Annotated in this window: 43 protein-coding genes and 1 tRNA gene (1 of these 44 running past the window's edge); 22 read left to right on the top strand and 22 right to left on the bottom strand. The window is 44.7% G+C overall.

The window, feature by feature from the left end:
* The 7 genes from R7O13_RS15135 to purF all read left to right on the top strand — a co-directional run.
* Positions 1-1215: FimV/HubP family polar landmark protein (locus R7O13_RS15135; protein WP_318304171.1), on the top strand; the 1215-nt coding region annotated here is incomplete at its 5' end.
* A gap of 142 nt (positions 1216-1357) precedes the next feature.
* Positions 1358-2152, top strand: a complete 795-nt coding sequence (gene truA, locus R7O13_RS15130; RefSeq protein ID WP_033907367.1) for a tRNA pseudouridine(38-40) synthase TruA — start codon at positions 1358-1360, stop codon at positions 2150-2152.
* 197 nt (positions 2153-2349) lie between these two features.
* Complete coding sequence (gene accD, locus R7O13_RS15125) at positions 2350-3276, top strand: acetyl-CoA carboxylase, carboxyltransferase subunit beta (protein ID WP_005380583.1); 927 nt, start codon at positions 2350-2352, stop codon at positions 3274-3276.
* A gap of 46 nt (positions 3277-3322) precedes the next feature.
* Positions 3323-4585: a bifunctional tetrahydrofolate synthase/dihydrofolate synthase gene (gene folC / locus R7O13_RS15120; RefSeq protein WP_054576268.1), complete on the top strand. Its 1263-nt coding sequence runs from the start codon at positions 3323-3325 to the stop codon at positions 4583-4585.
* 14 nt (positions 4586-4599) lie between these two features.
* A complete protein-coding gene (locus R7O13_RS15115; protein ID WP_054576267.1) occupies positions 4600-5193 on the top strand; it encodes an SPOR domain-containing protein in 594 nt (197 codons plus the stop codon).
* A gap of 61 nt (positions 5194-5254) precedes the next feature.
* Positions 5255-5746: a CvpA family protein gene (locus R7O13_RS15110; protein ID WP_005380590.1), complete on the top strand. Its 492-nt coding sequence runs from the start codon at positions 5255-5257 to the stop codon at positions 5744-5746.
* Between the two features lie 36 nt (positions 5747-5782).
* On the top strand, positions 5783-7297 hold the full coding sequence (gene purF / locus R7O13_RS15105; RefSeq protein ID WP_005380592.1) for an amidophosphoribosyltransferase: 1515 nt from the start codon (positions 5783-5785) through the stop codon (positions 7295-7297).
* A gap of 66 nt (positions 7298-7363) precedes the next feature.
* Here the strand turns inward: purF and R7O13_RS15100 are convergent, their stop codons facing one another.
* Positions 7364-8239, bottom strand: coding sequence for a LysR family transcriptional regulator (locus R7O13_RS15100; protein WP_005384959.1), 876 nt, complete (start codon positions 8237-8239; stop codon positions 7364-7366).
* Positions 8240-8528: 289 nt separating this feature from the next.
* Between R7O13_RS15100 and R7O13_RS15095 the strand changes: the two genes are divergently transcribed.
* From R7O13_RS15095 to recR, 7 genes are all read left to right on the top strand, one after another.
* A complete protein-coding gene (locus R7O13_RS15095; RefSeq protein WP_005380606.1) occupies positions 8529-9635 on the top strand; it encodes a response regulator in 1107 nt (368 codons plus the stop codon).
* Between the two features lie 223 nt (positions 9636-9858).
* The gene (locus R7O13_RS15090; RefSeq protein WP_005380608.1) at positions 9859-9990 is read left to right on the top strand and encodes a hypothetical protein; all 132 of its coding nucleotides are present in this window, start codon (positions 9859-9861) and stop codon (positions 9988-9990) included.
* A gap of 33 nt (positions 9991-10023) precedes the next feature.
* Positions 10024-10410, top strand: coding sequence for a YbaN family protein (locus R7O13_RS15085; protein ID WP_373920817.1), 387 nt, complete (start codon positions 10024-10026; stop codon positions 10408-10410).
* A gap of 162 nt (positions 10411-10572) precedes the next feature.
* Positions 10573-11118 carry an adenine phosphoribosyltransferase gene (gene apt / locus R7O13_RS15080; RefSeq protein ID WP_005380615.1) on the top strand — a complete coding sequence of 182 codons (546 nt, stop codon included), beginning with the start codon at positions 10573-10575 and terminating at the stop codon, positions 11116-11118.
* An 8-nt stretch (positions 11119-11126) separates the two neighbouring features.
* Positions 11127-13232 carry a DNA polymerase III subunit gamma/tau gene (gene dnaX / locus R7O13_RS15075; protein ID WP_318304170.1) on the top strand — a complete coding sequence of 702 codons (2106 nt, stop codon included), beginning with the start codon at positions 11127-11129 and terminating at the stop codon, positions 13230-13232.
* 82 nt (positions 13233-13314) lie between these two features.
* A complete protein-coding gene (locus R7O13_RS15070; protein ID WP_005380618.1) occupies positions 13315-13644 on the top strand; it encodes a YbaB/EbfC family nucleoid-associated protein in 330 nt (109 codons plus the stop codon).
* Between the two features lie 30 nt (positions 13645-13674).
* A complete protein-coding gene (gene recR / locus R7O13_RS15065; protein ID WP_005380619.1) occupies positions 13675-14274 on the top strand; it encodes a recombination mediator RecR in 600 nt (199 codons plus the stop codon).
* A 51-nt stretch (positions 14275-14325) separates the two neighbouring features.
* On the opposite strand, the gene aqpZ is transcribed toward recR, so the two are convergent.
* The 3 genes from aqpZ to R7O13_RS15050 all read right to left on the bottom strand — a co-directional run bounded on the left by aqpZ (position 14326) and on the right by R7O13_RS15050 (position 15889).
* Positions 14326-15024 carry an aquaporin Z gene (gene aqpZ / locus R7O13_RS15060; protein WP_005384951.1) on the bottom strand — a complete coding sequence of 233 codons (699 nt, stop codon included), beginning with the start codon at positions 15022-15024 and terminating at the stop codon, positions 14326-14328.
* 229 nt (positions 15025-15253) lie between these two features.
* Positions 15254-15502 carry a YkgJ family cysteine cluster protein gene (locus R7O13_RS15055; RefSeq protein WP_065767476.1) on the bottom strand — a complete coding sequence of 83 codons (249 nt, stop codon included), beginning with the start codon at positions 15500-15502 and terminating at the stop codon, positions 15254-15256.
* A 138-nt stretch (positions 15503-15640) separates the two neighbouring features.
* Positions 15641-15889, bottom strand: a complete 249-nt coding sequence (locus R7O13_RS15050) for a GlsB/YeaQ/YmgE family stress response membrane protein (RefSeq protein WP_005380625.1) — start codon at positions 15887-15889, stop codon at positions 15641-15643.
* Between the two features lie 188 nt (positions 15890-16077).
* Here R7O13_RS15050 and R7O13_RS15045 point away from each other — a divergent pair, with 188 nt between their 5' ends.
* Both R7O13_RS15045 and R7O13_RS15040 read left to right on the top strand, forming a co-directional pair.
* The gene (locus R7O13_RS15045; protein WP_005384948.1) at positions 16078-16518 is read left to right on the top strand and encodes a YcgN family cysteine cluster protein; all 441 of its coding nucleotides are present in this window, start codon (positions 16078-16080) and stop codon (positions 16516-16518) included.
* Positions 16519-16709: 191 nt separating this feature from the next.
* Positions 16710-18389, top strand: a complete 1680-nt coding sequence (locus R7O13_RS15040; RefSeq protein WP_005380681.1) for a mechanosensitive ion channel family protein — start codon at positions 16710-16712, stop codon at positions 18387-18389.
* A gap of 69 nt (positions 18390-18458) precedes the next feature.
* Here R7O13_RS15040 and R7O13_RS15035 read toward each other — a convergent pair whose 3' ends face one another.
* The 10 genes from R7O13_RS15035 to gap form a co-directional block, all read right to left on the bottom strand.
* Positions 18459-18743, bottom strand: coding sequence for a putative quinol monooxygenase (locus R7O13_RS15035; RefSeq protein WP_318304167.1), 285 nt, complete (start codon positions 18741-18743; stop codon positions 18459-18461).
* A 17-nt stretch (positions 18744-18760) separates the two neighbouring features.
* On the bottom strand, positions 18761-19156 hold the full coding sequence (locus R7O13_RS15030) for a VOC family protein (RefSeq protein ID WP_318304166.1): 396 nt from the start codon (positions 19154-19156) through the stop codon (positions 18761-18763).
* 140 nt (positions 19157-19296) lie between these two features.
* Positions 19297-19596 carry a ribbon-helix-helix domain-containing protein gene (locus R7O13_RS15025; protein WP_005384938.1) on the bottom strand — a complete coding sequence of 100 codons (300 nt, stop codon included), beginning with the start codon at positions 19594-19596 and terminating at the stop codon, positions 19297-19299.
* A 136-nt stretch (positions 19597-19732) separates the two neighbouring features.
* The gene (locus R7O13_RS15020; RefSeq protein WP_258494092.1) at positions 19733-21310 is read right to left on the bottom strand and encodes an alkaline phosphatase; all 1578 of its coding nucleotides are present in this window, start codon (positions 21308-21310) and stop codon (positions 19733-19735) included.
* Positions 21311-21708: 398 nt separating this feature from the next.
* Positions 21709-22068: a hypothetical protein gene (locus tag R7O13_RS15015; protein ID WP_318304165.1), complete on the bottom strand. Its 360-nt coding sequence runs from the start codon at positions 22066-22068 to the stop codon at positions 21709-21711.
* A gap of 251 nt (positions 22069-22319) precedes the next feature.
* Entirely contained in the window at positions 22320-23267 is a 948-nt protein-coding gene (locus R7O13_RS15010) for a ChaN family lipoprotein (protein ID WP_318304163.1), read from the bottom strand.
* A gap of 97 nt (positions 23268-23364) precedes the next feature.
* On the bottom strand, positions 23365-24192 hold the full coding sequence (gene rlmA / locus R7O13_RS15005; protein ID WP_062730495.1) for a 23S rRNA (guanine(745)-N(1))-methyltransferase: 828 nt from the start codon (positions 24190-24192) through the stop codon (positions 23365-23367).
* Between the two features lie 96 nt (positions 24193-24288).
* On the bottom strand, positions 24289-26325 hold the full coding sequence (locus R7O13_RS15000; protein ID WP_086046942.1) for a methyl-accepting chemotaxis protein: 2037 nt from the start codon (positions 26323-26325) through the stop codon (positions 24289-24291).
* 198 nt (positions 26326-26523) lie between these two features.
* Entirely contained in the window at positions 26524-27408 is an 885-nt protein-coding gene (locus tag R7O13_RS14995; RefSeq protein WP_017820788.1) for a D-hexose-6-phosphate mutarotase, read from the bottom strand.
* Positions 27409-27564: 156 nt separating this feature from the next.
* On the bottom strand, positions 27565-28560 hold the full coding sequence (gene gap, locus R7O13_RS14990) for a type I glyceraldehyde-3-phosphate dehydrogenase (protein WP_005380697.1): 996 nt from the start codon (positions 28558-28560) through the stop codon (positions 27565-27567).
* Positions 28561-28897: 337 nt separating this feature from the next.
* Here gap and msrB point away from each other — a divergent pair, with 337 nt between their 5' ends.
* Positions 28898-29305 carry a peptide-methionine (R)-S-oxide reductase MsrB gene (gene msrB, locus R7O13_RS14985; RefSeq protein ID WP_005380698.1) on the top strand — a complete coding sequence of 136 codons (408 nt, stop codon included), beginning with the start codon at positions 28898-28900 and terminating at the stop codon, positions 29303-29305.
* 117 nt (positions 29306-29422) lie between these two features.
* Here the strand turns inward: msrB and R7O13_RS14980 are convergent, their stop codons facing one another.
* Positions 29423-30244 (bottom strand): DUF2989 domain-containing protein, encoded by an 822-nt coding sequence (locus tag R7O13_RS14980; RefSeq protein WP_053306675.1) that lies wholly within the window; start codon positions 30242-30244, stop codon positions 29423-29425.
* Between the two features lie 101 nt (positions 30245-30345).
* Here R7O13_RS14980 and R7O13_RS14975 point away from each other — a divergent pair, with 101 nt between their 5' ends.
* Entirely contained in the window at positions 30346-30630 is a 285-nt protein-coding gene (locus R7O13_RS14975) for a YeaC family protein (RefSeq protein ID WP_005380700.1), read from the top strand.
* A 95-nt stretch (positions 30631-30725) separates the two neighbouring features.
* Here the strand turns inward: R7O13_RS14975 and ansA are convergent, their stop codons facing one another.
* Together ansA and sppA are read right to left on the bottom strand one after the other, a co-directional pair.
* Positions 30726-31739 carry an asparaginase gene (gene ansA / locus R7O13_RS14970; RefSeq protein WP_017635822.1) on the bottom strand — a complete coding sequence of 338 codons (1014 nt, stop codon included), beginning with the start codon at positions 31737-31739 and terminating at the stop codon, positions 30726-30728.
* Positions 31740-31903: 164 nt separating this feature from the next.
* Positions 31904-33754, bottom strand: a complete 1851-nt coding sequence (gene sppA / locus R7O13_RS14965) for a signal peptide peptidase SppA (protein ID WP_005380705.1) — start codon at positions 33752-33754, stop codon at positions 31904-31906.
* A 224-nt stretch (positions 33755-33978) separates the two neighbouring features.
* Between sppA and R7O13_RS14960 the strand changes: the two genes are divergently transcribed.
* Positions 33979-35991: an NADPH-dependent 2,4-dienoyl-CoA reductase gene (locus R7O13_RS14960; RefSeq protein WP_005380708.1), complete on the top strand. Its 2013-nt coding sequence runs from the start codon at positions 33979-33981 to the stop codon at positions 35989-35991.
* A 59-nt stretch (positions 35992-36050) separates the two neighbouring features.
* Here R7O13_RS14960 and R7O13_RS14955 read toward each other — a convergent pair whose 3' ends face one another.
* Positions 36051-37367, bottom strand: a complete 1317-nt coding sequence (locus R7O13_RS14955) for an MFS transporter (protein WP_005380709.1) — start codon at positions 37365-37367, stop codon at positions 36051-36053.
* A 173-nt stretch (positions 37368-37540) separates the two neighbouring features.
* On the opposite strand from R7O13_RS14955, the gene R7O13_RS14950 reads away from it, so the two are divergent.
* Both R7O13_RS14950 and R7O13_RS14945 read left to right on the top strand, forming a co-directional pair.
* Positions 37541-38089 carry an NAD(P)H nitroreductase gene (locus R7O13_RS14950; protein WP_005380711.1) on the top strand — a complete coding sequence of 183 codons (549 nt, stop codon included), beginning with the start codon at positions 37541-37543 and terminating at the stop codon, positions 38087-38089.
* 103 nt (positions 38090-38192) lie between these two features.
* A complete protein-coding gene (locus tag R7O13_RS14945; RefSeq protein ID WP_017821143.1) occupies positions 38193-40160 on the top strand; it encodes a DNA topoisomerase III in 1968 nt (655 codons plus the stop codon).
* Between the two features lie 44 nt (positions 40161-40204).
* On the opposite strand, the gene R7O13_RS14940 is transcribed toward R7O13_RS14945, so the two are convergent.
* Entirely contained in the window at positions 40205-40411 is a 207-nt protein-coding gene (locus R7O13_RS14940) for a hypothetical protein (RefSeq protein ID WP_005380717.1), read from the bottom strand.
* 183 nt (positions 40412-40594) lie between these two features.
* On the bottom strand, positions 40595-41284 hold the full coding sequence (locus tag R7O13_RS14935; RefSeq protein ID WP_318304160.1) for an SDR family oxidoreductase: 690 nt from the start codon (positions 41282-41284) through the stop codon (positions 40595-40597).
* A gap of 271 nt (positions 41285-41555) precedes the next feature.
* On the opposite strand from R7O13_RS14935, the gene R7O13_RS14930 reads away from it, so the two are divergent.
* Entirely contained in the window at positions 41556-42479 is a 924-nt protein-coding gene (locus R7O13_RS14930; RefSeq protein WP_053304185.1) for a histone deacetylase, read from the top strand.
* Between the two features lie 194 nt (positions 42480-42673).
* Here the strand turns inward: R7O13_RS14930 and R7O13_RS14925 are convergent.
* Positions 42674-42764, bottom strand: a tRNA-Ser gene (locus tag R7O13_RS14925).
* A gap of 154 nt (positions 42765-42918) precedes the next feature.
* Positions 42919-43625, bottom strand: partial view of a DUF3413 domain-containing protein gene (locus tag R7O13_RS14920; RefSeq protein ID WP_005380721.1) — the end only. Its footprint extends 1102 nt past the window's final position; 707 of the gene's 1809 nt are visible here — the last part of the coding sequence; its start codon lies off the right edge, out of view; the stop codon is at positions 42919-42921.

Genomic DNA, 43625 nt, shown 5'->3' with positions numbered 1-43625 from the left:
TTTAGTGAAGACGACGCATTGGCGTCTATGGCTGGCGAACCTGCGTTAGAAACGTCCGAGTCCGTTGAGCCAGAACAAGTTGAAGCCGACTTGTCAGCTGAGTCCGAAGAAGAGTTCAATTTTGACGAGCTGGATCTTCCTGAGTTTAGTGAAGACGACGCATTGGCGTCTATGGCTGGCGAACCTGCGTTAGAAACGTCCGAGTCCGTTGAGCCAGAACAGGTTGAAGCCGACTTGCCAGCTGAGTCCGAAGAAGAGTTCAATTTTGATGAGCTCGGTTTGCCAGAGTTCAGCGAAGAAGATGCCTTGGCGTCGATGGAAGAAGAGCCAGAATTACCGAGCTCTGAGACTGCAGATATAGAACCAATCTCCGGTGAGGATGAAGAGTTAAGTTTTGACGACCAAGATCTTCCAGAGTTCAATGAGGAAGATGTTCTCGCGTCAATGAACGAGGGTGCGCCAGAGAGCCCTAAGGTTGAAGCAGAGACATCGAGACCAGCTATTCAAGCCGATAACGATCATGATGCTTTGTTTGAAGTATTTGCGCAGCAAAACGGCTTTGATACTGACCCAAAAGTGCAGCCAACAGCGACAGAGGGTGAGCCGCTCAGTAATTTGGATGATGAATCATCAATGGCTAACCTTCTTGCGGAAGACGCAAACTCAGAAGTATTTGAAGGTAAACTAGACAGTGACACCATCGCAAGTGCAGGTATGGATTTTGAAACCATGCTTGATGTTGGAGATGATTGGGATGGCTTTAAACCCGCTGCTGATAACGTAAGTTCTACTGAAGAAGTGCCTGAGGACCAGCGTGATGTTTGGAATTCGAGTGATGCACTAAGTCAGCCAGAGATCGCGCAAGAAAACTGGGCAGAGCAAAGCGACTTGGATGACTTCGACCCGAAGAAAAATCAATTTATGACGATTGATGAATTGATGGCTCAGGTCGACAGAGAAGGTGGTGAGTTCGAAGAAGAAGACCTTAAGCTCGATGTCGGATTGAACGAGTTTCCAGATGTTATCGGTGAGATCGGCGATATTGACGTAGATAGCAATGCTGAAGCGGCTGGGAAACTGGATTTGGCTAAAATCTATCTCGAGATGAACGATTCTCAAGGGGCGATTAAACTACTAGAAGAGGCGATTGTTTACGGTGAGGATGATATTCGCCGCGAAGCAAAAAGCCTGATTGACGCCATTAATGGCCGATAAACCGAAACAAAAGGGTAGCGTTTGCTACCCTTTTTGTGTCCCGTTAGTATGATGCTACCTTTATGTCACCCTTGGTGAAACTGGCAACTTGAGGTGACTTGAGTATATACTTCCCGCCCCATTTTAGAGTTCGAAGGTTAAGATGAGAATCGCATTAGGTATCGAGTACAACGGTACAAACTACTTTGGTTGGCAGCGCCAAAGAGAAGTGAAAAGTGTCCAAGAAGAGCTAGAGAAAGCATTGTCCGTCGTCGCTAATCACCCAGTTGAAGTTCAGTGCGCTGGTCGGACAGACGCAGGCGTGCATGGCACGGGACAAGTTGTGCACTTTGATACCAACGTTACTCGAAAAATGGTAGCTTGGACCATGGGCGCAAACGCGAACATGCCGAGCGATATAGCGGTTCGTTGGGCTCAAGAAGTTTCAGATGATTTCCATGCAAGATTCTCAGCGACAGCGCGCCGTTATCGTTACATTATTTTCAATCATGCTTTACGTCCAGGCATCTTAAACTCGGGGGTTAGTCACTATCATGGTGAGCTCGACGAGAAAAAAATGCATGAAGCAGGGCAGTTCCTACTCGGCGAAAATGATTTTACGTCGTTTCGCGCGGCGCATTGTCAGTCTCGCAGTCCATTTCGAAACTTGATGCATCTGAACGTTACGCGCCATGGAAACTATGTGGTTATTGATATTAAAGCCAATGCGTTCGTGCATCATATGGTTCGTAATATCACGGGTAGCTTGATAAAAGTTGGACGTGGCGAAGAGAGTCCAGAATGGATCAAGTGGTTATTAGACGCCAAAGATCGCAAACTAGCGGGTGCGACAGCGAAAGCGGAAGGTCTGTACCTGGTAGATGTAGACTACCCAGAAGAGTTTGGGTTACCTGAAGTGCCGATCGGTCCACTGTTTTTACCAGATAATTTGAACTAATTTTACAAACTTATTTCAAAATATCGGTAGTGTTTACATTGAATGTGAACGGAAAACATACGCTATTTACGATATCAAAAATAGGTACAACCAGTTTTTTATCTACAGTAGCTGCAAGATATGGTTTAATCCGTCGGTATTATGTCGAATTTATATCTTTCGCAATGAAGCGGAAGAGTTGAGAGAAAAGGTCTTCCATGAGTTGGCTTGAAAAGATTTTAGAGAAAAGCAATCTAGTAAGTTCACGCAAAGCTTCTATCCCAGAAGGTGTGTGGACTAAATGTACCTCTTGTGAACAGGTTTTATACCATGCAGAGCTAGAGCGTAACTTAGAAGTTTGTCCAAAGTGTAACCATCACATGCGTATGAAAGCGCGTCGTCGTTTGGAAACATTTTTAGATGAAGGTAATCGAGTTGAATTAGGTTCTGAACTTGAGCCACAGGATAAACTGAAATTTAAAGATTCTAAGCGATACAAAGAGCGTATCTCTGCTGCACAAAAAAACAGCGGTGAGAAAGATGCGCTAGTTGTGATGCAGGGTGAATTGCTTGGTCTGCCGCTTGTGGCGTGTGCGTTTGAATTCTCCTTCATGGGTGGTTCAATGGGTTCAGTCGTTGGTGCTCGCTTTGTGAAAGCAGTGGATGCAGCCATTGAAAATAACTGTGCGCTTGTTTGTTTCTCAGCAAGTGGTGGTGCTCGTATGCAAGAGGCTTTAATGTCTCTTATGCAAATGGCAAAAACCAGTGCTGCGCTTGAGCGTTTATCAGAAAAAGGTCTGCCGTTTATTTCTGTTCTAACTGACCCTACAATGGGTGGTGTATCAGCAAGTTTGGCTATGTTGGGTGATATCAACATCGGTGAACCTAAGGCCCTCATTGGCTTTGCTGGTCGTCGTGTAATCGAGCAAACTGTACGTGAAGATCTTCCTGAAGGTTTCCAGCGTAGTGAGTTCCTACTTGATCACGGTGCTATTGATATGATCGTTGACCGTCGTGAAATGCGTCAGCGTGTGGGTGGTCTTATCGCTAAGATGACTAACCACAAGTCTCCTTTGGTGGTTTCGGTTAACGAATCTCCAAATGAAGAGCCATATTCTGTACCAGAAGCGGACGAAAAAGGGTAAAGTATCAACTAACATAAAAACCAAAGAATTTAATGGTTAAAGTTAGATGACCCAAAACCCAACTCCTCAAGCCACATCTTCATTAGAGATGTGGCTTGATTATTTAGCAAATATTCATTCCTCAGCAATTGATCTAGGCTTAGACCGTGTCCAAGCGGTAGCAAACAAAGCCAATCTTACCAAACCAGCTCCAACCGTAATCACCGTTGCCGGAACCAATGGCAAAGGCTCAACGTGTGCGTTAATGGAAGCCATTTTACTTGATGCTGGCTATTCAGTCGGTGTTTACAGTTCTCCGCACCTGATTCGTTACAACGAGCGTGTACGCATTAATGGCGTTGACGTTGTAGATGCAAAGCACTGTGAAGCATTCGATTATGTAGAAAAGCAGCGTGGTGATGTTAGCCTTAGCCTCTTTGAATTCGGTACGCTTGCTGCGCTACGTATTTTCCAAGTAGAGAAAGTTGACGTTGTCTTACTTGAAGTAGGACTTGGCGGCCGTCTAGACGCCACTAACGTTGTTGACCATGATGTTTCTGTTATTACGAGCTTAGCGATCGATCATGTGGATTGGCTTGGTGATGACATCAATGTTATTGGTTTTGAAAAAGCGGGCATTTACCGTTCAGGGAAGCCAGCAATTTGTGGTCAACCAACGCCACCAGCGACCGTGGCGGCTCATGCTGACGATATTGGTTCTGAGTTCTTCCAAGTAGGTATTCAGTACGATTACCAACTAACTGATAATGGTTGGAAATGGAGCAGTGGGGCATTTGAGTTAGAGGATTTACCAATCCCATCGCTACCATTACAAAATGCAGCCACTGCACTGATGGCACTAGGGGCTTCGGAATTGCAAATCACTGACATAAATATTGTCAATGGCTTGAATAATGCTCGTTTGGCGGGGCGTATGCAAGTACTGCATCACGAACCTGAAATAGTCCTTGATGTCGCTCATAACCCGCACTCTGCTGAGTATTTGGTAGAAAGAGTGAAGCAACAATATCTGGGTAAGAATATCCATATTGTGGTTGCAATGCTGCATGACAAGGACATTAAAGCAACCATTGAAGCGCTAACTCCAGTTGCAACACAATGGTATCCAGCGTCGCTTACTGGACCGAGAGCGGCGACCGCTGATGAATTGTGCCAATACTTACCTGATGGGCAAGTTCATTTTGAAAACCCTGTTGACGCCTTCGAGAGTGCGAGAAGCCACGCAAAGGCAGGAGACGTTATTCTGGTGGTTGGCTCATTCCATACCGTCGGAGAGGTATTGGAACATTGGCAATCAAATAATAAATAAGTAAAGGTATTTTGATGGCAAGTAAATTCCAAAGTCGTTTAGTCGGCACCATCATTCTAGTCGCAGTCGGAGTCATTGTTCTTCCCGATGTGCTAGATGGTAAGAAACTGCACTACAAAGAAGAATTTGCCAGTATTCCTATCAAACCAGAACTTGATAGTGATGTGGAAAACTTCGAAATATTAGAGCCAGTGGAAGACGACATTACGTTACCGGATTCTCCGGTTGAAGCTGTAGTGCAAGAACGTGAGGATGCTCAAGTAGCCGTTTCTGAGCCCGAGCCAGTGCCAACATCTAAATTTGAGGTCATCAAACAACCAGAGCAAGTTGAGGTCGTCACTCGTCCGGTTCAAGAGAAAAATCAATATGAAGATTCAGCTTGGATCATTCAGTTGATGGCACTTAAGAATCACGAAAATGCTGTCGCGCTTGTCGCGGATTTGCAAAAGCGTGGTTATCAAGCTCACACAAAGAAAGAAAACGAGTTTACGAGAGTGATTGTTGGCCCTGATGTGTCAAAAAGTAAACTTGAACGACAAGTTCAAGAATTACAAAAAATTACAGGTTCAAAAGGTCAATTGCTTAAATTTAAGCCATTAAATCCATAAGAAAACGTTTGCGTCAGCATTTTTTCTGTTAAAATGCGCGCCAACTTAAGATGAAGAAAAGATGAATTGGATAGATTTTATCATTTTAGGTGTGATCGGATTTTCAGCTCTGATCAGTTTAGTTCGCGGTTTTGCTAAAGAAGCTTTGTCTTTGGTGATTTGGTTCGGAGCGTTTTTTATCTCCAGTAATTACTATGCCAAATTGGCGGTGTACTTCACCAACATCGAAGATGATATGTTTCGTAACGGAGCGGCGATTGCGGCGTTATTTGTCGCAACCTTGGTAGTTGGTGCAGTGGTGAATTACGTCATTGGTCAACTGGTACAAAAAACAGGGCTATCAGGTACGGACCGAATTCTCGGGATTGTATTTGGTGGTCTACGCGGAGTCTTAATTGTTTCTGCGGTGCTGTTTTTTATGGATGCGTTTACTGCATTCCCAAGCTCGGATTGGTGGAAAGATTCACAGTTGATCCCTGAGTTCAGCCGTATCATCGCCCCATTCTTCGAGCATTTACAAGCAACATCAAGTTTTCTGTCTGGCACTATCTAGTAGTGCCAGCTACTGTCGCAAATCGAGGATTAGGACATGTGTGGTATTGTTGGAATCGTGGGCACAACGCCTGTAAACCAGTCTATTTATGACGCGTTAACGGTGTTACAGCATCGTGGCCAAGATGCCGCTGGTATTTGTACCATAGAAAGCAATCGTTTTCGTCTGCGTAAGGCGAACGGTTTAGTCAAGGATGTATTTGAAGCAAGACACATGCAGCGCCTGCAAGGCGAGGTCGGAATTGGTCATGTTCGTTACCCTACAGCAGGCAGTTCAAGTGCTTCAGAAGCTCAACCTTTCTACGTAAACTCTCCTTTCGGTATTACACTTGCCCACAACGGTAACTTGACTAACGCTAACGAAGTTCGTCAGAAGCTGTTTGAAAAAGATCGCCGTCATATCAATACCACTTCAGACTCTGAAGTATTACTAAATGTACTGGCGCACGAAATTGACTCAGTAAAAGGAAATGTCACGACCGAAGACGTATTCCGCGCAGTCACCAATGTTCATCGCACAATTCGCGGTGCTTATGCTGTGACAGCTATGATCATTGGTCATGGTATGATTGCATTTCGTGACCCACACGGTATTCGCCCGCTGTGTTTAGGTAAGCGTGAAGTTAACGGCAGAGCAGAGTACATGGTTGCGTCTGAATCGGTGGCATTGGATGCGGTCGGTTTTGATTTCGTCCGTGATGTTGCACCTGGTGAAGCGATTTACGCAACGTTTGACGGTGAGCTTTACACGAAGCAGTGTGCAGACAATCCTAAGCTGAACCCTTGTATTTTCGAGTTCGTGTACTTTGCTCGTCCAGATTCGTTCATCGATAAAATTTCGGTATACAGCGCTCGCGTTGAAATGGGTAAAAAGCTGGGCGAACGTATTCGTGAAGATTACGCAAACCTTGATATCGATGTTGTCATTCCTATCCCTGAAACGTCTTGCGACATTGCACTGCAAATCGCTCAAGCGATCGATATCCCTTATCGCCAGGGTTTCGTGAAAAACCGTTATGTTGGACGTACGTTTATCATGCCTGGCCAGCAACAACGTAAGAAATCAGTACGTCGCAAGTTGAATGCTATTCGTTCGGAATTCAAAGGTAAGAATGTGTTGCTGGTGGATGACTCTATTGTTCGAGGTACAACGTCAGAGCAGATTATTGAGATGGCTCGTGATTCTGGTGCCAAGAAAGTGTACATGGTCTCAGCGGCTCCTGAAGTTCGTTTCCCGAACGTATACGGCATTGATATGCCAAGTGCTACAGAGCTTATTGCCCATGGCCGTGACAACGATACAATTTGTAAGCAGATTGGTGCCGATGCGCTTATTTATCAACGTCTAGAAGATTTGGTAGAGGCTGTAGGTCTTGGAAACCAAGACATTACTCAGTTCGATACTTCCGTGTTTAACGGCGAATACGTAACGGGTGATATCGACCAACAATACCTAGATTTCTTAGATGGTCTTCGTAATGATGATGCGAAAACACAACTTGAAATCCAACAGGATTTAGCAAACCTAGAGCTTCATAACGAAGGCGCATAGGATGCGCTTTCTTAAGTCGTAAAAAAACCAGAGCTTCGGCTCTGGTTTTTTGTTTTCGCTATCTAGTTAGTGAATGTTATAAGCGATCACAAAGTCAATAAAGAGGCGAACTTTCTCTGGCAGGTGGTCTTTGTGGTTGTAAAGCATATAAATGTCGCGCGGGTTTGCACTCCAATCTGGCAGTACGCGTACCAAATCGCCGCTCTCGATGTACTCTTTGATCATTACATCTGGCATTAGTGTGATGCCTAAACCTTCGGAACAAGCGCTGCGCACCACATTGAGCGCGTTTGCTTGAAAACGACCACGATCAACATTCACCACAGACTCGCCTTTGCTATTAATCAAGGTCCACTTAATAAGTGGGTACCCTTTTAGCAATGAATGGTTAGAGAGCTCTTCTGCATGGTGTGGCGCAGGATTCGAGGTTAGATAGTCAGGGCTTGCAACGAGAATATCCTTCACTTCGCCAATCTTACGCGCGATGAGGCTAGAGTCGCGTTGCGGTCCCACTCGAAAAATTACATCCCATTCAGTAGGGTCAAGCTTGTCCGCATTATTCTCTGTCGTTAGCTCAATGTTGATGTCCGGGTACTGCTTCATAAAGCTGTTGAACATCGGCATCATCATTCGTTTAGTTAAGTTGTAAGGCGCGGATATCTTAATCTTGCCGGATGCTCCTCGGCAGTCGTCAGTGATTTCCTCTGCTGCGGTTGTTAGCCTTTGTAGTAAAGGAGAGCACTCATGGTAAAAACGTTCCCCTGCTTCAGTGAGCGAGAGTTTGCGAGCATGACGGTTCAATAGTCGAAGATTGACAGAGTCTTCTAGCGCTTGAATGCGTCGGGTGATGGTCGCAACCGGGATCATGGTTTTTCGCGAAGTTGCGGTGTAGCTCCCATTTTCGACAACCAGTCGAAACAGGTTTAAGTCATCTAATTTCATATTTCCAGACACATTAAATTACCGATTACGGTTAATTTATAATTAACTTTGTGATCAAAGCTTGCTTTAAGTCAACATGTTGCATCATTTGAACACAGCAACCCTGTTTGAGTAAATACTGTTATACGCCGTAATATTTGTATTAATGCAGTTTCCGAGCTAAGTTTTATAACAAGGCAAAGCGGCCTCAGGTCTTGCTGTGACACGTTTTGCTGGAAGTAAACACAACAAAAATAATGACTTAATAATAAATCTGTTTTTTTGACTGAGCTTTGTGAGGGATAAAGGTATGTTTAAGACTCACAGTCAAACGGCAATGGTCTCGGCACAGGAAGTGATTAATCAAAAACTAATAATGTTGGTGGACGATGATCCAATATTTCGTAAAGTAACCAATGCCTATTTAGAAAGTCAGGGTTTTAAAGTAGTAGAAGCAGAAAACGGCCTAGAAGCGCTTCAACAACTCAGGGAATGCCAACCCGATCTTATCTTATGTGATTTATCGATGCCGGTCTTAGATGGTATCGAGTTCGTCGAAGAAGTTAGTCTCGAATACCCATATATGCCGCTTATCGTGGTATCAGGCACGGATGAAATGTCCGATGTCGCGAAAGCGTTGCGATTTGGTATTAAAGATTTTCTTCCTAAACCGATAGGTAATTATGAGCACCTATCTCAGGCGATAGAGAATACGCTAGAAGATACCGATAGCCACTTCTCAGAACAACGTGACTTTTCAAGTCAGTGGTTCAGGGTTGATGATGGTGGTGAAATCCCAGATGAACAAGAGCTGTATTGGCATCTGGAATATTTACAACAGAATCCGAGTGCGGCAAGAGATTTACTGCAAGCGCTATTGCCAGAGAAGGATGCTGCTCAGGGAGATTGGCGCTGCTCGTACCGTTTATTGCAATCGACGGATGTGATGCCCTTGGTTTTCGATTATCGTTGGTTAATGAATGGTCAATTTGCGTTTTATCTCGTTGATTCTGCTTCCCAAGCTAATGATGGAGTTGCGACGACATTGCTCGTTAGGGCATTGTTTGACGATTATCTCCGTAACTTGAAAAGTTTCAGTGCTGATCTCAAGGACATGGTAGGGATCATTGAAAAAGGAATTGAGTGTTCGGAGTGTGCGGGTGCAGTCAATGCTGTGTTTGGTGTCGCCGACCTCGCTTCATCCTCGGTCTCTATATTGCCTGCGGGTTTAGATAGCCATTGGTCTGACGGAAATACGAATCAACACATCGCAGCAGGTAACCGTTTAGGGGGAGGAAGTATGAAAAACTTCATCACCCGCGATTTACCGCTTAGTGTTGCAGGACAGTTGTCTATCGGGTGTTTAGGTTCTTCAAGTTTTAGTTTAAGTATTACCCGTAAATCCCGACTAGTATAATTATGACTTGCAAACCAATAAGCAGCGTCCTTACGCTGCTTATTATCTTTTTAGAACCACCAAAACAACATACGTTTAGTTTAATAACCTTACTTTTTACTGGTGTTTAGATTTGGCTGTTTAATGTATAGTCAGCGCTTAAAACAATAATGACCCATTTGTGCAACGATAATTTAACGCTGTGCCTTGGGAGAAGCAAAGTCAACTAGTGAGAAGACACATCATGGCAGACAAAGATTTTAAAGAGCCTTATAATATTTTTTACTTTTTAGGTTTTATTGCAGTTCTTTTGATCCCAACACTTCCTGCAACGCTAACCTGGCTTCGTGTAATGAATGGTTACGCAGGCTTTTAATCTAGCTATTTTGTACCGGAGTTCACCATTCGTATTAAGCGTTACTTTTTCAATACTGTTGGTGGACTCTGTATTGTGCTCGGCATAGCCGGCATAGCCCTTCCACTTTTACCCACCACACCTTTTATTTTGCTTGCTAGCGCATGTTTTATGCGTGGTAGCCCCGCATTTCATCAATGGTTACATAACCACAAAACGTTTGGACCCATTCTCGGCAATTGGCATAAGCATCGGGCTGTTACTTCAAAAGTAAAAAAGCGTGGTGCGATTTTTATTGCGCTTAGTTTCATGGTTTCAATCGTTGTTGTCCCCCTCGTTTGGGTAAAAATTGGTCTTTTAGTGATGCTAATCGTTTTACTCAGCTGGTTTATGCGTCTGCCTGTGATTGAGTTGGTTGCTGACCGAGAAGAAAATCACTAAGATTGTAGAGAATAGTGTGCCCGCTCTTCGAGTGGGCGTTTGTATTTTCAGCGCCTGTGACTTTTACGAAAATAAGCACATAGTGGTGAAAACCTATTGTTCGTTGCCCTCGTGATACTGCGATTAGAGAGGGCGATGAGCCAATCTAAGTAAATCGGTATTATGACTACAGAAACAATTTCACTGATCAAATCTAGCATCAAAAGCATCCAAGACTACCCAAAGCCAGGCATTCTATTTCGTGATGTGACGAGCCTTCTTGAAGACGCGAAAGCATACCAAGCAACGATCAACTTACTTGTTGAACGTTACAAAGATATGGGCTTTACCAAGGTTGTGGGTACGGAAGCTCGTGGCTTTCTATTTGGCGCGCCTTTAGCGCTTGAGCTAGGTGTTGGTTTTGTACCAGTGCGTAAACCAGGCAAGCTACCACGCCCTACTGTTGCTCAATCTTATGAGCTTGAATACGGCGTTGATACACTAGAAATCCATACAGATGCCATCGTTGAAGGCGACAAAGTACTGGTTGTCGACGATTTATTGGCAACGGGCGGTACTATTGAAGCGACGACTAAGCTGATTCGCCAACTGGGTGGTGAAGTTGAGCACGCTGCGTTCGTTATCAACCTACCAGAAATCGGTGGCGATAAACGTTTAGAAGCACTAGGTCTAAACGTGTACAGCATCTGCGATTTTGAAGGACATTAATACATTCAATGAGTTATTTAGCTTTAGCGCGAAAATGGCGTCCTAATCAGTTTGACCAAGTTGTCGGACAAAAACATGTCCTGACGGCGTTGGAAAACGCACTGGCGCAAAACCGTTTACACCATGCTTATCTGTTCAGCGGGACTCGTGGTGTGGGTAAAACGAGTATCGGTAGGCTGTTTGCCAAAGGCTTGAACTGCGAAACCGGCATTACCGCGACACCTTGTGGTAAGTGTGATACTTGTCGTGAAATTGATGAAGGTCGCTTTGTCGATCTTCTTGAAATCGACGCAGCATCACGTACTAAAGTTGAAGACACTCGTGAACTGTTAGACAACGTTCAATACAAACCTGCTCGTGGACGTTTTAAAGTGTACCTCATCGATGAGGTGCACATGCTATCGCGTCACTCTTTCAATGCGTTGTTGAAAACCCTGGAAGAGCCGCCAGAGTATGTGAAGTTCTTACTCGCAACAACTGATCCACAAAAGCTGCCTGTCACTATATTGTCGCGTTGTCTTCAGTTTCATCTGAAACCAATCAGCGTTGATGATATTCACCAGCAACTTGATTACATCCTAGGTCAAGAGCAAGTTTCAGCAGAGCCAAAAGCGTTGGGTATGATCTCACATGCTGCAGATGGCAGTATGCGTGATGCTCTCAGCTTGACTGATCAAGCAATTGCATTAGGTAACGGTGCGGTGCAAGCCGATATTGTCAGCCACATGTTGGGGACGATTGATACCGACCAAGCGATTCACTTACTAGAGTCAATCAGCAGCAAGAAACCTCAACAAGCTATGGATAAAATCCAACAATTAGCGGCAAATGGTGTTGAGTGGGATGGTTTGTTGCAGCAAGTCGCAACACAGTTACACCGAATTGCGATGTATCAAGCGTTGCCCGCGTCGTTAGACCGAGCACAACCAGATGCAGAGAAAATTGAGCTGTTGAGTAAAGCTCTAAGCCCGCAAGACGTTCAGCTTTACTATCAAATTGCATTGAAAGGTCGTGAAGATTTGACCCTCTCGCCAAATGGGCGAGTCGGTTTGGAAATGATTGTGCTGCGTATGATGGCGTTCCGCCCATCAAATAACAGTGGGGCAAATGTTGTTTCTAGTAACTGCGAGCTAGCGTCATCTCCGGCTCAAAGTACCAGTCAACCAAAGGCTGCGCCAGCTCAGACAGCCGCTGCTCCTCGAGCTCAGCAGCCGAGTCCAGCACAAAGCACACCACAAGTGGCGCCTCAACCTTCATCCAGTTCGCAACCTGAGTATCAAGCGAGTGGATATGAGACGGTTCCACCACAGTATGATATGGCGCCGCCGATGAGTGAAAACCCAGCGCCGCAGCATGAAACGCCACCTCAACAAATGCAAGAGAGCGTTTCAACACCAGCGCGCGGTGGTCTAAGCGGTTTACGTCACCAATTACGTTCTCAGCGTCAAGGCCTACAACAGAACACTCCTCAAAATGGTGGCTCAAAAAAGCCTAAAGCGGCATCTGCACAACCAGAATCGGTTATCGACCGAGTAGCGCAATTGCATGGCAATTCCGCGCAGGTGTCGCCAAACTCAGCTCCGAAGTCGACGGAGCCACAAGTTGAGGAAGCGTATCGCTGGCGTCCAAGCAAGCCTGTTGAGACAAAAGTAAATACAAAACTGACACCTACGCAGCTCAAGCAGGCACTTGAGCATGAGAAAACGCCTGAAATGGCACAAAAGCTCATCGATGAGTCATTAGAACATAATGAATGGGCGAAGCTCATCAGCTTAATGGAGATCCCTAAGCTGGTAGAGCAACTTGCGCTAAACTCTCATTATAGTAAGGAAGGAACAACCGTTTCGTTACTATTGAGAAGCAGCCAAGCTCATTTGAATACTGATAGAGCTCAAGCCGAATTGCTCAAAGCACTTAATACCGTGTTAGGTGAAGAGTGCCACATGAGCATCGAAATAGGGGAGAGTGGAGAAACACCACTTGAACTGAGAGATAGGCTCTACCAAGAGAAATTACAGCAAGCGCTGAACAGTTTAGAAAACGATCCAAATGTTCAATTTATTGAACGTCGTTTTGCTGCAGAGCTTGATAAAGATAGTGTGCGCCCTATCTAATAATCGAATGGAATGGGGTTGAAAACCCAAAGGTATAACCCCATTAATTGATGCAACACCTCATTAAACCAGAGAGATAAACATGTTTGGTAAAGGCGGTATGGGCAACCTAATGAAGCAAGCCCAGCAAATGCAAGATCGCATGCAAAAGCTTCAAGAAGAAATCGCGAATATGGAAGTAACTGGCGAGTCTGGTGCTGGCCTAGTTAAAGTTACTATCACTGGTAGTCACAGCGTACGTCGTGTTGACATCGATGAAAGTTTGATGGAAGACGACAAAGAAATGCTTGAAGATCTGATCGCTGCGGCGTTCAACGATGCAGCCCGTCGTGTTGAAGAAACTCAAAAAGAGAAAATGGCTTCTGTAACTGGCGGTATGCAACTACCACCAGGCATGAAAATGCCATTCTAATCTGCTGATATTTAATTAAGCGGACTTTTAATGCGTACCAGTCATATGCTGGAGCAATTGATGGAGGCCTTACGTTGTCTACCTGGGGTTGGCCCCAAGTCAGCGCAGCGTATGGCCTTTCATTTGTTACAGCGCGATAGAAAAGGCGGTTTGCAGCTTGCAGATGCGCTGAGTCAGGCAATGACAGAAATAGGTCATTGTACTGAGTGTCGAACCTTCACCGAAGAAGAAGTCTGTCACATTTGTACCAACCCAAAACGCCAAGAAAATGGTCAAATTTGTGTGGTAGAAAGCCCGGCAGACATCGCAGCCGTTGAAGCAACAGGCCAATATTCTGGTCGGTATTTTGTTCTTATGGGGCATTTGTCGCCATTAGATGGTATTGGTCCAAGTGATATTGGATTGGATGTCCTTGATTACCGCTTACGTCGCGGTGATATTACCGAAGTGATTTTGGCGACAAACCCAACAGTTGAAGGTGAAGCCACTGCCCACTACATCGCAGAGCTATGTAAAGAGCACCAAGTTGATGCCAGCCGCATCGCGCATGGTGTGCCTGTCGGTGGGGAGCTAGAGCTTGTTGATGGCACGACGTTGTCACATTCGCTATTAGGTCGACACAGAATTTAATAAAAAGCCGCTGAATTCAGCGGCTTTTTTGATTTTGGGAGTTAGGAACGATTAATCGTTCGATTCTTTACCAAGAAGGTTTTTGTAGATAACCGCACCAAGCACGCCACCCACAATAGGAGCAATCCAGAACAGCCATAGCTGAGAAACCGCCCAGTCACCCACATATACTGCGACTGCCGTGCTACGAGCAGGGTTTACTGACGTATTGGTGACAGGAATGCTGATCAGGTGAATGAGAGTCAAACACAGGCCAATTGCGATAGGTGCAAAGCCTTGTGGCGCACGTTTGTCTGTTGCACCCATAATGACAATCAGGAACATCATCGTCATGACAACTTCAGTCACAAGTGCAGCGATCATCGAGTATTGGCCTGGAGAGTGTTCACCATAACCATTGGCGGCAAAGCCAGAACCCACAACATCGAATCCTGCTTGTCCAGATGCAATAACGTAAAGCACGCCACCTGCGATAAGCCCGCCGATAACCTGTGAGATGATGTAGGGAGCAACGTCTTTTGTTTCAAAACGACCGCCTGCCCAAAGGCCAACTGTCACTGCAGGGTTCAAGTGACAACCTGAAATATGACCGATAGCAAATGCCATCGTCAGAACGGTTAAACCGAATGCCAAAGAAACGCCCAACAGACCAATACCCACTTCAGGGAAACCCGCAGCCAACACCGCGCTACCACAGCCGCCTAACACTAGCCAGAACGTGCCAAAAGCCTCAGCCAAATACTTATTCATGTTCTTTCCTGATCTTTAATTAAATGACCCGCTGAACATAGTCGAGAATTGTCAATAAATTGTGAGGGAGATCGCGCGAAAACCGCAAATGGAACGCTATGTGGCAAGAGTTCTCAAGGGTGAGATAAAAAGCAGAGGGGGAAAGTGCTAAATCTTGAGTTTGCTTTGATTACTGCCTCGGAGAGAAACAACCGAGGTACTAACTTTAAACGTGTGGTCTAGAGTCGCATTACGTCAATTGTTCTAATTCAGTGATGTTGTCGAGTGCTTCTTGATTGGTCTTGCCGCATACAATCGGACACGGTTTAAAATCGTGACAGACTTTAGGGCGTTCAGGCTTACCAAATAGCTTGCACAAATTGTCGTCGTTGAGTTGCACACAACGAACACCTGCAGGTTTGCCCTTGGGCATTCCAGGTATTGGTGAAGAGATACTTGGCGCAATACAGCACGCTCCACATCCTAATCGACAATCCATAATGTAAACCTCTTAAAAAATTAAGGGGGCAATTATGGTCATTTTGACGTGGATTGGAAGAGTGAAGAAAGAAAAAAACAAAAGGGCGCGCTTAACATTACGCTCCCTTTTTGGTTTTTTGCTTTTAAATCATCGTGATTATTTTAAGAAACGGTTATAAACAAACAACAGAATAAATGCGCCTAGTGTTGCGGTAATGATACTACCAATGTTGACGCCAGTTGCTCCGCCGAAACCGAGAATGCCGCCAAGGAAGCCACCTACAAATGCCCCTGCAATACCAAGTAACATTGTTGCAATCCAACCGCCCCCATCTTTTCCTGGCATGAGCCATTTAGCAAGTGCGCCGGCGATTAAGCCCAAAATAATCCAAGAAATAATACCCATGAAAACTCCTTAATGCCTTCTTGATCAATTGAGTAATGGAAACTTGTTTAAGGATAGAACAGTAAAACGAAAGTAGTTGAATATCTCCACCGTTATGTGGGAAGGATGCAAGATCTTCTCAAAACTTGAACTTTTGCGTTGAGAAGAGTATAAATCGCCCCCTAAATTCCCTTGGTGAGACCTGAAGTATGAGCACTCCATTTTGGCAAAGTAAATCGTTAGAGCAGATGACAGAAGAGGAATGGGAATCTCTCTGTGATGGTTGTGGCAAATGTTGTTTGCATAAGCTGATGGATGAAGATACCGATGAAATCTACTATACCAATGTGGCTTGTAGCTGGCTGAACAGTAAAACGTGTTCATGTAAGGATTACCCAAACCGTTTCACTTCGGGTGAAGAGTGCACCAAGCTGACCCGAGAAGACATCGACGATTTTACTTGGCTGCCACACACGTGCGCTTACCGTCTGTTGGCTGAAAAGCAGCCTTTACCAGAATGGCATCCGTTGATTACAGGCTCTAAGTCCGCAATGCATGCGGCTGGGGAAAGTGTCCGTAACAAAGTTGTTTACGAGATTGATGTGGTGGATTGGGAAGACCATATTTTAAATCATCCCAACCGTCCTTAGTCGAATAAAAACAAGCCTTTCATTGATTAAATGAAAGGCTTGTTTGCTATTGGGGCTCCCAACTTTGACGTCTCGCTAACGAAATGCTGCTCAGTTTATTATTTAGTGTTGTAAACTTAGGAGTATGATTTCAACGCTTTACACTTCTATTCCTGATTGTTTTGATCAGGATTGTTCCCTATGAGGTAAACATGACGTTTCATTTCCCCCAGAAACTGCGCCTGACATCTTGGGTGACATTATTCGCACTTGCCGTCATTATGTTCTCCCCAATGGCTGTTCATGCGACTGCTACTGACGATATCCAAGAGCCTTCTGCTGCCGAAATCTCGATTGACAACTTGAACCGAGAGATTGTGGATTTATCCCAAAGCCTCTCGCAAGCGAGTGGCGACGAGCGTGACGCCCTTCAACTGCAACTATTCCAAAAGAATGAAGAATTAAGAAGCCAGTTAGCGTCAGCGATTGAACGTGAAACTATCTCTCGCGACAAGCTGATCTTGCTAGTTAAAAAACAAGAACAATACTCTGAGGACGCGACGAACTATCTATCGGAAAAAATAAAGAAAGTCGTCGAGGATTTAAATAAGGCTAAGGATGAAGAGAAGCTTGCTCTTGTTAACGATTATCGAGAGCTACAGCGTTATCTTGATGTTAGCTTCGATTCGAGCTGGCAAAATCTCGCTTGGTTGAAGGAGCTAGGGGCCCAAAACGAGCGCGCAGAAGCGGAACTAAAAGATAAAATTGATAAACGTATGCGCTTACTGTCTGCTTCAATTGAGTACTTGAGTCAGCAAAGTGAGATCATTGGCTCCCAACTTTCGTCTAGCCCAGAGTCGGAAAAAGCGTCGTTGCAACTTAGTCAGCTCATTACTAAACAAAGGCTAAATATTGCGACAGAAAGCTTACGCAACCTGATTTCAATTGGTGATAAAGTCGGTTTAGAAACGTCTGAATACAAACGCCAAATTTTTGAAGTGACGGGTAATATCACCCATGATTTACTGAATACCAAAGTTGTGTGGTCAATACTGAGTCACTGGTCCAACTCGGCACTGGATTGGTTTGCCGAGAATGCACCGCAGCATATCTTCCAGTTGTTTGTTTTTGCGCTGATTTTATTGATCGCTCGCGGACTGGCTAAGTTAACTCGCAAAGTCGTCCGTAAAGCAGTTGCATCGAAAAACTTAAAACTTTCCCACTTGATGCAGGACTTCTTTATCTCGATGTCCGGCAAATTCGTGTGGGTGATCGGTATCATGGTGGGCTTATCTCAGCTTGGTTTGAACCTAGCGCCAATCCTAACCGGTTTCGGTATTGCTGGTGTGATTATTGGTTTCGCGTTGCAAGACACGTTATCCAACTTCGCGGCGGGTATGATGCTGCTTATTTATCGCCCATTTGATGTTGGTGATTTTGTGTATGCTGGCGGTGTGGATGGCAAGGTAAGCCATATGAGTTTGGTGAACACCACAATCCGTACGTTTGATAACCAAATTATTATTGTGCCTAACAGCAAAATCTGGGGAGATGTTATTAAGAACGTCACGCATGAACGCATTCGCCGCGTGGATATGGTGTTTGGCATTGGCTATGCGGATGACCTCTTAAAAGCGGAGTCAGTATTGTCTGATATCATTACCTCTCACCCTTCGGTACTTCGCACTCCAGAGCCAATGATCAAAGTTCATACATTAAATACGTCTTCTGTAGATTTTATTGTGCGTCCTTGGGTAAAAACGGATGATTACTGGGATGTATACTGGGATGTGACAAAAGAAGTGAAACTACGCTTCGACCGAGAAGGTATTTCGATTCCTTTCCCACAACAAGATGTGCATTTGCATATGGTGGAGAAGCAAGACGCTTAATCACAGGTCCTAACAAGTGAAAGGCACTCTAGGTAGAGTGCCTTTTTTGATCTTCGGTTAGCGTTATTGTTACAGTTCGTCGAAGAACACCAGTTTCGGCTCGCATTCTAACAAGTTGTCGATCTGGCTAATCAAAAGAGCAAAGTGTTCTGTTTTACCATGAAGCTCAAATGCTTGTTGGTCTTTAAATTGCTCCTGAAAAACGAAGTGGCATGCATTGTCTTTATCTTGGAACAATTGATAACGAACGCAACCTTCTTCATTGGGAGTAGGTTCAAGCGCTTGGGTAAGTACCTCTTTCAACTCTTGTTCTTTTCCCGGTTGTGCATGAAAGGTAGCCGTCAAGTGCATCATAATGTTTACTCTTTTTGTTATAGGTAACGCCCTTGGCGTTGCAGGAACTCAATTTTGTAACCATCAGGGTCGGTTACAAAAAAGAACGTTGCTAAATGCTTTTGTTGATGGTCAAAGGCTTTGATGTCACCAGTTTCAATGCCGAGAGATTGAATGCGTTTGTGGGCTTGTTCAATGTCCTCCACGCTGACGGCAAGGTGGCCGTAGCCTGAGCCGTGAGTGTAGGGCTCACTTTGGTCGTGATTGTGCGTCAGTTCCAATTCAAAGCCAGTTTCTTGGTTGGCTAGATAGGTTAGAGAAAAGCCATCAAAGATGTATTGATCAGCGACTTCTAGTTCAAGTACGTCACAGTAAAATTGTAGAGAGCGGTCCAGATCACTTACTCGGATCATGGTGTGAATCATTTTTGTCATGGGTACTCCTTGATAGTCCGCATAGGTTAGCGATTTCAAAAGGAGTCTGGGTAGTACTCTAGTACGACAAATTAGAAGATGCTCAAGGGGTTATAATACGGATACATAGCTTAGGATGGTTATTGGTCGGTTGGTTGCTATTAACTGTTAAGTTGCGCAAGTGCTTGACGAGTGGTCTCTTGAGGTTGGCGAGCGTACGTGAGGCAGGCGCATCTGAGTAAGGAGGCAAAGTTGTTCACTTCACCATTGTATTCGAGTGCTTCTTGATAAACAGTGCTTATGAATTTAGGAACCGTCATGTTTTGAGCACTAGCGATTTCCTCAAGAATTGTCCAAAAGCTCGCTTCAAGTTTTACACTGGTCGCGTGACCATCAATACGGATAGAGCGGGTGATGAACTGATAGTTGTCTTGGGGTTGCTTAGCAAAGATTTCGCACATTTTCTTTATTCATATAATTAAAGACCCATAATTATTGTGGTGTACGATTTAAAACGTCAACTGTTTTCATGCATAAAAAAACGCTCCCTTGCGAGAGCGTTGAAACATCACGAGTTGTGAAGTAAGTGCAAGTTGATTATTTAATTTGTTGCTTCAAGTACTCGCCTAGTTGCGAGTGGTGCATGATTTTTGATACTGGAAGGATAGTTTCTGCAGGTCCCCAAGCAAATACGTTGACAGGAGTATGCGTATGAGTACCCGTCCCCCATACTGTGTTTTGCTTTGTTGCATGCTCACGCGCTAGCAAGTTGCCACGGTCGTTGTAAGGAAAGAAAGCATCAAAGTCATTGATTGTCGGAACGTTCTCTTCGCTTAAGTATTTGTGTCCAGCGAGTCGGTATGGATTTGGTTTACTTGCTAATACGCGTTCTGCTTGCTCAGGCGTAATCGAAAAATCGCTATTTGCGTTCACGACTTCCGCAAACTTCTCTGGAGTTTGCTCTTTCTTATCAAGCGCTTGGAATTCACTGATCATGCCGTAGTAACTTTTCTTTTGGTTGTATAAACCATCGAGGATCTCGAACTGACCAAAGTTGAAGTTTGGCGCGTAATCCTGATTTTTGAATGCTTCGCCGTCGCGTTTTTGTGGTTTAGGCAAGTTTGCTGATGAGTAGCTAAAGCCAAAAGAGCCGGTTTCGTGGTCAGCAGTAACAATGATCAGGGTGTCATCACGGCCTTTTGCCCACTCATAAACTGAGTTTACCGCTTCATCGAATTTAAGCATTTCATGCAGCATCGTACCTGCATCGTTACTGTGGCCAGCCCAGTCAATTTGGCCGCCTTCAACCATCAAGAAAAAACCGTCTTTGTCTTTTGAAAGAATGTCGATTGCTTTGGTGGTCATTTCTTTCAGCGATGGCTGCGTGCGTTTTGGATCGTTTTTGCTTTGACTGTAGGCAATACCATCGTTCATGCCCGAGTAAGCAAAAAGTCCAAGTAATTTGTCACCTTTAGCTTGTGTGAGCATATCGCGGCTGAAAGCCAGGTTGTAACCTTGGTCTTGCGCTTCGGCAAGCAAGTTGCGTTCGTCTTTGCGTTTCGATTTTAGGTAGACATTACCTTGAGTGAGCTTTTCAAGTTGCTCGTATGTCTCTCCCTTGTCGTTTGTCGACTTTGGAATCCAATGACGAAGTCCCCCAGACATCATCACGTCTACGCCAGTTTCGAGCATATCCGCCGCAATACTGTTTTCTAGTGAACGATGTGGTTGATGAGCGGCAAATGCTGCTGGCGTTGCGTGGGTCATGCGCGTATCAGAGACGAGCCCAGTTGCTTTACCTTTACTTTTGGCTTTTTCCAAAATAGTTTCGACATGGTTGCCTTGGCTATCAATGCCAATGACTTCAGAAGCGGTAGGGATTCCTGTCGCTAGCATCGTAGCTGAGCACGCAGAGTCGACGACAATTGCGTCTTCTGGATTGGTCAGTGATGATCCAATCACACCTTCTTGAGCGAGTTTGTATAACGCTGTGCTTTCGCCTTTGTAAACCGAGTTAGGTGCGTGTTTTGCGTAGGTCTCGAGTAAACCAACTTGTTGAGGACCCATGCCGTCGCCGATCATCAAAATGACGTTTTTGATTTCAGCTGAGAGTGCGTTGAAAGAGAGGGTAGATGCAGCCACTGCCGTAACGATTGGAGATACTAAGCGCTTCATTATATTTTCCTTGTTTATTGAAAGCGCAGGCATTAAAGCAATGATTTATGAAGGTTTTGTGTCGGTAATAAAAGTTTAACCAAATTGTCGTTTTTGTTTGGTTTTGCAGAAAAAATGAGTCGCTCTCTAACGTTCGTTAGTTTGGAAAGAAGAAAGCCCACAAACGTGGGCTTGGATTACGCTTAGGAGTTGAAAGCATGGACTAAAGTTATCCATTCAGTGCCTTCACAAGAAACCTAGTTTAGGGAGCAATAAACGAGCATGTATTATCGGGCCACAAGAGCGGTCGAATTCACTTACGTTTGCATCATATCGTTCTTTGGCTTATTAAATTATGGGCTGCAGTAAGTGTTTGGTTCAAATAGGATTTGTTGTCGTGACGATTATCAGACTGGTTATCAGACTAATGCCAGTATGATGCCACCAACGGTAAGTGCCGCAGAAAGGTATTGACCCGCAGAATATGAGCCATCCTCTTCTTTCTCGATTTTATTGGGGTGATCCATGCCAAGCGCACCATGCGTGAAAGATTCGACCTTTTCACCAACAGATTTATCTTCTGCTTCTATTTTCTTGCTGTCGTGCTCGATTTGTTGCAGAGCGGCAAGTAGCGCTTTGCCTTCGGTCGAAAGCGTCACCTTATTGTGTTCGACTTTCAGCGGCGAAGCACTAGTTTCTTCTTGTGCAATACTTGCTTGTTTAGAGGCGACAGATTGTTTGGCATAGCTATTAACAGAAGTGCTTCCTACTGGATTCATCGAATACTCCTTGGAACATCGACACTCGGTCACTGAGTGCGGGCAAAAAGCAGTTATATTTTTATCGGCGGCAAAGTTTATTTCTGAAGCTATTTGGATAAAAACAGGTCTGCTTTTGCCGCTTCTAGTTTCTATTGGTGATCATTAGCAAAAAATAGACCAGCAGGAAGCAGACCCTTGTCACTCGATGAACTCGGAGCGGTGTGATGATGCAACGCAACGACAAGGTAGTAACTTAAATTGAAGACCAGCTACTTACATTGAAGATCGTTATTGCGTTTAGTTAGATGTTGATATGCCGCCATGCGGTGAGCTTCTTGTACATACCGTACTGGTGGTGCGAGAACCTCTAACTGATAGTCTGTATTATCAGAAAGCACGTTATCTGTTGGGCTAATTACAACCACTTTTAAGCTCGGGTTGCGGCTTAAGATTGATGCTGCCGTACCCAACCCTTGCTCGGTGTGAAACTTGCCTGCAACATGGACAACCTGAGCGCCTGGGGTGTCGTCTAGGTAGCTAACGATAGATTCCGCCATAGTTTCATCCCAAGTAACTTGAGCTGCAAACTGTTTTTCCGTCTGCTCTGGCTTACCGTGATGCATGGATGCCATGAACTTTTCTTTGTACGGACTACTACCAGTGTTGATGGCTTGTGCAATGAACATCCGCTGATCATCATCGAGCTTGTTAATGTAATCTAGCCCTTGTCGACCAATGCATCGAACAATGCTCTTTGGTGCATTTGCTGCAATGACCGGGAGATTTTTCTGCTTAGCAAACTCCACGAGAGGGCGATAGTCGCTTTCATAATTGGGCCAAGCGTTGGCTTGTTTCATTAAGTACTGTTCGCCGATCTCCCCACGTAGGTAAGCGTCAACAACAGGTTGTTTGTCGCGGGTAAATTGTTCCATAGATAACGCGAGTGAGCGGTCGTAGGACGTAAGTTGTTTGAGCATATCGGTTTGAAAGCGATGAATGCCGGCGTGTGTGTGCCATTCACCAATAAGAATGACATCTGCTTGTTGCAGCTCAATTGGCAGTTTGCTTAGAGCGATGTGCTCGCCAGAAGGGGTGTATAGTTGGTAGTCGTAAAAACTAGTGACTTCCGCTGAGGTTGCGTGAGAGTTGGTGTGCGTATATGAAGAGCAACCAGTAAGTAAGCCTGCAAAGAGCAAGCTCAAAGTAGAAAAGCGCATTGAAAAGCCTCCAAAAATGTCCGGATGATATTAATGGAGGCTGAGCAATGAATCAATATAAATGATAACTATTTGCGTTTGTTGTTTTTTTGACGTATTAATTGAGTGTTTTTTTGCGATATACACGCAACATAAAATCAGCCTCACATTGGAAAAGTGTAGCGGATTTCAACTCTTCACGAAGAGCATCGGTTGCTTTCCATGCGAATGGCGTCATTTGCAATAAATCGACTGCGGCTCCGTTTTTCAAGTCCATAACATAGTTAAGATGCTGCTGGTGCTCTAATTCAAACCCTTCAATATGTTCTGGTTCTTCATTGTGAAGACGAACTTCTTGATAAATCCGCTCACGCAGTTGGTATAAGTGGCGACTAGCAGGAGTAACCGTGACAACAACGCCGTCGTTTTTTACAACGCGCTGCAGCTCCTCAGCTTTACACGGGGCATAAATGCGCAAAATGGCATCTAAGGATTCATTTGCGAAGGGAAGTCGGTGACTAGAAGCCACACTAAAGTTGCAGTGCGTGTAACGCTTCGCCGCGTAACGAATGGCAACTTTGGAAATGTCTAAGCCATAAATCGTGGCATGGTTCGCTTGTGTTTCTATCGTCTTTTGTACTTGATCTGTGTAGTAACCTTCACCACAACCAATATCTAATAATTGATGGGTGCTCCCCTCAGTGTATGTTGCACACAGCTGCGCCACTTCTTGGCGCATTGGGTTGTAGTAATCTCCTTCGAGGAATCGACGACGAGCTTGCATCATCTCTTTGTTGTCACCAGGATCTTTAGAACGTTTGTGGTGCGCTGGCATCAAGTTAACGTAGCCTTCTTTTGCTAAGTCAAACTGATGATTGTTTTCGCACTTAAACGTTTTTTCATTTAACGCTAGAGCTTGGTGGCATAGAGGGCATTGATAGTTCATGACGATCTCGAACAGAAAGTAGGGCGGCAAATTCTATCAAAAAGCATGGTCTCAAGTGAAACAAAAAGAGCCGACTGGGTCGGCTCTTATTAAGTATTAGTGGAAGAAGTCGACTTGCTCTTTCAAGTTTCGTGCTTGTTGTTGAAGTTCAATGGCACTTTGTGAGGTTTTTGCGCTCGTGTTGCGGCTTTCTCGGTTAAGTTCACTGATAGAATGGGCATTTGCTGCAATTTCTTGTGAAACTTGAGCTTGTTCTTCTGAAGTCGCTGCAATGGCGTCGGCTTGAGAGGCTATCGACTGCACTTGTACTGCTATGGCTTCTAATGCTGTGCCCGCGTCTTGTGCTTTGTCCAAGACCTGGTTTGCACTGCGTTGGCTGTCTGTCATCATATTAACTGCATTATGAGTCGACCCTTTTAGTTTCTCGATAATTTCCACGACATCTTGAACTGAGCTTTGGGTTCGGTGCGCAAGTGTGCGCACTTCATCTGCTACAACAGCGAAGCCACGGCCTTGCTCACCTGCTCGTGCTGCTTCAATGGCGGCATTCAAGGCAAGTAAATTGGTTTGCTCAGCAATTTCATCAATCATTTTAGTGACGGTTTGAATACTCTCGCTATCGCGATTTACTTGCTCGATAGCCGTTGCTGATTGATCCAATTGATCGTTAAGTTGAGCAACGTCGATACATACGCCTTCAACAATCGCGAGACCAGACTGGCTATCGGTATTTGCTGAGCGTACGTTTTCCGCAATGCTTTCGACTTGTTGTGCGACAGATTGAGCGGAAGAGGCCATTTCTTCAATCGCTGTCACAACTTGCTCGACTTCTTGTTGTTGTCGGTCGGCTTGGGTCAAATTGCTATGTGCATCGTTGGCAACGCTGGTGGAGTTGCTCTCCACTAAGTCGCTTGTTGAACGGATCTTACCAACGAGTTCATTGAGCTGACTTGCCATACTGGCGACACCCGAGCTCAGGTTCGTAATTTCATTCTTTGATGCTTTACGAGACGCTGGAATGTTCAAGCTGACTTCGCCGCCCGCTAAGCGAGTCATGTATGAGTTGAGAGTTGTGAGAGGTTGTAAGCTGCGATTCAAGAAAAGTGTCAGTACAACAAAAGTAATGATTGCCGCTACCGAAGAAATGATGGCAATGAGTGTGAGAAGCGTGTCGCTACCTTTTGTTACTTCTTTGATAAACGTACCACCTAGCAGTTTCCAGTTCCAACCTGGAACCTCTGTGTAGACAAGATACTTTTCGCCTACGTTACCTTGGTACTCGAAAGGGTAGCGAATTAATCCACTAGATTGTTCGAAAATCTGACCAAAAGGCTTGTGACCATTGTAGTCGGCGACTTCTAGTATTGACGAATCTGAGCCGCTTTTTGCTGGATGAAGTAGGTATTTACCAAGATTGTTGTCGTCGTTATCAACGATAATGGTGTAACCAGTGTCGCCCCATTTTATCTCTTCGAGTGCATCGAACAAGGTTTGTGTCGCTTGGTCTACTGGTAAGCCAATAAACGATAGGCCTGCTACCTTTCCTGTCGCATCTTTGATTGGGGCATAGTAGGTAATGTAGCGCTCGCCATACAATTTAATTTGAGCGTAATACGGTTGTCCTGCTTTAAGTTGCTGATAACCAGGATGGTTGATGCCTAGCGTGGTTCCGACCGCTCGCTGACCTTGTGGATCTTTTAGGGAGGTGGACACCCGAATAAAGTCGTCACCCAATGGTGCGAATAGCGTTGCTATAGCGCCGGTATCACGTGTGAAACTGTCGACCAACTTGGTGTCATTAATTAAGCTTTCACTGTATTGAGTGATGTTTGGTACTTCATGTCCCATGAAGTCAACCGTGTAATTTTCGACATAGACACCGGCAAGGTAGCCATTGCGAAAAGTAGATTCGAGGACTTTAGCGGTGTGCAGGTAAGCATCGAATTGGCCAGCAATGGTTTTTGCCATTGATTCTACTTTAGATTGGTGTTCTTTCAGTGTGCTTTCCAATAGAACATCGGAAGCGTTGCGGTAAACAAGCGCTGCAATACTGCTGAAAGCAATGAATAGACACAAAGTGATCACCAGTTTCAACTGGAATCCGACACTTTGATTTCGGTATCTCTCTAACATAGACTAATTCCTGATATTTTTATTATTTATGAGTTTTGTATCGGTATGCTATCGGTTTATATGATCAATTTTTTTGATATTTATTAATGAAACCGTCAAAAGTGACCAGTAACCAATAAGTTAGTAAAGATAGGACCATCTAAGCAGAGTTTTTATTACAAAAAAAGCCGGGTATCCCCGGCCTTTATATGGTGATTCTTACTGCGCTGAAATGACAGTGACAAGTTCATGTGTCTCACCTGGTTGGAGGGTTTGACCTTGCTCAATACTTGGTGCATGAACAGCAGACTCCACACACAACATGGTTTGATAACCATCGTCAGCCATGTCACCCATGCTTTGCGCACCTTCTGCCCAAGGGTTCCATAATACTGCTGAGTTGTGGCCTTGGTTGTGTACGCTTAGCGTACGATCCAATACCGGGTCTTTTACCAAAATTTTCGCTTCTGGTTGCGTGTAAACGCGATCAATGGTGTCAGTTAGTTGTAGAACATTACCACCTTGGCATACCGCATCAGCTTTCAAGCTATCAATGTACTCGGCACCCATGCCTGTCGTTTGTGCTTGCTTAATGTCTCCAACGTTTAGGTAAGTATGTAATGCGCCAGAGAAGGTCCAAGCCTCGTCATCAATGTTCATGACTTTGAGCGTCACTTTTAGCTCATCGCCCACTTCAATCACCAAACGAGCGTCAAACATATGGGGCCAAATATCGTGGATTTCTTCTGTCGGGAACAGAGCAAGTTCAACAATCACACCGTTATGGTTCTCACGATGTTCAACCAACTCCCATTCTGCGGTGCGGGCAAAGCCGTGAGCTGGAGCAGCAATACGCCCAAACCAAGGCCAACAAACCGGAATGCCACCGCGAAGAGCAGCTTTACCATCGAAGACAGCTTTTTCGCTCATCCAGATCAGATCTTCTTGACCTTTAGGCGTGAACGACACGACATGACCACCGTGTAGCGAGATGCCTGCCGTTGCTTTGTCATGAATCACGCGGACGATTTTTATCTGATCAACTTCAACGATAGTGACGTTATCAGATAGCACCGTTAGGGCTGGGAGAGTTTTTAAATCCATGTGTAGTTTCCTATCGCTGGGGGAGAGCTTTTAGACGCGCTTCGCACATTAAATGCAACATCGAGCCTGCATTCTCTCAAATTCCAGATACAAAAAAGGCGACTCTAGAGCCGCCTTTTCTTTAACGAAGTTATTCGCTAATTGCTAACTTTCTAATTACTTAGAGATGTGAGCGATTAGGTCTAGAACTTTGTTTGAGTAACCGATTTCGTTGTCGTACCAAGATACAACTTTAACGAATTTGTCAGTTAGCGCGATACCAGCTTTAGCATCGAATACTGAAGTGCAAACTTCGCCGATGAAGTCTTGAGATACAACTGCATCTTCAGTGTAGCCTAGAACGCCTTTTAGTTCGCCTTCAGAAGCTTCTTTCATCGCTTTACAGATGTCTTCGTAAGAAGCACCGTTAACTAGGTTAACAGTTAGGTCAACTACAGAAACGTTAGCAGTTGGTACGCGGAAAGCCATACCAGTTAGTTTGCCGTTTACTTCTGGAAGTACAACGCCTACAGCTTTAGCAGCACCAGTTGAAGATGGGATGATGTTTTGAGAAGCACCACGACCACCGCGCCAGTCTTTAGCAGAAGGACCATCTACAGTTTTTTGAGTTGCTGTAGTTGCGTGAACTGTAGTCATAAGACCAGATTCGATACCGAACTTGTCGTTAAGAACTTTAGCGATAGGCGCTAGACAGTTAGTAGTACAAGAAGCGTTAGAAACGATGTCTTGACCAGCGTAAGTGTCGAAGTTTACGCCGTTAACGAACATTGGAGTAGCGTCTTTAGAAGGACCAGTTAGTACAACTTTTTTCGCGCCAGCAGTGATGTGCTTACGTGCAGTCTCGTCAGTTAGGAAAAGACCAGTTGCTTCAGCTACAACGTCAACACCGATTTCGTCCCATTTTAGGTCTTCAGGGTTGCGCTCTGCAGTAACACGTACAGTTTTACCGTTAACGATTAGGTTACCGCCTTCAACTTCAACAGTACCGTTGAAACGGCCGTGAGTTGAGTCATACTTAAGCATGTATGCCATGTAATCTACATCGATAAGGTCGTTAATACCTACTACTTCGATGTCGTTGCGCTCTTGCGCTGCACGGAATACGAAACGACCGATACGGCCAAAACCGTTAATACCTACTTTGATAGTCATTATAGTTGCTCCACAACTTAATTTCTGATTAAAGATAACTGGTAGTAAAATTACAGAATCCAGTAAACATCTGCAAGTGATAATCGGACTTAACTTGTTTAAAGTCAAAAAAAAGCGACGCTTTTTTTAACAATTCTTTGCAAATGTACGTTTTTTAAACTTTTAACTGATTCTTCTGCAGCCCAGTTGGCGTAATATAACTGGTGAGATAAGTGCTCTTATCAAATTAATTACGCATGGTGTCCTGGTGAGAAAGTATGTGCTACAACTGTTAAGAGAAGCAAGTTTTTTGCTAAAAAAGTCAATACCAAGAACAGTAAATAAGGAGCCGAAAGTCGTGGAACAAAGCGGGAAAAAAGTGACGAAGTCAGATGAACAGTGGCGTGAGCAACTGTCTGATGAAGAGTTCCGTGTTTGCCGAGAGCAAGGTACAGAGCCTCCTTTCAGCGGTAAGCTACTGCATAATAAGGAAACTGGTGTTTATGCTTGTACTTGTTGTAATGCCCCTCTCTTTGTCTCTGATAACAAGTATGACTCTGGCTGCGGATGGCCAAGTTTTGATGCGCCTATCAACGATCAAGCGGTGCGCTATTTAGAAGATCTAAGTCACGGAATGGTACGTACAGAGATTCGTTGTGCAACGTGTGATAGCCATCTAGGGCACGTTTTTGAAGATGGCCCACAGACCACAGGAGAGCGTTTTTGTGTTAATTCTGTGTCGTTAATTTTCAACAAATCAGAATAATAACGACAAAATTGTGCTCGAGATTGTTTTATCCTTTCAGGATGATTCAAGCTCAACAGTGATCTGAGTGTCGCTCGACTTAAATAAAAACTCCCGCTCATTGCGGGAGTTTTTCGTTTATATCTCAGTGGGTATCATTGTTGGGGAATAGATACCTTTCTCTATGGCTTTCGCCACCGATTCGGCTAATTCATCCAACTGCTTATATCGCTCTGGATGACTGAAATTGAACATACGTTGGAGCTGCTTTTCATCAGCAAGCGGTACGTCGAATCTCTTCGCGACCATTGCCCATAGATACGCTTGCTCTTTGTCTCCAAGCCCTTGATGAATACTTGCCATTGACTTGAGAATGACCGGATTGATGTTGTCTTCATCAGATAAAGACAACGCGTTATTAAGAAGCTCCAGGGTTTTCTTGGTATCTCGGTTGGTATAAAAAGTGGCTAATGCATATTGCATCTCAGCATTATTTAATTGGGGAGACCCTTCCATTTGTAAAAATGCGCGCCGAGCTTGAGTATCTCCCGTTTGAGACCATAAGAAATACAAAGTAGCCGGGTCTTCTGAGCCTTTTAACTCGTTTACGATGCGCTCTAGCTCATCAATACTGTGTACCAATGCATTAAAGCGTTGTCTTTTGAGAGCACTTTGATCAATAGGGGTGATCTGGGAGGCGAGTTCTAAGCATTTCCTATATTCAGCGACCAGACCGTATTCGATGATTTGGTTGGCCTCTGATGGGTTTTTCAATTGCTCAAACCGATGCCAAACCAAATTTGTTCTTGGAATTCGACATTGGCCGTCATCCATATTGAGCTGCTCGCAACGTAGCTCTGGTGTTTTTTGGCACAACTCTTCGGTTGTCACGTTACCTTCAAAACAGCCCGATAGCGCAAAACATGCGAGGCTGAGAAGTAACCAGTTTGTTCTTTTCATGGCTTTGCTTGTGATCCGTTACACCAATTCATTTTCGTATTCTTGACTCAATTTCTTAACCCGTTATGTTCTGTAAATAGAATGTAATAAGAAGGTACACTATGGACGCAGAACAACTATTACAAGCGATGACTCCAGAAGTTTATGATCGCTTAGTGTATGCAGTAGAAACGGGAAGATGGCCTGAGGGTACAACACTTTCTAAAGAGCAGCGAGATTCGTGTATGCAAGCTGTGATGTTGTATCAATCAAAACATAATACTGATGCGCAGCATATGACGGTTGCAGCCGGTGGTGAAATCAGTTTTAAATCAAAACAAGAGCTTAAAAAACAATTCAGCGGAGAAGAGAGCGATATTGTTCGTGTCAATCCGAACATTGATTAATCCTTACGCCTTATTTCTTAAAATTTTATTATTTTGATTTTGAAAGAAAAAAGCCCAAATTGTATTGGGCTTTTTAGATCGCAGAAAGCTTGAACTTACAGGCTCATTTCACCACGCAGTACTTGTTGCATTCTCTCTTTTACTTCTTCGTAAGAAAGGTTTTGGCTTAGAAGGTAGTGTAGTTTTGCTAGCGCCGCTTCGGGCGTCATGTCAAAGCCACTGATAACACCAGAGTCTGCGAGCGCACAACCTGTGGCATATCCGCCCATATTCACTTTACCTGCCAAACACTGAGTCAGGTTGACGACAATAACGCCGCGCTCAGAGGCTTCTTTCAGGTGACCAAGCAGCTCAGGGTTCTGAGGAGCATTACCGACACCAAAAGTCAGAAGAATCATCGCATTCACGGGCTGACGAAGCGTGTTGCGGATAACTTCGTGTGAAATACCAGGGTACATGGTGATCACACCGATTGGTTGTGGCGTGATGTTGTGAACCTTAAACTCGCCTTCTGGTTGTGCACCAACGGTTACGCTGTTGCTAACTTGAATATTGATCCCAGCTTCCAATAGTGGAGGAAGGTTTGGTGAAGTAAAGGCATTAAAACCGTCTGCATGAGATTTTGTGCTGCGGTTACCACGCATCAATTGATTATTGAAGAACAAAGTTACTTCGTTGATCGGGTAGTTTGCCGCAATATGTAGCGCGTTTAATAGGTTTGCTTGGCCGTCAGAACGCAGCTCTGCGAGAGGGATTTGTGAACCCGTTACAATCACTGGCTTACCAAGGTTTTCAAGCATGAAAGACAATGCGGACGCTGTGTACGCCATGGTGTCAGTACCATGTAGGATAACGAAACCATCGTATTTGTCATAGTTGTCACGAATATCATTCGCAATCTGCTGCCAGTCAGCAGGTGTCATATCTGATGAGTCAATCAGAGGGTCGTATTCGTGGATGGTGTAATCCGGCATTTCAGGACGATGGAATTCTGGCATGCTTGCTAATTGCTTTTCCATAAAGCCAGCAACAGGCACATAGCCGTGGTCGGATTTTTGCATTCCGATGGTACCACCGGTGTAAGCGATGTAGATGTGTTTTCTAGTCATCGTTTTTTCTTTCGTGTAGGGGAACAGAGGCGGGGATTATATACCTAAATAACCTTGAGATGCGAGGCTATACGCACAGCATCAGAAAGTCATCTGAGGAGATGCAAAGCCTAATAAAAAGGGCACTTCAAGTAGAAGTGCCCTTTGTAATATTGATGGAAAAACTACTGCACTTGGCAGTTCAAACAAAATGCGTATTGACCTTTAGGATCGTTGAAGCTTTGGAGCAAGCTTGCGTCTTGTTCGAATTGTTGAGCTACGGGTTGAAGACTTTTTGGTAGCAAGCTTGTTGCATCAATACCTAGAGAGACTTTCACCTGTTTCATAAACTCTTGCAGAAATAGTTCAGTAGGTGAAAGAGGCTCTTCTACCCAGTAAATGCCGTAATCGGTCACGTTCGCTAGTTTCGCCGCTAGCTCTACAGCATCATCAAAGTCACCCATTTGATCGACAAGACCAAAGGATAGTGCATCTTGGCCAGTCCAAACTCGACCTTGAGCAACTTTGTCAACTTCCTCTAGAGACATATCGCGATTCTCGCCAACTAGAGAAATAAAGCGCTTGTAACCGTGTTCGATACCTAATTGGAACACTTGAGACGCGCCCTCAGAAAGGCCAGTGGTAATACCGTCACCTGAGAACGGCGATGTGCCAACGCCATCAGTATTAATACCTAACTTGCTAAAGCCTTTTTCAAACGTGGTGATGACACTAAATATACCAATGGAGCCCGTCAGGGTTGTTGGCTGAGCAACGATTTTGTCTGCGCTCATTGAAATCCAATAACCACCAGAAGCGGCCAAACTCGACATGGATACAACAACCGGCTTACCTGCTTGCTTCAGAGCTTCTACTTCGTTACGAATCACTTCTGAAGCAAAGGCACTGCCTCCTGGACTATCTACTCGTAACACGACCGCTTTCACTTTTTCATCATTGCGTGCTTGACGCAGCAAGCTTGCGACCGTGTCACCACCAACAGTTCCGCGAGGTTGTTGACCGTCCATAATCGCGCCACTGGCTAGAACAACGGCGATGTCGTGCTGAGGTAGTGTGTAATCGGGACGAATCGTTGCAAGGTAGTCGTAGTAACCAATCGCGTTGTAGCTGTCTTTGCCGTCACTACCAAACTGCTTTGCAAATAGAGTGCGAATGTCTTGGCGTGTCGCAAGTTCATCCACTAGCCCCAGTTTGACTGCGAGCTGAGCAATATCGCCATTTACAGACTTCATCTCGTTAATCAGTTCATCCATGGTTGGATTAAGCACTTTCGCATCAATGTTTCGGTTTGTTGTTACGTCATCAACAAAAGCACTCCACAATTGAGTAACCCAGCGTGTTGCTGACTCTTTCGCCGCATCGGACATGTCATCACGAATAAACGGTTCGATAGCGGATTTATAAGTACCTACGCGAAAAACATGAGTAGAAACGTCAAGCTTTTCAAGTAACGTTTTGTAGTACATTGAGTAAGCGCTGTAACCTTTAATCAATACACCACCATCAGGTGCCAGATAAACTTTGTCAGCGTAACTTGCCAAGTAATATTGGCTTTGGTTGTAGAAATCACCTACGGCGTAAACGGGTTTGCCTGACGCTTTAAATTCGTTCAACGCTTTCGCGATGTAACGTAGTTTCGTGAGATTTGTTTCTGGCATGTCTCGCAGTGCTAGCACTAATCCAGACACTTTAGGATCGTCTTTCGCGTAGCGAATAGTATCAACGATATCGAAAAGGACGTTTTCTTTCGGTAGCTCATTACCCAAAAGGGAACCAGCAAAAGAGTCCATTGGGTTTACATAACGTCTTTGTTCGACAATTGGGCCTGAAAGGTTCATCACCAATGCCGATTCTTTTTCGACGACAGGTTGACCGTCTCCGGTATAAGTAAAGGCAAAGTAGAAAACGGCAATCATCAGCAAGAAAATTAGGTTTGCCAGTGCGAGTCTGATGAAAGTGATACTTTTCCATATCCCTTTAAATATCAAACCAATAAATTTGAAGAGTTTTTTCATCTTGTCTCCATAACGAGATAGTTACGCCGAGTCTAACAAAGTATGGGTTCTTATCTCTAAGATCTCAAAAGATAACATTTTTTTAGCTTATCACGACCACTCTACAATTGGCATATTTTCACACGAGATTGATCGGTGTTACAAAAATGTAAACGCTTGTTTGATTTTTTGGTTGAGCAGGCTTAATCTGGTCAGACCATGATAATAACAATGGATGTTAAGTGATGTCTGCCATGTACCCAAACCTATTAAAGCCACTGGACCTCGGTTTCACACAATTACGAAACCGAGTTCTGATGGGATCAATGCACACGGGCTTAGAAGAGCACAAAGAAGGATTACAGAAGCTCGCTGCTTTTTATGAAGAACGCGCGAAAGGCGGTGTCGGACTGATTGTAACCGGAGGTTTTTCTCCTAACTTACGTGGTCGTTTACACCCGTTGAGTGCTGAATTCAGCAAGCCAAAACATGCTAAAGCCCATAAAGTTGTGACAGAAGCGGTGCACAAGCACGGTGGTAAAATTGCGTTGCAAATTCTCCATGCTGGGCGTTATGCAATGCATCCATTCTCGCAAAGTGCATCTGGCATTAAAGCGCCGATTGCAAAGTTTGCTCCGAGTGAAATGAGCGACCGCCAGATAAAGAAAACCATCGACGCGTTTGCTAATAGTGCGGAGTTAGCACAGCTTGCTGGTTATGATGGCGTCGAGTTAATGGGCTCGGAAGGTTACTTGATAAACCAATTCTTATGTAAACGTACTAATATGCGTTACGACGAATGGGGTGGCAGCTATAAAAAACGTATGCGCTTTCCGCTAGAAATTGTTAAAGCGGTACGCAAGGCGGTGGGTGACAAGTTCATCATCATCTTCCGTCTTTCTATGCTGGATCTTGTCGAGCAGGGCAGCACTTTTGAAGACGTTATCGAATTGGCGAAAGCACTTGAAGAGGCTGGCGTCACGATTATTAATACGGGTATCGGTTGGCATGAGGCTCGAATTCCGACCATTGCGACTCAAGTACCACGTGGTGCGTTTACATGGGTTACGGAAAAAGTTAAACCTCACGTTTCGGTTCCTATTATCACTTGCAACCGTATAAATACGCCAGATGAAGCAGAACGTATTTTATCTTCAGGTCATGCCGACATGGTTTCGATGGCGCGCCCATTCTTGGCCGATCCTTACTTTGTTGCTAAAGCCGAACAGGAAAAAGCGCAGCTTATTAATACGTGTATTGGTTGTAATCAGGCGTGTCTAGATAACGTGTTTAAAGGTAAGCGCGCCAGTTGCTTAGTGAACCCTCTAGCGTGCTATGAAACCGAAATTGTTGTTGAACCAGCCTTTAAAAAGAAAAACATTGCAGTTGTTGGTGCTGGACCTGCGGGCTTGGCTTGTGCGACCACACTGGCTGAACGTGGCCATAAGGTTGATTTGTTCGAAAAGAACGACCGCATCGGTGGTCAGTTCCGTCTTGCGATGCAGATCCCTGGTAAGGAAGAGTTTCGAGAGACGATACGATATTTCGCTAACCGTATTGATGAAACAGGCGTGAATCTGCACTTATCGACGGAAGCGAACTATGACTTACTCACAGAATATGATGAGATAGTGATGGCATCGGGTGTTGAGCCACGTAAAGTCAATATTGATGGAATTGATAACCCAGAGAAAGTCGTCGACTATCAAACTCTCATTCGAGACAAAACGCCAGTCGGTGAGAAAGTGGCTATCGTAGGTGCTGGTGGCATTGGCGTAGATGTCGCGACCATGCTCACAGAGCCAGTTGGACAAACGTTGGATGACTGGTTGCATGAATGGGGAATCGACAAGGAGATGTCTCAGCCGGGCGGTTTATACCCTTACCCTGATGCGGTCAGCGATAAAGAAGTCTGGGTACTTCAGCGTCGTAAAGGTCGTGTAGGTAAAGGTCCGGGTAAAACGACAGGTTGGATCCATAAACGTACCCTTGAAAAACGGGGCGTACATTTAGTCGGTGGCGTGTCTTACGATAAAATTGATGATCAAGGTTTGCACATTCATGTAGACGGAAGCGCGCAGGTACTTAATGCAGACAAAGTGATCATTTGTGCTGGACAAGAGTCTGTACGTCCGTTTGAAGATAAATGGTCTGAACTTGGAGAGAAGATTCATATCATTGGCGGAGCTGACCATGCGGGTGAACTTGATGCTGTGCGTGCGATTCGTCAAGGTGTTAAATTGGCGGTAAAACTCTAGCCTTTTAATGTGTATTTACCATAAAAGCTGCGCTTTGAGCGCAGCTTTTTTGTATAGAACTAGTCACTGATATCTGGCAGTTGTTTGGCCATTACCACGCCAGCAAAAGTAATAAAAGAGAACACTAACACCACAGCTGAAAGGCTCAAGAAGTTCGACATAACACCAAGAGAGCTCATTAGAAGCAGCATTATCCCAACCACTGTGTTACTCACGGCTACATAGCTCGTCCGTTTGTCACCTTCTGCGATATCAACTAAATAGGTTTTTCGTCCGACTCGTATTCCGTCGTGGGCAATACAAACACAAAAGTAAAGCAGAGGAATCACGAATAGGCCGCTTTGGCTAGCGGTGACCCATGTATCGTAAACAAATAACACAACACCAAGTAGCGCGCTCATCATTGCGCCTATGACCATCACACTGCGGCTAGAGCGATCGGACATTCTTCCCCAGAAAGGACCTGACACAAAGGAGGCCAAGCCACTCGCAAACATAAAGAGAGCTAGCACCCAGAGCTGTCCCCCCAGAGATTGCTGTGCCAGCACAACGTAGTACGGAGCACTCAGCGCAGAACATAAAAATAGTGTCCGCGTGATAACGAATCGACGAAAGGTCACGTCTGTCTTAAGTAACGCGAGTTGTTTAAATGCTTCGAGGACGCCATTTCGACCACCGTCTACCTCACCGGCATACTCATTAATTCGCGCATAGACGAATGCCGCGATGAGCCATATGACGCCCGCTAAGCCTAAACTCAGACCGTAAAAGCGCTCTGTCGGCTCTACGTCCCATAACCAGGCTAGTGCCAGAAGGCTAGCGAAAAGCAGCGTAACCAGGCCAGCAGCGCTTGAAGACCAGCCGTTGACTTGACCTCGTTGGTTTTTAGGGATGGTTTTGCCCAATACATCTTTTGATGCGACGGAATTTAAACCGCGTGAGAGGCTGAAGATCACAAGACATGCAATTACACCATAACCCGCAGCTGCTCCTGTTAGAGTTAATGCGACCAATCCGATTGCAAATATGGAAAGAGCCTGCAAGATGCTGCCAATTACCCAGACCCATTTTCTTACTGGAATGCGTCGGATGTAGTGCGCGATGCTAAGTTGTGGGATAAGGGATCCTGACTCACGAATAGGAACCAGCCAACCAATTAAGTAAACCGGAGCCCCGAGACTTTGTAGTATCCACGGCAACGTGACTTTAGGATTGATTAACGCATCGCCGACTTTCGTTAAAAACTGAGCGAGAATGATTTTAAGAAAGTTGCCGGGAACTTGATGACAAGCTGATTCAGGAATCGCCTTACAGGCACGGGCATCTTCGTCATTAACGATCTTTTCGTAAATGCTGTTTTGTTTGTCCTTGTTCATCAACCTGCCTATGTTCAACTTATTCATTTCGCGAATAAATTAACATTAAACCCAGATTGATGTTAAGTGAAGCACGTTATCAAGCCCACAGAAAACCGGTTGTTATTCGCAGGAGCAGATTGTGCTAAAGTGGCGTAAACAAAATAACAACGATATTCAATAAGGATTCTTTCATGGACGCTCTCGATCTTTTGCTCAATCGCCGATCTATCGCGAAGTTATCCGCGCCTGCACCAGAAGGTAAAGCTCTTGAGAACATCATTCGTGCTGGCCTTCGTGCGCCTGACCATGCGGGATTAACCCCTTGGCGTTTCGTTATCGCACAGGGCGATGGTTTGAAAAAACTGTCAGATATCTTGGTAAAAGCGGCAGAAGCTGAAAATAGTGATGAAGCGGTGGTCGAAAAGGTAAAGAATGCCCCATTTCGCGCACCAATGGTGATCACGGTGATTGCTAAAGTAACAGAACATGAGAAAGTACCAGCACTAGAGCAACACTTATCTGCGGGATGCGCTGTACAAGCGATGCAAATGGCAGCCGTAGCGCAAGGCTTTCAAGGGTTTTGGCGCTCAGGTAAGTGGATGTTCCATCCAGAAGTTCATCAAGCATTTGGTTTAGAAGGTGACGATGAGATTGTTGGTTTCTTGTACTTAGGCACGCCTGGTTGTACACCGATGAAAGTTCCTGAGCGTGACCTTTCTCAGTTTGTTGAATTTCTATAACTGAAAACTTAAATAAACTGACTGTTTATTTATACAGTTTTTCTTGATTTATTAGGGCTACATTCGTTAATGTGGCCCTAATTATATTTATTTCCAAAACGTTATGTCTCGTCTGTTTATTGCTGAAAAACCAAGCTTAGGCCGTGCGATTGCCGCTGCACTGCCAAACCCTCAAAAGAAAGATCAAGGATTCATCCGCTGTGGGAACGGGGATATCGTTACTTGGTGTATCGGCCATTTGCTCGAACAAGTCGAACCTGACGCTTACGATGAGCGTTATAAAAAGTGGAATATGGCAGATTTACCAATTGTTCCGCAGCAATGGCAGCTCAGACCGAGGAAAAGCGCAAGTAAGCAATTAACAGTGATTCGTAAATTGCTCAAAGAAGCTAACGAAGTCATTCATGCAGGAGACCCAGATCGAGAGGGTCAGCTGTTAGTTGATGAAGTTCTGGACTATTGCAAGTTATCTAAAACCAAGAAGGAATCCACACAGCGTTTGCTGATTTCCGACTTGAACTTACCTGCGGTTAAACGCGCACTCAGTTCTATGCGCAGTAATCGCGAGTTTATCCCACTTTCAGTTTCTGCATTGGCCCGCTCTCGGGCTGATTGGCTGTATGGTATGAACATGTCTCGTGCTTATACCTTGCTTGGTCAAAAAGCAGGGTATCAAGGTGTTCTCTCGGTAGGGCGAGTGCAAACGCCAGTTCTTGGCTTAGTGGTGCGTCGTGATGAAGAAATCGAAAACTTTGTCCCGAAGGACTATTTTACCCTACATGCTCTGATCCCATATCAAGATGCCAATGGTACTTTTGATATTCGTGCTCGTTGGAAGCCAAGTGAGGCATGCAAGCCTTGGCAGGACGAAGAAGGTCGAGTATTAAACCGTAAGTTGGTAGAAAATGTTGCAAACCGTATTGCAAATCAACCCGCAAAAGTGACAGAGTCGGAACAAAAGCAAACCAAGCAATCAGCACCATTACCTTATTCGTTATCTGCTTTACAGATCGATGCCGCGAAGCGCTATGGTATGAGTGCGCAACAAGTACTAGATACTTGTCAGGCATTGTATGAAAAGCACAAGTTGATCACTTACCCGCGTTCAGATTGTCGCTATTTGCCGATGGAACACTACTCACAAGCAGGGACGGTGACAACTGCTATTGCGAATAACGCAAAAGAGTTGCAAGTTGCCGTTCAGGGAGCAGACTTAACATTAAAGTCCAAAGCCTGGAACGATAAAAAAGTGGATGCGCACCATGCGATTATCCCTACACCGAAGCAAGCTAATGTGAATGCGCTTTCCGGCAATGAGATGAAAGTGTATCAATTGATTGCGCGCCAGTACCTCATGCAGTTCTATCCGGCGGCGGTTTACGCAGAAGCGAAATTGGTTTTCGATATCGCTGGTGGTACGTTTGTCGCGAAAGGTCGTCAGTTAGTTTCGCCGGGTTGGAAAGCGCTAATGGGCAAAACTGACAAGGAAGATGAAGGTATTGATGCCGTGCCACCGCTACCCGAAGGCACCGTGTTAACTTGTCGTGAAGGGGAAATAAAAGACCGAAAAACCGAGCCACCAAAGCATTTTACCGAGGCATCGCTGTTGCAAGCGATGACCGGGATCGCCCGTTATGTTGCGGATAAAGAACTGAAAAAAATCCTTCGTGACACTGATGGGCTAGGCACGGAAGCGACTCGCGCTGGTATTTTGGACACGCTGTTCAAACGCCAACTGCTTACGCGTCAAGGTAAGTCAATTCTCAGTTCTCCTGCGGGAAGAGGTCTCATTCATGCCTTGCCAGAAGATTCAACATACCCTGATATGACGGCTCATTGGGAGCACCAGTTACAAGGTATGGCAGAGAGAAATCAAGCATATCAGCCGTTCATGCAAGCACTGGAACAACGCATTGATAGCTTGATGGCACAAGTAAAAGCAGGCCCTATCCCTGATTCATTACGTCATCTACCCAAGGTGGAACGTCCTGCGTTTAAACGTAAAAAGCGCAGTTATTCAAAGAATGGTGGCGCGACTAAATCTCGTGCAACCAAAGGTAAGCAGGCATAGGACAAGCGCGGCGTAATTAAACTCCGCGCATGCTTGAAAATAGATTACTCGAACAGATCACCGTGGTTTTGGATCGCGCCTCTTACTTCACCTTGAGTTAACACGCGTTTGTCCAGTACCTCTTTCACCTGGTTGCCCAAGTCAACTAATGTATCTCGATTCGCTTGAGTTTGGCGTTTACCAGCACTTCTCAAGCAGTAATTTAGTTCGTGCTCTTCGCTAAAATTAACCAAATCCCTATCTGCTGCCATCGTGCTTTCTCCTTATTTGTTCTACTTTTTCCTAAGTCTGGATTGGATGTAGATAAATTCAAGTTAGATTGCGCGAATTATGCTGGTGGATCACTGATGAACATTATGTTTGCCAACCAAGTCACGATTATGAAGCCTGGCTTTGATGGTATTTGGTTTAGTGACGGTTGTGTCTTAATGCTGCTACCAAGGTAACTCAGTACCATCGTAGTTAATAAATCGACCTGAAAGCAGCGGTGTGCTCAGCTCTATCACGTTCGCTAGGCCTTGCGCGGAGGTTTGCGTATCTATCAAAGCATTTGGCCCGCCCATCGCCGTTTTTACCCAACCAGGGTGAAGCGCTAAAACGGTAAATCCTTCAGGTGTTAAATCATTACTTAAGCTTTTCACAACCGAGTTAAGCGCCGCTTTCGATGAGCGATAAATATAACCGCCACCGGACGTATTTTCGGTCATGCTCCCCACTTTTGATGAGATACAAGCAATCTTTTTTATCTTGCCTTGTTGTAAGCGAGGGTAACAGTGCTCAACCAGTTTTAACGGTGCAATGGTGTTTACTTCGAAGGCTTTACGCCATTCTTCTACGTCAGTGTTTCCAAAGCCATATCCCTTGGGGCCGTAATATCCTGCATTATTGATGAGTAAGTCGATGGCAGGGAGTTTATCGGCAAGCTTAGCGACTTGTTCGTAGTGAGTGACATCCAGTTCGTGCAAAACCAGATTGCTGAATTGTGAGGCTAGAGTTTGTAGTTCTGAACTGTTCTCTAAGGAACGGCTAGTAGCATGTACTTGGTGGCCTTGCTTCAGGTACAGCTCAGTTAAGCTAAGGCCAATGCCGCGATTTGCTCCGGTAATAAAGACGGTTTGACTCATACAAACACCTATGTTTTTTTGATTTCAGTTGAAAGTCATTGTGTTAGCTAAGCACCATAAAATCAACCAACCACCACGCACCAACAACAAGAGATGAAAATAGGGACAGAGCACAAAGAGAGCCAAACAGTGCGCCGAGAATAGCAAAGAAAGTAGAATTCATATGTATATTAAATTTAATTGATATTGAAAATCATTATCAATTAAATTGCATTTTATTCAACCCTTGAAGTTGATACTATTTCGTTACCATTGTTATTAAGAATTTCTCATGCTGCCATTTATCTACCACCCGATTTATTCTCAACTTGAGTTGCCAGAGGGGCATCGTTACCCAATTATGAAATACCAGTACCTCTATGAATCGGTATTGGTGCATATAGAGAAAGATAACTGGAAAGAGCACGCGCAGTTTTTCCAGCCCGAAGCATTAACTGTTGGGGAAGTAAAACGTGTTCATGACGAGGAATACGTCGAGTTACTTGTTAGTGGAAACATGCCAGCTGCGAAGATGCGCCGAATAGGTTTTCCTTGGAGTGAGTCTCTCATTACCAGAACGCTAACTTCAGCAGCGGGCACGGCTCTGACCGCAAAAAAGGCACTTGAGTACGGTGTGGCCATTCATTTGAGTGGTGGGTATCACCACGCACACAAAGAGTTTGGCAGTGGTTTTTGTTTATTTAATGACTTAGTGATCGCGGCCAGGCAAGCGCTCGAAGTCGAGCATGTCGATAAAGTATTGATCATTGATAGTGATGTTCACCATGGGGATGGAACAGCAACTTTATGTGACGATGAGCCAGATATCATCACGCTTTCTTTCCACTGTGATAAAAACTTTCCAGCGAGGAAGCCTCAGTCTGACCTAGATGTGCCTTTGGTGCGAGGAACAGGTGATGAGGATTTTTTAATGGCGTTTAAAGAAGTGGTCGATATGGCACTTAATCTTCATCGCCCTGATTTGGTTATCTACGATGCTGGTGTCGATATACATCAAGACGATGAGCTTGGATATTTTGATGTGTCGACGCAAGGGATTTTAGAACGTGATAGATTTTTAATGCAAACAGTGAAATCTCGAGGTATCCCTGTCGCAGCTGTCGTTGGAGGTGGATATCGAACGAATCATGCTGACCTCGTCCCAATCCATTTGCAGCTTATCAATGCCGCTAAAGAAGTCTTTATTGATGAGTAGATACAACTAGACGTAAATATCAAATTGATTCAACACTGGAACGAACGAAAAGGGCATTAATTTTTTGTGGGTTCTTTCTGAGTGTGGCGGAGTGCTTAGTTGCGTTCAAGAAGTGATAAGTGATTTGTACAAATCTTTTTAAGTCTGGAGATGCGAAAAAGCCCGCTAATTTCTTAGCGGGCTTTTTCTAAATGTGGCGGAGAGATAGGGATTTGAACCCTAGATACGCTATTAACGTATGCCGGTTTTCAAGACCGGTGCTTTCAACCACTCAGCCATCTCTCCGTTGTTGAGGCGCATAATATAAGGCTTTGAAAATGTTGTAAACCCCTAGTTGAACTGATTGGATGTTTACTGCGCAAATTTGTGGTTTGTGTTGTTGAAATAAACAAAAACTCCCCAAAAAGGGGAGTTTGAATAGTATATGGATTGCTAGGTATTAATCGTTTTTAGAATAAAAACGCTGTAACTCAGTTAAACCTTGCATCAAAACTGGCAACTTCGGTGCATCATCTCGAAGTCGTTTGTAGTTTTTGTCATACAGCTTGTAGTTGCCAAACTTATCGATCACTGTGGTTTGTGAGCTAGTAATCAAGGCAAGCTCGCGAGTATCGCCCGCCAAGATCCAGCGACGACGACTTTCATCGAATAGGTTGCGACCACTACTGTAATCATATGGGTTGGAAGATACGCCGAGCATATCTTGCAACAGTGTAACTGAGAGGTCCAAGTGACTTGTGCTGTGATTAAATTCGCCAGCCAGCATTCCAGGCCAATGGATCACCATCGGAACTTGTAATTGATAACGGCTGTAGTTGCTGTTTGCTCCCCAGCTGTTCGTATTGGTTTCGTTAAATTCACTACCGTGATTAGAAGTGATGATTACGATGGTGTTTGTCAGTTGTCCCGTCGTTTCCAGTTCATCAATAATACCGGCGATAGTTCTATCCGCCGACTTCACTGCATATTCATAAGCTTTTTTGAATCGCTCACTTGCAGGCATTTCTTCGTCATTATTTGAAGGAATCGATTCAAAATTATCAACGGTGGTGACTTCGATGTAACTAAACCATGGCTGACTTGCTTTCTCTGCTAACCATGTATTCCAGTTTGCGATAGATTGTTTATCGGTATGAGCTTGCGTGC

Source organism: Vibrio sp. Y176, assembly GCF_033438945.1.
This window is presented reverse-complemented; position numbering and strand designations above follow the sequence as displayed.

Bases quoted from the DNA above. Each gene is read 5' to 3' on its own strand.
- truA (WP_033907367.1), top strand. From the start codon at position 1,358: ATGAGAATCGCATTAGGTATCGAGTACAACGGTACAAACTACTTTGGT.
- accD (WP_005380583.1), top strand. From the start codon at position 2,350: ATGAGTTGGCTTGAAAAGATTTTAGAGAAAAGCAATCTAGTAAGTTCA.
- folC (WP_054576268.1), top strand. From the start codon at position 3,323: ATGACCCAAAACCCAACTCCTCAAGCCACATCTTCATTAGAGATGTGG.
- R7O13_RS15115 (WP_054576267.1), top strand. From the start codon at position 4,600: ATGGCAAGTAAATTCCAAAGTCGTTTAGTCGGCACCATCATTCTAGTC.
- R7O13_RS15110 (WP_005380590.1), top strand. From the start codon at position 5,255: ATGAATTGGATAGATTTTATCATTTTAGGTGTGATCGGATTTTCAGCT.
- purF (WP_005380592.1), top strand. From the start codon at position 5,783: ATGTGTGGTATTGTTGGAATCGTGGGCACAACGCCTGTAAACCAGTCT.
- R7O13_RS15100 (WP_005384959.1), bottom strand. From the start codon at position 8,239: ATGAAATTAGATGACTTAAACCTGTTTCGACTGGTTGTCGAAAATGGG.
- R7O13_RS15095 (WP_005380606.1), top strand. From the start codon at position 8,529: ATGTTTAAGACTCACAGTCAAACGGCAATGGTCTCGGCACAGGAAGTG.
- R7O13_RS15090 (WP_005380608.1), top strand. From the start codon at position 9,859: ATGGCAGACAAAGATTTTAAAGAGCCTTATAATATTTTTTACTTTTTA.
- apt (WP_005380615.1), top strand. From the start codon at position 10,573: ATGACTACAGAAACAATTTCACTGATCAAATCTAGCATCAAAAGCATC.
- dnaX (WP_318304170.1), top strand. From the start codon at position 11,127: ATGAGTTATTTAGCTTTAGCGCGAAAATGGCGTCCTAATCAGTTTGAC.
- R7O13_RS15070 (WP_005380618.1), top strand. From the start codon at position 13,315: ATGTTTGGTAAAGGCGGTATGGGCAACCTAATGAAGCAAGCCCAGCAA.
- recR (WP_005380619.1), top strand. From the start codon at position 13,675: ATGCGTACCAGTCATATGCTGGAGCAATTGATGGAGGCCTTACGTTGT.
- aqpZ (WP_005384951.1), bottom strand. From the start codon at position 15,024: ATGAATAAGTATTTGGCTGAGGCTTTTGGCACGTTCTGGCTAGTGTTA.
- R7O13_RS15055 (WP_065767476.1), bottom strand. From the start codon at position 15,502: ATGGATTGTCGATTAGGATGTGGAGCGTGCTGTATTGCGCCAAGTATC.
- R7O13_RS15050 (WP_005380625.1), bottom strand. From the start codon at position 15,889: ATGGGTATTATTTCTTGGATTATTTTGGGCTTAATCGCCGGCGCACTT.
- R7O13_RS15045 (WP_005384948.1), top strand. From the start codon at position 16,078: ATGAGCACTCCATTTTGGCAAAGTAAATCGTTAGAGCAGATGACAGAA.
- R7O13_RS15040 (WP_005380681.1), top strand. From the start codon at position 16,710: ATGACGTTTCATTTCCCCCAGAAACTGCGCCTGACATCTTGGGTGACA.
- R7O13_RS15035 (WP_318304167.1), bottom strand. From the start codon at position 18,743: ATGATGCACTTGACGGCTACCTTTCATGCACAACCGGGAAAAGAACAA.
- R7O13_RS15030 (WP_318304166.1), bottom strand. From the start codon at position 19,156: ATGACAAAAATGATTCACACCATGATCCGAGTAAGTGATCTGGACCGC.
- R7O13_RS15025 (WP_005384938.1), bottom strand. From the start codon at position 19,596: ATGTGCGAAATCTTTGCTAAGCAACCCCAAGACAACTATCAGTTCATC.
- R7O13_RS15020 (WP_258494092.1), bottom strand. From the start codon at position 21,310: ATGAAGCGCTTAGTATCTCCAATCGTTACGGCAGTGGCTGCATCTACC.
- R7O13_RS15015 (WP_318304165.1), bottom strand. From the start codon at position 22,068: ATGAATCCAGTAGGAAGCACTTCTGTTAATAGCTATGCCAAACAATCT.
- R7O13_RS15010 (WP_318304163.1), bottom strand. From the start codon at position 23,267: ATGCGCTTTTCTACTTTGAGCTTGCTCTTTGCAGGCTTACTTACTGGT.
- rlmA (WP_062730495.1), bottom strand. From the start codon at position 24,192: ATGAACTATCAATGCCCTCTATGCCACCAAGCTCTAGCGTTAAATGAA.
- R7O13_RS15000 (WP_086046942.1), bottom strand. From the start codon at position 26,325: ATGTTAGAGAGATACCGAAATCAAAGTGTCGGATTCCAGTTGAAACTG.
- R7O13_RS14995 (WP_017820788.1), bottom strand. From the start codon at position 27,408: ATGGATTTAAAAACTCTCCCAGCCCTAACGGTGCTATCTGATAACGTC.
- gap (WP_005380697.1), bottom strand. From the start codon at position 28,560: ATGACTATCAAAGTAGGTATTAACGGTTTTGGCCGTATCGGTCGTTTC.
- R7O13_RS14980 (WP_053306675.1), bottom strand. From the start codon at position 30,244: ATGAAAAGAACAAACTGGTTACTTCTCAGCCTCGCATGTTTTGCGCTA.
- R7O13_RS14975 (WP_005380700.1), top strand. From the start codon at position 30,346: ATGGACGCAGAACAACTATTACAAGCGATGACTCCAGAAGTTTATGAT.
- ansA (WP_017635822.1), bottom strand. From the start codon at position 31,739: ATGACTAGAAAACACATCTACATCGCTTACACCGGTGGTACCATCGGA.
- sppA (WP_005380705.1), bottom strand. From the start codon at position 33,754: ATGAAAAAACTCTTCAAATTTATTGGTTTGATATTTAAAGGGATATGG.
- R7O13_RS14960 (WP_005380708.1), top strand. From the start codon at position 33,979: ATGTCTGCCATGTACCCAAACCTATTAAAGCCACTGGACCTCGGTTTC.
- R7O13_RS14955 (WP_005380709.1), bottom strand. From the start codon at position 37,367: ATGAACAAGGACAAACAAAACAGCATTTACGAAAAGATCGTTAATGAC.
- R7O13_RS14950 (WP_005380711.1), top strand. From the start codon at position 37,541: ATGGACGCTCTCGATCTTTTGCTCAATCGCCGATCTATCGCGAAGTTA.
- R7O13_RS14945 (WP_017821143.1), top strand. From the start codon at position 38,193: ATGTCTCGTCTGTTTATTGCTGAAAAACCAAGCTTAGGCCGTGCGATT.
- R7O13_RS14940 (WP_005380717.1), bottom strand. From the start codon at position 40,411: ATGGCAGCAGATAGGGATTTGGTTAATTTTAGCGAAGAGCACGAACTA.
- R7O13_RS14935 (WP_318304160.1), bottom strand. From the start codon at position 41,284: ATGAGTCAAACCGTCTTTATTACCGGAGCAAATCGCGGCATTGGCCTT.
- R7O13_RS14930 (WP_053304185.1), top strand. From the start codon at position 41,556: ATGCTGCCATTTATCTACCACCCGATTTATTCTCAACTTGAGTTGCCA.